A 53,396-nucleotide genomic window follows, 5' to 3' on the forward strand; every position below is an offset into this window, starting at 1 on the left:
TGACGGACGGCGAGAACACCGCGGGCGCCGAGGCGGAGGACTTCGACGCCTTCTACGCCGGGCTCGACCGCGACCGGCGCGCGACGCCCGTCTTCCCCATCCTCTTCGGCGACTCCGACCGGGCCGAGCTGGAGCACATCGCCGACCTGACCGGCGGCCGTCTCTTCGACGCCCGGCAGGGTTCGCTGGACGGCGCCTTCGAGGAGATCCGTGGCTATCAGTAGGTATCTGGAGTCCCGCAAGAACATCGCCGGCAGCGTGTGCGGGCTCACCGGTCTCGGGCTGACCTTCGCCGGGGTGGCGGGACCGTACTGGCCGGTCGTCGTCGCGGGGCTGTACGGCGCGGGCGCGCTGATCGCCCCGCCGGAGCGGCCCGCGCTGCCGGACTTCCCCGACCCGTCGGCCCAGCTGGACGAGGTGCGCGCCGACTTCGAGAGGCTGGGCGGATACCTGGCGGAGGTGGAGCTGCCCCCGGCGGCCGCGGACCGGCTCACCGAGCTGACGGAGCTGCTGGCCGCGCTGCTGGACCCGGGCTGGGCCGGCCGGCTCCTCGCCGAGCACCCGGAGGGCCTGCACACCCTGTCCCGGGCGGTGCGGCAGGACCTGCCCGAGGCCGTCGACAGCTACGTACGGGCCCGGTGGTGGACGCGGCTGACGCCGGGCCAGGAGCCGCCGGAGCGGCATCTGGAGCGGCAGCTCGGCCTGCTCCGGCAGGAGGCGGAGACCCTGGCGGCGGCCCTCCGGGACACGGAGGCCCGCCGCCAGGAGACCCACACCCGGTACCTGGAGGACCGGAGCGGGGGCGGGGGGATCAGCGCGTGACGGTGACCGTCGCCGAGGCCGTCGAGCCCTGGTGCAGGTCGTCGCCCGGCCAGCTCACCGTGTAGGTGGTGGCCCGCCGGGTGCGCGGGATGTCGTTGACGGTGAAGGTGCCGTCCGCGGCGACCGTCACCGACGACAGGGTGCCGGTGCCGAGCCGGTCGGTGCGCTCCACCTTCAGCACCGCCCGGTCCGGCAGCGCCTTGCCCTGGGCGGTGAAGGTGCCGGTGATCTCGACGCCGGTGCTCATCGAGGCCTCGGCCGGGGCGGTCAGCGCGATGGAGGTGGGGGCCTTGCCGACGGACACGGTGTGGGTGACGTCGGTGGCCGGGCGGTGGGTGAGGTCGCCGAGGTAGGAGACGGTGTAGGTGGCGTCGCCGACCAGGCCGGGCTCGTCGAGGACGGTGTAGGAGCCGTCCTCCCTGACGGTGAAGGTGCCCAGGTCGTGGGTGCCGTTCGCGTCCGTGCGGGTCGCCTTGACCTTCATCGGTTCGGCGGGCGCCGGTCCGTCGTACTCCAGCCGGCCGCGCACCGACAGCGGCTCGCCCGCGACGGCCTGGGCGGGGCTGTGCGTGAACGTTTCGCTGAGGCGGACGTCGTACTGGACGGCCGGGGGCTGGACGATGTGCAGCCAGTACTGGTTGCCGGCCGCGTTGGTGGTGACCGTGAAGAGCCGGGAGCCGTCGGCGGACCACTCCATGCCGCGCGGGACGACCCGGTCGCCGTCGAGGCTGCCCTCGAAGACGAACTCCAGCGGGGCGGTGGAGTCGGCCGGGTCGGCGGGCTGCACCAGCAGGTCCGGGGTCGCGCCGGTCGCCGAGGCGCCGCGCGCGATGTACTTGCCGTCGCCGCTGAAGGCGACCGAGCTGGCGGCGGCACCGGACGGGAGCGGCTGGTAGCCGGCCGGCGCGTCGGACAGGTCGCCGGTGTTCAGCAGCCGGGTGCCGTAGGCGGCGTCGGCCACGGCGACCTTGGTGCCGTCCGCGGAGAACGCCATGTCCTTGAAGTCCAGGGCGCCCTTGCCCTCGCTGTCGGCGAAGCGGCGCGCGGCGTTGCGCACCAGGCCGTCGCCGCTGGTGTCGAACACCGTGATGAAGGGGTTGGACGCACTCGCGTTGCGCGGCTGGCCCATGAGCATCCTGTCGCCGGGACCGGACTCCAGCTGGAGGTCGCCGTAGTCGTTCCAGCCGGTGCGCTGATGGACGCCGTTGACGACGGCGTCCACGTTGGTCCCGGAGAAGGAGCACTCTCCGGCGTACTGCGCGTACGGCGTCGTGAAGTACAGCTGGCCGCCGGAGTGGGCGAGGTCGCGGCCGCACGTGTCGGTGTACGTGCTGGCGACGACGGTCTGCTGGTAGGTGGTGGTGTCGATGGAGTCGATGCGGTCGCGCAGTCCGATGTACAGCTTGCTGCTGTCGTCGCTGAGCGCCAGACCGGAGACGTGCTTCTGGTTGGTGGTGATCGTCCTCAGCCGCTCACCCGCGAAGTTGTAGACGGCGATGGTGCCGGAGTTGGTGTAGTAGCTGGTGTTGCTGTCGGCGACGAACACCTGCTGGTGGACGTTGTCGACGGCCAGCGCCGAGTACGAGGAGATCGGCAGTTTGACGACGACGTCGGAGGCTGCGGCGTGTGCCGCGGGCGCGACGGCGACGGTGAGTCCGGTCCCGGCGAGTGCGGCGGCGAGGACGGTGGCCGCGAGGCGTCCGGAACGGCGTGCTGTATTCAACTGTGCCCCCCACAGGCTGTGTTGAGGTCTCACGCGGCAGGTGAGACACCCGTGAAGGACATGGAACAACCGTGAAGATCGCGGAAGCAAGGGGGACACGCCGGGCATGGGCGAGGGCCTGTCGTCGTCCCTTCCGCCGGGGCGGGCGGAGGCGACGACGACAGGCCCGGGACTCGCACGCCGTTGTACGGGTCTCGCCGGTGTGTTCCGCGGCCGGCCGTGACGATCGCTGGTCAGGGCATCCCAATCCCAACCGGCCGCGGAGTCTGTGCGGGCGTCAGCCCAGGCGCTCGACCAGGGCGCGGTACTCGTCCCACAGCTCGGTGGGCGTGTGGTCGCCGAAGGTGTTCAGGTGCTCGGGGACGAGCGCGGCCTCCTCGCGCCACACCTCCTTGTCGACGCTGAGCAGGAAGTCCAGGTCGGCGTCGGAGAGATCGAGGCCGTCGGTGTCGAGGGCCTCCTTGGTCGGCAGGACGCCGATCGGGGTCTCGACGCCCTCCGCCTTGCCCTCCAGGCGCTCCACGATCCACTTCAGGACGCGGCTGTTCTCGCCGAAGCCGGGCCAGACGAACTTGCCCTCGTCGTTCTTGCGGAACCAGTTGACGTAGTAGATCTTCGGCAGCTTGGACTGGTCCTTGTCCTTGGCGACGTCGATCCAGTGACCCATGTAGTCGCCCATGTTGTAGCCGCAGAACGGCAGCATGGCGAAGGGGTCGCGGCGCAGCTCGCCGACCTTGCCCTCGGCGGCGGCGGTCTTCTCGGAGGCCACGTTGGCGCCGAGGAAGACGCCGTGGTTCCAGTCGAAGGACTCGGTCACCAGCGGTACGGCGGTGGCGCGGCGGCCGCCGAAGAGGATCGCGGAGATCGGCACGCCCTTGGGGTCCTCCCACTCCGGCGCGATGATCGGGCACTGCGCGGCCGGCGTGGTGAAGCGGGCGTTGGGGTGGGCGGCGGGCGTGCCGGACTCGGGCGTCCAGTCGTTGCCCTTCCAGTCGGTGAGGTGGGCGGGGGTCTCCTCCGTCATGCCCTCCCACCACACGTCGTTGTCGTCGGTGAGGGCGACGTTGGTGAAGACGGAGTTGCCCCACAGGGTCTTCATCGCGTTGGCGTTGGTGTGCTCGCCGGTGCCGGGGGCGACGCCGAAGAAGCCGTACTCGGGGTTGATCGCGTACAGGCGTCCGTCCTCGCCGAAGCGCATCCAGGCGATGTCGTCGCCGATCGTCTCGACCGTCCAGCCGGAGATCGTGGGCTCCAGCATGGCGAGGTTGGTCTTGCCGCAGGCCGACGGGAAGGCGGCGGCGACGTACTTGGACTCGCCGTGCGGCGGGGTGAGCTTGAGGATGAGCATGTGCTCGGCGAGCCAGCCCTCGTCGCGGGCCATGACGGAGGCGATGCGCAGGGCGTAGCACTTCTTGCCGAGCAGGGCGTTGCCGCCGTAGCCGGAGCCGTAGGACCAGATCTCGCGGTCCTCGGGGAAGTGCGAGATGTACTTGGTCTGGTTGCAGGGCCAGGGGACGTCCTCCTGGCCGGGCTCCAGCGGGGCGCCCAGCGTGTGGACCGCCTTCACGAAGTTGCCGTCCTCGCCGAGCTCTTCGAGCACGGCGCTACCCATACGGGTCATCGTACGCATCGAGACGGCGACGTACGCCGAGTCCGTGATCTCCACACCCAGCGCGGACAGCGGCGAGCCGAGGGGGCCCATGCAGAAGGGCACGACGTACATCGTCCGGCCGCGCATGGAGCCGCGGAACAGGCCCTTCTCGCCGGTGAAGATCTCCCGCATCTCGGCGGGGGCCTTCCAGTGGTTGGTCGGGCCCGCGTCCTCCTCCTTCTCGGAGCAGATGAAGGTCCGGTCCTCGACGCGGGCGACATCGGACGGGTCGGAGGCCGCGTAGTAGGAGTTGGGGCGCTTGATCGGGTCGAGTTTTCTGAAGGTGCCCTTCGCCACGAGCTCTTCGCACAGTCGCTCGTACTCGGCCTCGGATCCGTCGCACCAGACCACGTTGTCCGGCTGCGTCAGTTCGGCGATCTCGTTGACCCACGAGATCAGCCCCTGGTGCTGGGTGGGGACGACGGGGGGAGCTGCGATGTCGCGCGCCACGATTGCTCCTAAATGAGGGGTTTTTTGTTTGGAGGCCCCGTGGGGGCTGCGACCCGGATGCGTCACGGAGGGTATACGTCGCTCATCCGGTGCCGACCGCACTCATTTGATCATCCGATGAGAGTGCCCATATGTCCAGAGGGCCTCACACCTGAGCGGCGTGAGGATCGCCACGCACCTCCGGTTATCACTCTGTTTCTTTGCGTTCACCTGGCCTCGGCCTGGGACGCCCTTTACCCCTGGCGACCGAGAGGGGTGTGCCGCCGAGTACCCCGTGAGACGATGGCCACGCGTCGGCCGGCATCCCGACGTACTGATACGTAACTTACGGTTCCGTAGGTACGATGCCGCGCATGACTGCGCCCGCCTTCGACGCGCCCAGGGACACGCCGGCCGCCGGCCGCGGTCCCGTGGCGCTCCCCCTGCCGCATCCGGTCAAGCCCAAGCTCCGCGGCTGGCTGCACCTCGGCATGTTCCCGGCCGTCCTCGTCGCGGGCCTGGTCCTCACGGCCCTCGCGGACTCGGCCAGAGGACGCCTCGCCTGCGGGATCTACGTCCTGACGGCCTGTCTGCTGTTCGGCGTCAGCGCGCTCTATCACCGGGGCAACTGGAGCCCGCGCATGGACGGCGTCCTGCGCCGGCTCGACCACGCCAACATCTTCCTGATCATCGCCGGCACCTACACGCCGCTGACCTTGCTGCTGCTGCCGGAGGCCAAGGGCCAGTGGCTGCTGTGGGGCATCTGGGCCGCGGCGGCGGCCGGCATCGTCTTCCGCGTCTTCTGGGTCGGCGCCCCGCGCTGGCTCTACACCCCCTGTTACCTCGCCATGGGCTGGGCGGCCGTCTTCTACCTCCCCGACTTCCTGCGGGCCGGGGGCATCGCCGTCCTGGTGCTGGTGATCGCGGGTGGCATCCTTTACAGCGCGGGCGGTGTCATCTACGGCATCAAGCGTCCCAACCCCTCACCGCGCTGGTTCGGCTTCCACGAGGTCTTCCACTCCTTCACCCTGGCCGCCTTCATCACCCACTACGTGGGCATCTCGCTGGTGGCCTACCAGCACGCGTAGCGCACCGCGCCCGCGCGGACACGGACAGCGGCGACCCGGCCATGGCCACGGCCACGGCCGGTGTCCGACAATGAGTCCCATGACGGCCGCACGTACCACCGCCCCATCCGACCCCCCGCGGCTGAGCCTGCGGGAGCGCAAGAAGATCAAGACCCGCGCGGCGATCCGCACCGCGGCCTACGGGCTGATCCGGGAGCAGGGGTACGAGGCCACGACCGTCGAGCAGATCGCCGACCGCGCCGAGGTCTCGCCGTCGACCGTCTTCCGCTACTTCCCGACCAAGGAGGACATCGTCCTCACGGACGCGTACGACCCGGTCATGGCGGAGGAACTGGCGGCCCGTCCCGCCGACGAGCCGTGGCCGGACTCCGTGCGGTACGTGATACGCAAGGCCATCGGCGTCGGGACCGGCGAGGAGCCCGAGGTGACGCGGCTGCGCACCCGGCTGATGTCCGAGGTGCCCGCGGTGCGCTCACGGATGCTGGAGAGCATGTCGGTCACCGGGCGCACCCTCGCCCGCGCCATCGCCGAGCGCACCGGGCTGGACCCCGACGGCCTGGAGGTGCGGGTCGTCTCGATGTCCCTGATGGGCGGGGTGCTGGAAGCCACTCACTACTGGGCCGAGCACGGCCACCGGGGTGACCTGGCCGACCTGGTCGACCGTGCGCTGGACGCGGTGGAGCACGGTCTGCCCGCCGGAAAAGGCTGAGGCCGCGCCCCTCGCCGCGTGGCATCCTGGCCGGGTGAACGGTCCCGAGATCCACGTCGAATTCTCCCCCGAACTGCACCTGTTCGTCCCGCAGGCCCGCCGCACGGGCGCCGTCCGGGCCGCCACCGACGGTGTCTCCACGCTCGGCCACGTCGTCGAGTCCCTCGGTGTGCCGCTCACCGAGGTCGGCGCGCTCCTCGTGGACGGCCGCGAGGTGCTGCCGGGGCACGTGCCGTCGGCCGGCGAGTCGGTGACCGTCCGGGCCGTCGAGCATCCCCAGAAGGTGCCGGGCGCTCCCCTGCGGTTCCTCCTCGACGTGCACCTCGGCACCCTCGCCCGCCGCCTGCGCCTGCTCGGCGTGGACACGGCGTACGAGTCGACGGACATCGGCGACCCGGCGCTCGCCGCCCGGTCGGCGGCCGAGAAGCGCGTGATGCTCAGCCGCGACCGCGGGCTGCTGCGCCGCCGCGAGCTGTGGGCGGGCGCCTACGTCTACAGCACCCGCCCCGACGACCAGCTCCAAGGCGTCCTGGACCGGTTCCGGCCCGAACTGCGCCCGTGGACGCGCTGCACCGCCTGCAACGGACTGCTGAGGCAGGCCACCAAGGAGGAGGTCGCGGAGCAGCTCAAGGGCGGCACGCAGCGGTCGTACGACGTGTTCGCGCAGTGCTCCGCGTGCGGGCGTGCCTACTGGAAGGGCGCGCACCACGAGCAACTGGAGGCCATCGTGGAGCGCGCGCTGAGCCGGGGTCCCCAGGGCGGTTGAGTACGCGGGCCGATCCCCCGCGACCGGCCGGCGCGGTGGGATGACCGCATGAACACCTGCCAGCCGCCGCAGCCCACCGCCCGTGCCCTGACCGGCTGGTCCCTGGCCGGGCTCCTCCTGCTCCTGCCGACCGTCGTCCTCGCGTGGGTGGCGGTGCTCGCCACCGAGCGCGGCAGCCGCTGTCTGATGTACGGCGAGCAGTGCTCCGCCGTCCCGGGCGGGGCTCTGTGGGGCTGCTTCGGGGCCGCGCCGGCCCTGGGCGCGCCGGCCCTGGCCTGGCCCCGCACCCGGTGGACCTCCGCCAGGGCCGGGGCCGTCGCCCTGCAGTGGGGCGCTCAGCTCATGCTGGGCGCCCTGATCCTCAGCGGAGCCTGATGGGGCCCCGCCCCGGCGACGGACGGGCCGGCCGCCGGGGCGTCGCAGGTGAGGTTGCGGCACACGTACGCGGCCGGCGCCCCGCCTCACGCTCGGCGCCCTGGTCCTCAGCGGAGCCTACGAGACCCCGCCCCGGCCGTCCGCGGCCCAGCTCAGCCGCCCAGTGCGGCGCGTAGCCGCTCCGGGTCGGTCGTCGGGGCGTCGCAGGTGAAGTTGCGGCACACGTACGCGGCCGGAGCCCCGCCCACCAGCGGCCGGTCGGCCAACAGCGGGAACTCGTCGCTGCCCTCGGCGCCGACGGCGACGACCGCGCCGGGCGCGGTGCCCCGCAGGGCCGTGCGGTGCAGGGCCCGGGTCGCCTCGTCGTCGAGGGCGGGGCCGACCACGGCGACCTCGCGGGGCCCGTCGAGCAGGGCCTCGGCGACGGCGAGCCCCCAGCCGATGAAGCGGGGGACGCGCGGGCCGAGCGCCTTCACCACGCCGAGGGCGTGCTCGGCGGCGGTGCGGTGCGGCTCGGAGCCGGTGTGGGCGGCGTAGGACAGCAGGGCACCCGCGGCGGCGGTCCAGCCGGACGGGGTGGCGTTGTCGGTGGGGTCCTGCGGACGGCGGATCAGCCGCTCGGCGTCGGCGGCGGTGTCGTACAGCGAGCCCGCCTCGTCGGTGAACCGGGTCAGGACGTGGTCGAGCAGCAGCCCGGCGAAGTCCAGCCAGACGCCCTCGCCGGTGACGGACGCCAGCGCCAGGAAGCCCTCGGCGACGTCGGCGTAGTCCTCCAGCACCCCGGCGTTGGCCCCGGCCTGCCCGTCCTTGCTGGTGCGGGTGAGGCGGGCGTGGTCGTCCAGGTGCACCCGGACCAGGAGGTCGGCGGCGGCGACGGCGGCCTCCACCAGGTCGGGGCGGTCGAAGCAGGCGCCGGTCTCGGCGAGCGCGGCGATCGCCAGGCCGTTCCAGGCGGCGACCACCTTGTCGTCCCGGCCGGGCGCGGGCCGCCCGGAGCGGGCGGCCAGCAGCCGCTCCCTGATCGAGGCGATCCGCCCGGCGTCGAACACGCCCTCCTGCTGCGGCAGTTGCAGGACGGAGGCGCCGTGCTCGAAGGTGCCCTCCTCCGTCACGCCGAAGTACGGGGCGGCCAGGTCGGCGTCCGCCTCGCCGAGCACCTCCCGCAGCTGGGCGGGCGTCCACACGTAGTACGCGCCCTCGACGGGCCGGCCCGTCCCGTCGTCGCTGTCGGCGTCGAGCGCGGAGGCGAACCCGCCCTCGGCGGTGCCCAGTTCGCGGACCATGAAGTCGGCGGTCTCCAGGGCGACGCGGCGGGCGAGCTCGGAGCCGGTGGAGCGCCACAGGTGGGTGTAGACCCGGCACAGCAGCGCGTTGTCGTACAGCATCTTCTCGAAGTGGGGCACGACCCAGTCGCGGTCGACGGAGTAGCGGGCGAAGCCTCCGCCGAGCTGGTCGTAGATGCCGCCGCGCGCCATGCGCTCGCACGTGTCCTGCGCCATCTGGAGGGCGCCCTCGGCGCCGGTGCGGGCGTGGTGGCGCAGCAGGAACTCGATCACCATGGACGGCGGGAACTTCGGCGCGCCGCCGAACCCGCCGCGCTGCGGGTCGTACTCCCGGGTCAGGCCGAGCAGCGCCTGCCCCAGCTCCGCCTCGCCGGGCGCCTGGGCGTCACCGTAGGAGATCTCCCGCCCGGCCAGGTCCCGCACGATCTTCCCCGCGACGTCGGTGACCTCCTCGCGCCGCTCCGCCCACGCCTGGTGGACGCCCTGGAGGACCTGCCGGAAGGACGGCATGCCGTGCCGGGGCTCGGGCGGGAAGTAGGTGCCGAAGTAGAACGGCTCGGCGTCCGGGGTGAGGAACACCGTCATGGGCCAGCCGCCCTGACCGGTCGCCGCCTGCACGGCCTCCATGTAGACGGCGTCGACGTCGGGGCGTTCCTCGCGGTCGACCTTGACGCTGACGAAGTGCGCGTTGAGGTAGTCGGCCGTCGCCTCGTCCTCGAAGGACTCGTGGGCCATGACGTGGCACCAGTGAACCAGCAGAAGACGTAAGTGACAGGACGCATAGCCCACACTCAAGAGGATGGGTACGTCCCGCCGCTTCGCTTCTGTCATCGCCTCCTCTCCCCATGGCCACCAGTCCACTGGATTGGAGGCGTGCTGGAGCAGATAAGGCGACTGGGAGTTGGCCAGTCGATTCATACCGGCATCGTCGCACGATCCGGAGCGTCCGTCCCTGCAATCGAGGGCCCGACCCGGGAGTACTTGGACGCGTACGGGTCGTAACGGGCGATCTCGCCCGCGAGGCAGGCCCGCCGGCCCGGCGCCACCCGACGGACTTCTCCGCCTCCAGCCCGACACGGATCCGCCGGCCGGAGAATACGACCTCTAACAAAAGCGGAAAGTATTGTACGAGGAATTCGCCGCAATTCAGGTGCGGCCGGGGCGTTCGCGAAGACCCCGGCCCTCTGCGGCTTGCCCGTCAAGCGGCGGCAGGCCGCGACCGAGGGAGGAAAGCCTGCCCCCATGGCGCGGCCCGTCGCGTTCTCGACCTGGCCGACACCTCACATGGCGAGGATCCCCGACTCTATGGCCCGGACAACGGCAAGAGTCCGATTCGGGCAGTTGAGCTTGGCCAAAATGATGCCGACCGTGCGTTTGACTCCGTGTTCCGAGATACTCAGCGATCGGGCGACTTGTCGGTTGCTCAGACCCTCTGCAATCAGGCGCAGCACCTGGTGTTCACGTGCCGTCAGTGCAATCGCCGCCGCGCGCTTCGAGGTGGTGTCGTCACCGGCCTGGTCGGGCGCCGTCACGGATCGCCGCGCCAGGGTCGCCGACACGTGAAATCGTCCGGCCTTCACGTCGACGATCGCTTCGCGCAGGGTCTCGGGACGGAGATCTGCCCAGTCCAGGAAGCCGTTTGCATGATCGACCCAGGCTTGCTCGACGACGTCTGCCGAATCCACCAGGATCAGCACTTGGATGTTCTGGATGCGCAGCTTTTCAGCGATCTCGCCGGGTACAGACCCCAGAGCACTGCTGTCTAAAATGACCAGCCGGCCGTAGCCGAACGCCGAGAGATCTTCGATATCCGTGATGGATCGCGCCGTCAACTGGATGCCGGGCGAACGAAGCATTCCCTCGATACTGTACCGGCGAATGTCGTCTTCGATTATCAGCGCTATCTCGGCCTGCAACAGGGATCGTCCGGCCTGCGGGGAAGCTCGCCTGCCAGGTATGTCAGGCGTCAGGTAGTCCATCCGACTGCTGTAGTTTTCGTGATTTCCACTGCTCGGGACCGGTTGCCAGGTCAACCTGTTCTTCACGCTGTCCATATCAGTGATCCCCCGTTTTCTCACATTAAAACTGGAAGGTGTGACTCCTGATAGATGAGCATGGCACGGAGTGACGGGAACTGTCCACCCCAGAATCAGCCACCGCGTGCTGGGCCGTCGGTGGACGGCGAATAAGAAGAGGTGAACGTTTCGCACAGACCGGCGAAACTGTTTGTTGTTCAACGACCCCGGCCTGATCGCGAATGCCGGGTTCATCCCGACGATCCGGTTGGCCGAGAAAGTGAAACTCGTCGGCGCGGCCAACGGCGCCGGGGGCGCCCGCGGCGACGACGCGGGCGCCGAGCCGTCAGGCGGGCTGGACGGTGATGGTGCAGTGGCGCTTGGTGGCCCGGGTCAGGGCCACGTACAAGTCTCTTTCCCCACCGGGGCGGGCCGTGATGATTTCCTCGGGGTTCACGACGACGACCCCGTCGAATTCCAGCCCGCGTGCTTCGGACGCCGGCACGATGCGTGCGTGGTGAGCGACGCCCTCGGCCGTCAGCTCGCTCACCCTGGTGTCCGCGCAGATCACTCCCAGAAGCTCGCCCGGGTGCGCGCTGCTCTGGGCGCGGAGTTCCCGAACGACGGCGGTGACCAACCCGTCCGCAGGTGCGGTCACGGTGCGAGGGCTCTCACCGCTTCGCAGTGACCGCGTGGGCTTCTGGTCCGGAGCGATCCGCGTGAGCAGGTCCTGGACGCTCTCCAGGATCTCCTGCGTCGTGCGGTAGCTGACGGTCAGGTTGTGCAGTTTGAACCGCGGTCCGACGTGGGGGCCCAGTGCTTCCTTCCAGTCGCGTGCTGTCGCGACCGGGCCCGCCTGGGCGAAGTCACCCACCAGCGTCATCGCCCTCGACGGGCAGCGGCGGACGATCATCCGCCACTGCATGGCGGTCAGTTCCTGCGCCTCGTCGACGACGACGTGCCCGTACGTCCGCTCCGGCGGGCCGTCGACCAGGCTCGCCGCCTCGTCCAGCAACGCCACGTCGGCATCGGTCCACGGGTCGTCCGGACCGCGCAGCAGAAGGGCCCGCTCCTGCGCGGTCAGGCGGGGCAGGCGCTCGGCGAGGGCGTCGGCGTTCGTCAGGAGCGCCTTCACGAGGTCACCGGGTGCCAGCCGCGGCCACAACACCTCGACCGCCCGGTCGACGGCGGCGTCGTCGAGGAGATCGGCGCGGATGGCGTCCAGGTCCAGCTCGTGGACCGGACCCGGGTCGGCCGCGCCTTCGGCACGGCGCTGGGCGGCTCCCGTGAACCGGTCGAGGTTGATGCCCGTCATCCTTTCGGCATCGGCGTCGATCTGCTCCAGGATGTCGCCCATGTCCCGTTGCATCGCGTCGGTGACGGCGTCGACCAAGAGCTCCTTGAACACCTGGCGCGCGGGGTTGTGCCCCGGTACGGCAGCCAGGGCGGCGTCGCGTGCCGTGGCGACTTCCTCGCCGGAGAGGTGAACCAGTTCCTGTCCGACCCGCACGGTGAAGTCACCGGCGGGTGCTTGGTGGAGGCGCACCAGGCCGGCCAGGGCGTCGGCGAGGTCGGAGCTGCCCTTGAGACGCGCCGTGTCGAGCGGGCCCACCGTGTCCGTGGCCACTCCGGCCAGTTCCCCGCAGGTGGCCAGAACGACGTCGTTCTCTCCGAGCGAGGGAAGGACCTGGGAGATGTAGTCGAGGAACCGGGCGTTCGGGCCCACCACCAGGACACCCTCCTCCGCGGCGCGCGGGAACGCGTACAGGACGTAGGCCGCCCGGTGCAGGGCGACCACCGTCTTGCCGGTGCCGGGCCCACCCTGCACCACGGTCACCCCGCGGTGGGCGGAGCGGACGATCTCGTCCTGCTCGGCCTGCAGCGTCGCGACGGCCGCGTGCATCCTGCCCGTACGCCGTGCCGACAGTGCCTCGGTCAACGGGCCGTCCCCCACGACGTCCTCGTCGGTCGGGGCGGTCCCGTCCAGCAGTTCGTCGCTCACCGAGACGACCGTGCGCTCCTCGAGGCGCAGGTGCCGGCGCCGCCGCAGGCCCATCGGGTGGACCGGTGTCGCTTCGTAGAAGGGCCGCGCCGCGTTCGCGCGCCAGTCCACGAGCAGAGGCAGGTCGTCCTCTTCCGTGTGCAGTCCGATCCGCCCGATGCGCAGGGCCATGCCGTCCGTCCAGTCGATGCGCCCGAAGACCAGCCCCTTTTCGGCGCCCTCCAGCCTGGCGATTTCCTTGGCCAGGCTCTCGGCGGCGATTTCCCTCTCGTATGCCTCACCGGCGCTTTCCGCCGGGGCCTTCAGCACACTCGCCCGCTGTACTCGCGCCTCGGAAATCCGCTCGGTGAGCAATTTGTACAAGGAGGACACATACTCCTGCTCCGATTCAACCGCACGCGCAGCGGAATCACTGATTTTCGACAACAGGGGTCTCCTTCGACTTCACACGGTGGTTCGAGACTCGGAGATGCGGGTCTCTTCGTAGTCCGGCTCCGGGGTCGGGCCCTTCTTCTTTCCGGCGGCAGGCAAGGTGATCAGCAGCACGGCTGCTCCGAGGAGTGCGATCGCCGCGATCCAGCCCGCGCCGACGTGCATGGCATGGATGAACGCGTTGTCAGCAGCCTGGGCAAGGGAGGGCCGGTGGATGGTGGTGGCGACGTGGCGGGCCTGTTCGGCGGAAACCCGCGCCTGATCCTGCACCGGACCGGATACGCCCTCCAGCGAAGGTTCGATCGCACGTCGGTACGTGATCGACATGATCGTGCCGCCCACGGCGATTCCGATCACGCTGCCGGTTTGCCGCACGGTGTTGGTGACGGCCGATCCCGCACCGGCCTGTTCCAACGGCAGGTCGCTGATCAATGCGGCCGTGACGGGGCCGATCACCATGCCGACCGCGAGACCCTGTACCAGCAGCAGGAGCTCGATCCAGACGAGTGGGGTGTGGAGTCCGAGGAATGCGTACCCGCCCATGGTCAGCGCGGCCACGGTGAGCGCCGGCACGGTGACAAGGCGAAGCGGCAGGCGGCGGACCAGGCGCGAGGCAAGGGGCGCCCCCGCGAGCGCGCCGAGTGCGGTCGGGATATTGGCCAAGCCCGCCTTCATCGGCGAAAATCCGAGCGCGCCTTGCAGGTAGAAGGCGTTGTAGAAGGTGATGGCGGCCACGCCGAAGAGCAGCAGTCCGAGCGCCACATTGCCGCCACCGAATGCGCGCTGGGCGAACAGTCGCGGATCGAAGCTGGGCACCTTGAGGCGCAGTTCGACGAGTACGAAAACGGCCAGCAGAACCAGACCGACGACGATCGGCGCCCAGACGTCGGTGCGACTCCACGCCGTCACCTGCCCCGCCCGGATCAGCCCGTAGGCCAATGCCACGAGCCCGCTGATCGACAGGAACATTCCAGCGGGGTCCAGTGGCCGCGCAGTGGGGCTGCGGAAATTCGGAACCAGCACGGCAAGCCCGACCAGCGCCAGTGCCGCGACCGGCACATTGATCAGAAAGACCGAGCCCCACCAGAAATGATCGAGCAAGAACCCCGCCAGTACCGGGCCGGCAGCCATTCCAACACCGGCCGACGTCGAGAAAATGCCGATCGCGGCAGCGCGCGCGGGGCCGGTAAAGGTCCACATGAGGATGGCCATCATGGCGGGCGTGATGAGCGCGCTGCCCACCCCCATCGCAGCCCGAGCCGCAATCAGCTGGCCCGCGTCGCTTGCGTACGCCGCCCACAGCGAGGACCCGGCGAAGATCACCAGCCCACTGGAAAACACAGTCCGGTGACCGAACCGGTCGCCCAATGCGCCTGCGGTGAACATCAATGTGGCGAAGGCCAGGGTGTACGAACCGGTCGCCCATTGCAGCTGACCGGGATCGGCCCCCAGGCCGCGGACCGGGTCGGCAAGGGTCTCCAGCGTTGTGCTCAGGACGGTGTTTTCTATCCAGATCAGCAGTGAACACAACATGAGAATGGAGAGAATCAACTGCTGCCTGGACTTCGGCAACGCCGGGGGCGCGGTCATGAACACCTTCGGATATCGATCGGCGGGGACGTGACCGACTGGAATATAAGCAAGCCCCACAACGCTGTCAAGCTTGGATTTTCTCGCCCAAAGCTGTTGCGACCGAACGAAGGATATGCCTCTGCCAGATTTGCGGACTGAGCAGTTTTGTGCCTCTGCCAGATTTGCGGACTGAGTTTTTTTGTGTCTCTGACGGATTTAACTTCCGGAGGGTTGCGACGCAGCGGATTTCATGCCTCCGGGGAGCCGTCGAGGTCTCTCGACGGCTCCCAGAGGCCCAGAACCCTCAACCCGGGCACCGCGTGCCGATCACGCAGATATCAATGGCCGCTGAGCGAGTCGAGCCAGCGCCGGAGGTGCGCGGCGGTCTCTGCTGCCTGTTCCTCGACGATCGAGAAGTGGTCTGCCTCGATGTACTCGGCCGGTCCACGGTGTTGCCAGTCGGGGACGGGGTCGACGTCCCCGAAGCCGCTCAGTGTCACGGTGGCCCTCAGATTCAGCGTCGGCGCGGCGATCGGCTCGGCCTCGCGCTCGGGATATATCCGCACGTAGCCACCCATGGAGACCAGGCCGTGGTCGTCGACGGGGGTCAGTGCGTTGTCCCGGGACAGGATCTGCCCCAGCGCGTCGGTGAGCACGAGGCGGTTGAGTTCGTGCTCTTCCGGGGAGTAGGTGTCGATCATCGCGACGCCCGCGAGCTCGCCGCCGTCGTCTTCGAGCCGCCGGGCGACCGCATGGGCGAGCGCACCACCGGCCGAATAGCCGATGAGCGCCACCGGACCTCGCTCCAGTTCCGGTGCGACGGCCGCGGCGAGGCTCTCGATCGCCGCCGCCCATGTCGCCGGCAGGTCGTCGCCCGCGCGCATGCCGGGCAGCCGCAACGCACTGACCTGCCGCTCGCCGCCCAGTTCGCGGGCCAGGCGGGCGAACTGGTGCGGGCCCGATCCCGCCAGGAACGAGGGGATGCAGACCAGTGCCGGTGCCGCGGCGCCGCGCGCCAGGAGCTGCGCGGACGGGCACTGTGCGGCGGCCTCGTCGGCGGAGTACGTGGTCATCAGGGCCGAGCTCGTGATCAGCAGGGGCATCGCCCCTGCCAGCTCACCGCGGCCATGCGCCGCCGACACCAGGTCGGTGATCGTGCCGCGCACGCCGGCCGGTGCCTGCTCGGCCACGCCGGTGCCGGATTCCTCGATCCGCGACCGCACCAGTTTCGCCACGTCGGCGGCGGTCGGATGGTCGAAGATCAGCGTCGACGGCAGCGTCAGCCCGGTCAGCTGTGCGAGCCGGTTCCGGAATTCGACGGCACCGAGGGAGTCGAAACCCAGCTCGGTGAACGGCGCGTTCGGGTCGATCGCGTCGCCGGACAGGTGGCCGAGGACCGCCGAGGCGACGTTGCGCACCTCTCGCAGGACCACACCGTCGCGGTCGGCGTCGGGCAGTGCGGCCAGCTGCCGCGCCAGGCCGACACCGGTGCTCGCGGCGGCCGGGGGAACCCGGATCATGCCGCGCAGTACCGCGGGCAGTGTGCCGCCGCGCGCCAGATCGGTGAGCGCCGCCGTGTCCAGCAGTGCCGTCGTCGGTGTCGCCCGGTGGGTCGCGAGTGCGTTGTCGAACAGCGCCATCCCGGAACCCGGGTCGATCGGGACCAGGCCCAGCCTGGCCCGGATCTGGCGGGCGTACTGCTCGGCATCGTCCCCGCCGAGTACCCCGGCCATGCCGACGGTCCACAGTCCCCAGGCCAGTGAGTGCGCGGGCAGGCCCGCGCTGCGCCGCAGGCGTGCCAGCGCGTCCAGCGCGCTGTTCGCGGCGGCGTAGTTGCCCTGTCCTTGTCCGCCGAGCAGCGGCGCCGCGGACGAGAACAGTACGAACGCCGACAGGTCCAGGTCGCGGGTCAGCTCGTGCAGGTGCAGTGCCGCGTCGGCTTTCGGTGCCAGCACCCGTGTCGTCTGCTCGGTGGTCAGCGTGTCGAGCGTGCCGTCGTCCAGGACGCCCGCCGCATGGATCACGGCGGTCAGCGGGGCGTCGGCGTCGATGCCGGCCAGCAGGGCCTGGACCGCGGTGCGTTCGGTGACATCGCACGCCACGACCCGGACGTGGGCGCCGAGGCCGGTCAGCTCGGCGGCCAGTTCGGCGGCGCCGTCCGCGGCGGCACCGCGCCGCGATGCCAGCACCAGCCGTCGTGCGCCGTGCGCCGCGACCAGGTGCCGGGCGACGATCGCACCGATGCCGCCGGTGCCGCCGGTGATGAGCACGGTGCCGCGGTCGAACGAGGGGGGCGCGCCCGGTTCGGTGGCGGGCAGCGGCTGCAGTCGCGGTGCCAGGAGCCGGCCCTCGCGAACGGCCATGTGCGGTTCGTCCCGGGCCACGGCGTCGGCGAGCGACGTGATCGGCAGGGCGTCGCCGTCGTGGTCGATGAGCAGGAACCGGCCCGGGTGCTCGGACTGTGCGCTGCGCACCAGGCCCGCCACGGCCGCTCCGACCAGGTCGGGTTCCTCGCCGGGCAGTCCGGCGGCCGTGCGCGTCACGATCGCGAGCCGGCCGGGATGTTCGGCGCCTATCCAGCCCTGCAACAGCGCGAGCGCCGTCAGCACGCCGGCGTGTACGTCCGCCGCGCCGGCACCGGTTCCGCGGGGCGCCGTCCACACCACCGTGTCGGGAACCTCCCGCAGCCCGGCGAGTTCCGTGAGATCGACACAGCTTGCCGGGGGCTCGGGGGCCTCGACGGTCGCCGGGTCGCCGAGCACCACGATGCGCCCGGGGTCCGCTGCGGAGACGGCGGGCACGGCGACCCACTCGACGTCGAACAACGGTGCCGCGCCGCGCAGCCGGGCCAGCGCCTGCCGCTCGATCGGGCGGACCCGCACCGACTCCATGCTCAGTACGAGGGCACCGGTCGCGTCGACCGCGTCCACGCGGAAGGTGTCCGGTGCGGTGCGGGCGATGCGGGCGCGCAGGGCACCCGCGCCGGACTGTGCCAGCTGGACACCTTCGAAGGCGAAGGGCAGTGGCACCCGGCCGTCGGACGCGCCCTCGGCGGGACGGTCGACAGCCGCGTGGAACACCGCGTCCAGCAGTGCCGGATGCAGCCCGAAGGCGGTGGCGCGCGCCGCGGTGTCGGTGTCGAGCGCCAGGTCGACGAAGACTTCCTCCCCACGCGACCACGCGGCGCGAACACCCTGGAACACCGGGCCGTACCCGAAGCCGAGGTCGCCGAGCGCGCGGTACACCTGCTGCCCGTCGACCGGATCGCCCGCAACGGGAGGCCACACCTGGGACCAGCCCGGTGCCGCGGCCGGTGCGGCGGGCGTCAGCAGGCCACGGGCATGCAGCACCCAGGCGTCGGCGGCGCGGGCGTGGACGGCGACGGTCCGGTGCCCGTCGGCGTCGGGTTCGCCCACCGCGAGCTGAATGTCCGCGGCACCCTCGGGCGTGAGAACCAGCGGTGCTTCGAGCACCAGTTCCGCCAGGCGCGGCACGCCGAGCCGGGCACCGGCGGCCAGGGCCAGTTCCACGAATCCGGTACCCGGCATCACGACCGCGGCGAAGACGGCGTGGTCGGCAAGCCATGGGTGCGTGCGCAGCGAGAGCCTGCCGGTGAACAGCCACTCGTCCTTGCCGGCGAGCTGCACCTGGGCGTGCAGCAGGGGATGGCCGACGGAGTCGGCACCGGCGAGCGGCGCGGCGGCCTCCGCGGGCAGCAGCCAGAATCGTTCGTGCTGGAAGGGATAGGTGGGCAACGTGGTGCGTGCCTGCGGCCGAGCTCCGAAGTAGGCCGCCCACCGCACCGGCCGGCCCGCGCAGTGAGCGGTTGCCAGCGCGGCGACCAGCTGCTCGGGTTCGGCGACTGTGCGACGGGATCCCGCGACCACCGATGCGTGCGCCGCAGGGTCTGTCGCCAGCGTGGCGCGGGTCATGGTCGTCAGCACCGCGTCCGGGCCCAGCTCGACGAACAGGCGCGCACCCGAAGCGAACAGTGACTGCACCGCCGGGGCGAAGCGCACCGCCTCGCGCACCTGCCGTACCCAGTACTCGGGCGTACTCACCGATGCGTCGGCGAATGTGCCGGAAACCGTGGAGCACAAGGGTATGCGCGGCTCGTGATACGTCAGGCCCGCGGCGATCTCCGCGAACTCGGTCAGCATCGGGTCCATCAGGGCGGAGTGGAACGCGTGGCTCACCCGCAGCCTGCTGGTCTTGATGCCCTCGGCCGCCAGCCTCGACTCGAGCGCCGATACGGCCTCGGTGTTTCCGGAGAAGACCACCGCATCGGGGGCGTTCACAGCGGCCAGCGAGACCGACTCGGCCGCCGGACCGCCATGACCCGCCGCCAGCAGCTCCGCGGCCCGCCCCTCCGGCACCGCGGCGGCCAGCATGCTCCCGCCTTCCGGCAGCGCCCCCATCAACCGCCCCCGGGCCGCGACGAGTCTGCACGCGTCCGACAACGACCACACACCGGCCACGTAGGCCGCGGCCAGCTCGCCGATCGAATGCCCGGCCACCGCGTCCGGCGTCACGCCCAGCGACTCGACGAGGCGATACATCGCCACTTCGAAGGCGAACAGCGCGGGCTGGGTGTACTCGGTGCGGTCCAGCAGAGCCTCGGCAGTCGCGCCGGACATCACGTCCCGCAGCGGATGCCCCAGGTGTGCGTCGAACTCCGCGCACACCTCGTCGAGCGCGGCCGCGAACGCCGGGAACGCCCGGTACAGGTCAGCGCCCATCCCGGTCCGCTGGGCGCCCTGACCGGTGAACAGGAACGCCGTCGTGCCCGTCCGGCCGGCGCCGTCCACGATGCCCGGTCCCGGCTCGTCGGCCGCCAGGCGCGCCAAGGCCGCCAGCAGCGTCTCCCGGTCCGGGCCCACGACGGCGGCGCGCTGCTCGAACTGCGCGCGGTGCAGCGCCAGCGTCACCGCGACGTCGGCCGGGTCCAGCTCCGGACGTTCGCTCAGCGCGTCGTGCAGACGGCGCGCCTGGGTCCGCAGCGCGGCGGTCGTCCGCGCGGACAGCAGCAACGGCAGGGCCGCCGGGCGCGGTGGCTCGACCGGCCGCGGCGGGACCGCGGGCGCCTCTTCGAGGATCACGTGCGCGTTGGTCCCGCTGATCCCGAACGACGACACTCCCGCCCGGCGCGGACGCTCCCCGGCCGGCCACGGCTCGGCCTCGGTCAGGATCCGTACCGCGCCCGCCGACCACTCCACGTGCGGCGACGGCGCGTCGACGTGCAGGGTGGGCGGCAACACCTCGTGCCGCAGCGCCTGCACCATCTTGATCACACCGCCGACACCGGCAGCCGCCTGCGTGTGCCCGATGTTCGACTTCAACGACCCGATCCGCAGCGGCTCGGCGCGATCCTGTCCGTAGGCGTTGATCAGCGCCTGCGCCTCGATCGGGTCACCCAGCGTGGTGCCGGTGCCGTGCGCCTCCACCGCGTCCACCTCGGCCGCGGCCACCCCCGCGTTGACCAGTGCCTGCGCGATCACCCGCTCCTGGGACGGACCGTTCGGTGCGGTCAGGCCGTTGCTCGCACCGTCCTGATTGATCGCGCTGCCGCGGATCACGGCCAGCACCGGGCGCCCGTTGCGCTGCGCGTCGGACAACCGCTCCAGGGCGAGCACGCCGACGCCCTCGGACCACGAGACACCGTCCGCGGCACTCGAGAACGCCTTGCAGCGCCCGTCCGGTGACAGCGCCCGCTGCCGGGAGAACTCCAGGAACAGCAGCGGAGTCGACATGACCGTCACCCCGCTGGCCAGGACCAGCGACGTCTCCCCGGCGCGCAGTGCCTGCACCGCCAGGTGCAGGGCCACCAGCGACGACGAACATGCCGTGTCCACCGTCACCGCGGGTCCTTCCAGACCGAGGGCGTAGGACACCCGGCCGGAGACGACGCTGCCGGCCGATCCGGTCGCCAGGTAGCCTTCCGCGGCACCGTCGGCGGCCTCGCGCGCCGTGTGGCCGTAGTCCTGGTACATGACGCCCGCGTACACCCCGGTGTCGCTGCCCCGCAGTGAGGTCGGATCGATACCGGCGTCTTCGAGCGCTTCCCAGGACGCCTCGAGCAGCAGCCGCTGCTGCGGGTCCATCGCCGCTGCCTCACGGGGTCCGATGCCGAAGAAGGCGGCATCGAAATCACCCGCGGCATGCAGGAATCCGCCTTCCCGGGTGTAGATCTTGCCGGGTTTGCCGGGCTCGGAGTCGTACAGGTGGTCGGGGTCCCAGCCGCGGTCGCCCGGGATCGGGGTGATCGCGTCGACGCGCCCGGCGATCAGTTCCCACAGCTGGTCGGGATTCTCGACGCCGCCCGGATACCGGCAGCTCATGCCGACGATCGCGATCGGCTCGTCGGCCCTGGATTTCGCCCTGGCCGAGGCGGTGCGCGGTCGCGTCGGCGCCGAACCGTCGACCCGGGTACGCAGGAAGCCCGCGACAGCGGCGGTGGTGGGGTAGTCGAAGACCAGCGTGGACGGAAGCTGAACACCGGTGGCGGCGGTCACCTTGTTGCGGAACTCGACTCCGCCGAGCGAGTCGAAGCCCAGTTCCGTGAACGGTGTCTCGGGGTCGATGGCGTCGGCCGACTCGTGGCCGAGGACCCCGGCGGCGATCGCGCGGACCTCCTCGCGGATCAGCGCCTCCCACTGGTCGTCGGGGGCGTCGAGCAACCGCTGTCGCAAGGGGCCGTCGTCGATCCGGCCGCGCGACGGTACGTGGATCAGGCCGCGCAGCACCGCGGGCAGCGTGCCGAGCCGGCCCAGCGCGGTGAGGGCGGGGGTGTCGAGCAGCGCGGTCATCAGCATCGGTTCGCCGCTGTTCAACGCGTCGTCGAACATCTGCATGCCGGTGTCCGGCTCGATCGGGGACAGACCGAGACGCGTGCGGATCTGCCGCGCCAGATGTTCGGCACCCGGGTCGTTCAGTGCCTCGGCCATGCCGCGCCTCCACAGCCCCCAGGCCAGCGAGTGCGCTGGCAGACCGGCGCTGCGGCGCGCCCGGGCGAGCGCGTCCATCGCCGCGTTCGCGGCCGCGTAGTTGCCCTGGCCCTGCCCACCGAGCAGCGGCCCGGCGGAGGAGAACAGCACGAACGCCGACAGGTCCAGGTCGCGGGTGAGCTCGTGCAGATGCCAGGCGGCATCGACCTTCGGGGCGAGCACCCGGTCCACCTGCTCGGCGGTCAGGGTTTCGATGGTGCCGTCGTCGGCCACGCCCGCGGTGTGCACGACGGCGGTCAGCGGTTCGTGCGCCGGTACGGATTCCAGCAGCGCCGCGACCGCGGCACGGTCGCTGACATCGCACGCGGCGACGCGTACCTCGGCGCCCAGCGCGGTCAGCTCGGTGACCAGCTCCTCGACGCCCGGCGCGGCGGAGCCACGGCGCGAGACGAGCAGCAGTCTGCGCACCCCGTGCCGGGTGACCAGGTGGCGTGCGGTGACGGCGCCCAGTCCGCCTGCGCCGCCGGTGATCAGGACCGTGCCGTCACCGAAGGGCTCGCCGGTCGGTTCGGCGGTGGCCGCACGAACCAGCCGCGGTGCCACCGTGGCGCCGTCGCGGATCGCGAGCTGTGGTTCGTCCATGGCGACCGCGGCGGCGATCCGCTGGTGCAGGTCCGCGGGGTCGCTGTCGTCGAGATCGACGTTCACGATGCGCCCCGGATGTTCCGACTGCGCACTGCGCACCAGGCCGCGGACGGCCGCTGCCGCGGGGTCCGGCGTCTCACCGGGCAGTCCTGCTCCGTTGCGGGTCAGCACGATCAGCGTCGAGTCGGCGCAGCCCGGTTCGGCGAGCCAGTCGCGCAGCACCGCGAGGGCGCCCAGCACGGCGGTGCGGATGGTCGCGGGGACGTCGTCGCCGTCCGCCGACGCCGTCTCGGGCGACCAGACGACAGCCGCGCCTGTGCGGCCCCCGCCGGTCGCGAACGCCGCGACGTCCTCGAACGTCTCGGTGCAGCCTGCGACGGGCCGGCCCAGTGCGACCAGGTGCCGGTCCGACGCCGCGGGTGCCGTCACCGGCGTCCAGTCGAGAACGTAGAGCGGGCTGCGGGCACCGGCGAGAGCGCGCGCGTCCGCGGGGCGGGCGAGCACGGCGTCGATCGACAGCACCGCGGCGCCGGTGGCGTCGCAGGCGTCGATGCGCACCTTCTCGGGACCCGAACGGATGATGCGGGCGCGGACCGCGGTGGCGCCGTGCCGGAACACACGGACGCCGCCGAAGGAGAACGGAAGCGGCAGCCTGCCGTCGGGCAGGTCGTCGGCGAGCACATCGATGGCGGCGTGGAAGGTCGCGTCCAGGAGCGCCGGATGCACCCCGAAGCCCGCCGCCCGGCCCGCTGTCGTCTCGTCCAGGGTCACCTCGGCGAACACGTCGTCACCGCTGGTCCAGGCGGCGCGCACGCCCTGGAAGCTCGGGCCGTAGCCGAATCCCAGGTCGGCGAGCCGGTCGTACAGACGCGTTCCGTCGACCGGCGTGGCGTCGGCCGGCGGCCAGTCGGGGTCGGTCCAGGCCGGCGTCACGCCGTCGGCGGGGGCGAGGGTGCCGGTGGCGTGCAGCGTCCAGTCCGGCTCGCCCGGGCTGGACGGCGCGGTGCCGGTGACGGCACGCGAGTGGATCGCGAGGCGTCGGCGGCCGGTGTGGTCGGGCTCGCTCACCGAGACCTGCACGTCCACGGCAGCGGCGCCGTCGAACAGCAGCGGCGTCGACAGGACGAGTTCGTCCACGACGGGCAGTTCCAGGCGGCGGCCCGCGGCCAACGCGAGGTCCACGAACCCGGTGCCGGGCAGGAGCACCGTTCCGAAGGCCGTGTGGTCGGCGATCCACGGCTGGTCGGTGGTGGAGAGCCTGCCGCTGAAGAGCCATTCGTCGCGGCCGGCGAGCGGCGCGGCGACGCGCAGCATCGGATGGTCGAGCGCGGAGAGACCGGCGCGGCCCATGTCACCGAGCGTGTCGTCGTCGGGCTGCACCCAGTAACGGCGGTGCTGGAAGGCGTAGACAGGCAGGTCGAGGTGGGTGACCGGCCTTCCTGGTGCCAGCGGAGCCCAGTCGACGGTGACGCCCGAGCAATGGGCGGCGGCGAGCAACCGCAGGAACTGGCCGGCCTCGTCGACGCCGCGCCGTGACGCCGCCGCGACCAGCGAGCGGGACGCCACCTCGTCGGTCACCGTCTGGCGGGTCAGCGCCGCCAGCACCGCGTCCGGACCCACCTCGACGAACCGGCGCACGCCGGCGTCGACGAGTGACCGCACCGCCGGGGCGAACCGCACGGCCTCGCGCACCTGCCGCACCCAGTACTGCGGCGTCAGCAGCTCGGGACCGGCCGGCGCACCGGACACCGTGGAGCACACGCCGATGCGGGGCGCCCGGTACGCCACCGACCTGGCGACCTGCTCGTACTCGGCGAGCATCGGCTCCATCAACGCCGAATGGAAGGCGTGGCTGACCGTCAGCCGGGTCGTCTTCACACCCTCGTCCGCCAGCCGGCCCTCCAGTGCGGCGATCGCCGCCGTCTCGCCCGAGAACACCACCGCCGCAGGGGCGTTCACGGCCGCCAGCGAGACCGTCCCGGCCGCGAGCAGTTCCCGCGCCCGCTCCTCCGGCACCGCGGCGGCGAGCATGGCTCCATCGCTCGGCAGCGCGCCCATCAAGCGGCCGCGGGCGGCAACGAGCCGGCACGCGTCGGCCGGCGACCACACCCCGGCCACATGGGCCGCGGCCAGCTCACCGATCGAATGCCCGACCACCACGTCCGGGGTCACGCCGAACGACTCCAGGAGGCGGTACAGCGCCACCTCGAACGCGAACAGCGCGGGCTGCGTGAACTCCGTCCGGTCGAGCAGGGCCATGCGCTCGGTGTCGCCGACGCCGCTCCCGGCACCACCGGTCTCGCCGAACATGACCTCGCGCAGCGACACCCCCAGCAGGGCATCGAATTCCGCGCACACCTCGTCGAGGGCAGCGGCGAACACGGGGAACGCGGCGGCCAGCCCCGCGCCCATGCCGACGCGCTGCGCGCCCTGACCGGTGAACAGGAAGGCCGTCTCGCCGGTGGCGGCGACGCCCGACACCACATGCGGGGATGCCGAGCCCTCGGCCAGGGCCGTGAGGCCGGCGAGCAGAGCGGCCCGGTCGGCGCCGAGCACCGCGCCGCGCCGGCCCAGCCGAGCGCGCGCGGAGGTCAGGACGGCAGCGACATCGGCGTCCTCCACCTCGGGGTGGTCGGCGAGCCAGGCCAGCAGCCGGCTCGCCTGTGCCCGTAGCGCGGTCTCCGACTTGGCCGAGAGCAACCACGGTGCCGGCGGCGTCGCCGGGCCCGTCTCCGACTGCTGTACGGCGGCATCCGGTCCTGTCACCGGATCGGCGGCACGGTCGCGCGGCGCCTCTTCGAGGATCACGTGGGCGTTGGTCCCGCTGATCCCGAAGGACGACACCCCAGTCCGACGCGGACGATCGAGCTCCGGCCACTGCTGAGCCCGCGTCAGCAGTTTCACCGTGCCCGCCGACCAGTCGACCTCGGGGGTCGGCTCGTCCACGTGCAACGTCGAGGGCATGACCCCGTTGCGCATCGCCATGACCATCTTGATCACGCCCGCGACACCCGCGGCGGCCTGCGTGTGACCGATGTTCGACTTGACGGAACCCAACCACAACGGGTTGTCGGCTCCACGGGCCTGGCCGTAAGCGGACAGCAGCGCCTGGGCCTCGATCGGATCACCCAGCCGCGTACCCGTACCGTGCGCCTCCACGACGTCCACCTCGGACGCCGACAGCCGCGCGTTGGCCAACGCGGCCCGTATGACCCGCTCCTGCGCAGGCCCGTTCGGCGCAGTCAGCTGGCTGCTCGCACCGTCCTGGTTGACCGCGGAACCACGGATCACCGCGAGTACCCGGTGCCCGTTGCGCTCCGCGTCCGACAGCCGCTCCAGCACCAGCACGCCGACGCCCTCGGCCCAGCCCGTGCCGTCCGCCGACGAGGAGAACGCCTTGCACCGCCCGTCCGGCGACAGCCCACGCTGCCGGGAGAACTCCACGAACGTGCCCGGTGTCGCCATCACCGTCACACCACCGGCGAGCGCCATCGAACACTCGCCCTGACGCAGCGACTGAGCGGCGAGATGAAGCGCGACCAGCGAGGACGAGCACGCGGTGTCGACCGTCACCGCCGGCCCCTCCAGGCCGAAGGTATAGGCCAGACGCCCCGACGCGACGCTGCCCGCGCTTCCGGTCAGCAGGTAGCCCTCGAAGTCCTCGGGCGCACTGGGGACCCGGGAGCCGTAGTCGTCGTACATGACGCCCATGTACACCCCGGTACGGGTGCTCCTCAGCGCGGTCGGGGCGATGCCCGCGTGCTCGAAGGCCTCCCAGCTCGTCTCCAGCAGCAACCGCTGCTGGGGATCCATCGCCGCGGCCTCGCGAGGACTGATGCCGAAGAACTCGGCGTCGAACCGGTCCGCCTCGTACAGGAAGCCGCCTTCGCGGGCGTACGAGGTCCCGAGGTGGTCGGGGTCCGGGTGGTACAGGTTCTCCAGGTCCCAGCCGCGGCCCTCCGGGAAGGGACCGACCGCGTCGCGTCCGGCGCTCAGCAGCTCCCACAGGTCTTCCGGGGAGGCGACACCGCCCGGGAGCCGGCATGCCATGCCCACGATCGCGATCGGCTCGTGTGCGCGCTCCTCCAGATCCTGCACACGCTGACGGCTCTCCCGCAGGTCGACCGTTGCCCGCTTGAGGTAGTGGCGAAGTTTCTGCTCGTTGCTCATGTCTACCTGCCGAGTTCGTTGTCGAGTGCCGCGAAGAGTTCGTCGTCGGTCGCCAGGTCGAGGTCGGCGCCGTCGGGGCCGCCGTCCACGGTCCGGAGCAGGCCGCGCAGTCGCGCCGCGTACGTCCCTGCCGGTCCGTCGCCGTCCGACGGGCCGGCGGCCGAGAGAGCGGCCTCGAGTGCGTCCAGGGCTGCCTGGACCGGGTCCGCCGCTTCGCCGGCCAGCTCGCCCCGCAGGTACTCGGCGACGGCTTGGGTGGTCGGGTGGTCGAAGACGAGCGTGCTGGGCAACCGCAGTCCGGTGAGGGTGTTCAGCCTGTTGCGCAGTTCGACCGCGGTGAGGGAGTCGAAGCCCAGGTCCAGCAGTCCGCGCTGGACGTCGATCGTCCGCGGGGCCGGGTGGGCCAGGACGATGCCGACCTGTTCCCTGACGAGGTCGAGCAGCAGCTGCCGCTGCTCCTCCGCGTCCAGGCCCGTGAGCCGCTGCGCCGGCGGGATCTCCGCCGGAGCGGGGGCAGGCCGGCCGGCTCGGCGCCCGGTGCGTACCAGGCCCCGGTACAGCTCGGGCAGTGTGTCCCCGAGGCCCCGCAGTACCGCGAGGTCGAGTGCCACCGGTGCGAGCACCGGTCGAGTTCCCGCCTCGCCGCCGGCCTGTGGCGCCTTGCCTGCGGCCAGGGCCGTGTCGAGGGCCGCGAGTGCCCGGTCGGCCGGCATCGGCAGGATCCCGTTGCGTGCGAGCCTGGCCCGGTCGGCACGGTCGAGGTCGCTCGCCATCCCGTCCTGCCACATGCCCCAGGCGAGGGACACGGCGGGCAGGCCCTCGGCTCGCCGGTGTTCGGCGAGCGCGTCCAGGAAGGTGTTGCCGGCGGCGTAGTTGGCCTGTCCGGCGTTGCCCACCAGGCCGGCGACGGAGGAGAAGAGGACGAAGTCCGTCAGCTCCAGTCCGGCGGTCAGTTCGTGCAGGTTCCAGGCGGCTTCCACCTTCGGCCGCAGGACCCGGGCGAGGCTGTCCGGGCTCATGGCCTCCAGCGTGGCGTCCTCGACGACTCCGGCCGCGTGCACGACCGCGGTGAGCGGGTGCTCGTCCGGGATCGAGGCGAGCAGCCCGGCCAGCGCGTCGCGGTCGGCCGCGTCGCATGCCGCGACCCGTACGTCCGCGCCGAGCGCCGTCAGTTCGGCGACCAGGTCCTCCGCCCCGCCCCGCCGGCTGGTGAGCAGCAGGCGACGGGCGCCGCGGCCGGTCACCAGGTGCCGGGCGACCCGGGCTCCGAGTGCGCCCGTGCCACCGGTGATCAGCACCGTGCGCTCCGGGTCGAACGCGTCGTCGGCGTCCGGGGTCCGGACCGGGTGCGGGACCCTGGCGAGCCGGGTCACGTAGGCCCGTCCCTCGCGCAGTTCGAGCTGCGGCCGGGGGTCGGCCAGGGCCGCGGCCAGCAGCTCGGGGCCGGCCGGCAGGCCGTCCGTGATCACGTGCTGGAAGAGTCCCGGGTGTTCCGACTCGGCGGTCCGCATCAGCCCGGAGAGTGCGCTGTGGGCGAGTTCCCCGGTGCTGACCACGGCGAGCCGCGCTCCGGCCGGCGAGTCGGTGGCGAGCCACTGCCGCAGTACCGCCAGCACCTCCTCCGTGACCCGGCCGGTCTCCTGCACGGTGGCCGGGGGTACCGGAAGGACGACCACGTCGGGTGCGGCCGCGCCGTCCGCCAGCGAGGCGGCCAGGCCGGCGAGGTCGGCGTGGTGCTCGGCGGCGAGCCCGAGGTCGGCCCCGCCGAGGACCGCGATGGTCGTGTCGCCATCGGCGGGGAGTTCCACACCGGCCCGCTCCACCGCGTACACGTGCTGCTCGGAGGGGTGGGCAAGCGCGGTCCCCGCCGGCAGGGCCCGCAGGGCGAGCGAGGCGACGGTGGCGACCGGCGCGCCCGTCTCGTCGGCGATGCCGACCGCGACCGTTCCGTCCGGGCCGGCCGACAGCTTGACCCGCAGGGTGCCGGTCGTCCGGGAGCCGGTCAGCTGGACGCCGCCGAAGGAGAAGGGCAGCCGCAGTCCGGCCGGCTCCTCCAGGAGCAGTGCGTGCAGCGCGGCGTCGAACAGTGCCGGGTGCAGGGCGAATCCGTCGGGGTCGACGGGCAGCCGTACCTCGGCGGTGAGGTCGTCGCCCGAACGCCATGCCGCCTTCAGGCCCTGGAAGGCGGGGCCGTAGCCGTAGCCCTGGTCGGCGAGGCGGTCGTACAGGTCCTCGACCGGCTGGGCTTCGGCGCCGGCCGGAGGCCAGGACGCGAGGTCGGGTTCGGGGCCGCCGGGAACGGCGGCCGTCACGGTTCCGGTGGCGTTCCGGTTCCAGACGTCGCCTTCCTGGTCCCCGCGCGAGTGGACGGCGACGGGCCTGCGGCCGTCTCCGTCGGGGCCGCCGACGGTGATCTGGAGCTGGAGCGCACCCTCGTCGGGAAGGACCAGGGGTGTCTGGAGGGCCAGTTCCTCCAGGCGCTCGCAGCCGAGTGCGGCGCCCGCGTGGAGCGCGAGCTCCACCAGGGCCGTGCCCGGGACCAGCAGGGTCCCGGCGACGGCATGGTCGGCCAGCCAGGGGTGGCTGCGGGCCGAGATCCGGCCGGTGAACAGGACGCCGTCGGAGTCGGCGAGCGGAACCGCGGCCCCGAGCAGCGGGTGCCGTGCGGAGTCGAGTCCGGCCGAGGTGACGTCGCCGCCGGGCCCCTCCGTGAGCCAGTAGCGCCGGCGCTGGAAGGGGTAGGTCGGCAGGTCCGCGGCCGGTCCGGCGTTCTCGCCGAACAGTGCGGGCCAGTCCACCGGCACGCCCCGTACGTGGGCGTGGGCCAGGGCGGTGACGACGGTGTGCGGCTCGGGGCGCCCGCCGCGCAGCACCGGGACCAGCAGCGATCCCGCGTCGAGGAAGTCCTGCCCCATCGCGCTGAGCACGCCGTCCGGGCCGAGCTCCAGGAAGGTCCGTACGCCTTCGGCCTCCAGGGCGCGTGCCGCGTCCAGGAAGCGCACGGGTTGGCGGACGTGCCGGACCCAGTACTCGGGCGTGGTCAGTTCCTCGGCGCCGGCCGGCTGCCCGGTCAGGGTGGAGACGATCGGGATGGTGGGCGCGGAGAACGTGAGCCCCTTCGCGACCGTCTGGAACTCGTCCAGCATCGCGTCCATGTGCGGGGAGTGGAAGGCGTGGCTGACGCGCAGCCGCTTGGTCCTGCGTCCCCGGGCGGAGAGTTCGGCTGCGACGGCCTCGACGGCTTCCGCGTCGCCCGAGAGCACCACGGAGTCGGGGCCGTTGACGGCGGCGATGCCCAGCAGGTCCTCCCGTCCGGCGAGCAGCGGCAGCACCTCCTGCTCCCCGGCCTGCACGGCGAGCATCGCGCCGCCGCCGGGCAGTGCCTGCATCAGCCGGCCGCGGGCCGCGACGAGCTGTGCCGCGTCCGCCAGTGAGAGGACGCCGGCGACGTGCGCGGCGGCCAGCTCCCCGATGGAGTGGCCCGCGAGGAAGTCCGGCCGTACGCCCCAGCCTTCGAGGAGCCGGAAGAGCGCGACCTCGGTCGCGAACAGGGCGGCCTGCGTGAATCCGGTCCGGTCCAGCGGCGCCGGGTCCTCCCCGAAGAGGACGTCGAGCAGCGGCGTTTCCAGCCATGGGTCGAGCTCTTCGCACACGGCGTCCAGGGCCTCGGCGTAGGCGGGGTAGGCGGTGTACAGCTCCCGGCCCATGCCGAGTCGCTGGCTGCCCTGACCGGTGAAGAGGAAGGCCGTACGGCCGTCCACGGGTGTGCCCCGCACGGTCGGTTCCGCGCATCCGTCGACCGCTTCGGCGGCGGTGGAGGCCACCACCACGGCGCGGTGCGGCAGTACGGCCCGTCCGACGGCCAGGGTGCGGCCCGTCGATGCCAGGTCCTGCTGCCCAGTGCCGGCGAGGGCCGCGCCGACCTGGCCGGCCTGCGCCAGCAGGGCCGCGTCGTTGTGCGCGGACAGCAGCAGCGGCACGGCCGGCATCGGCTCGGCCGGCGGGACCGTCCCCTCGGCGGGCGGCTGCTCCACGATGACGTGGGCATTGGTACCGCTGATGCCGAAGGAGGACACGCCTGCCCGGCGCGGCCGCCCGGACTCGGGCCACGGCATCGCCTCGGTGAGCAGTTCCACCTTGCCGGCGGACCAGTCCACCTGTGGGGTGGGCTCGTCGATGTGGAGGCTCCTGGGGAGCACCCCGTGCCGCATCGCCATGACCATCTTGATGACGCCGGCCACACCGGCGGCGGCCTGGGAGTGTCCGATGTTGGACTTCAGGGAGCCCATCAACAGGGGCGACGGGCGCTCCTGCCCGTAGGTGGCGAGTACGGCCTGGGCCTCGATCGGGTCGCCCAGCCTGGTGCCGGTGCCGTGGGCCTCCAGTGCGTCGACGTCCGCGGTGGTCAGGCCCGCGTTGGTCAGGGCCTGGCGGATCACCCGCTCCTGGGAGGGGCCGTTGGGGGCGGTGAGGCCGTTGCTCGCACCATCCTGGTTGACGGCGGTGCCGCGGATCACGCCGAGGATCCGGCGGCCGTTGCGCCGGGCGTCGGAGAGCCGCTCCAGCAGGAGGATTCCGGCGCCTTCGGCCCAGGCCGCCCCGTCCGCCTGCGCGGAGAAGGACTTGCACCGGCCGTCCGGGGCCAGGCCGCGCTGCCGGCTGAACTCCACGAACAGGGTGGGCGTGGCCAGTACGGTCACACCGCCGGCCAGGGCCAGCCCGCATTCGCCGTTCCGCAGCGCCTGCGCGGCGAGGTGGATGGAGACGAGCGAGGAGGAGCAGGCGGTGTCGACCGTGATCGCCGGTCCCTGCAGGCCGAAGGTGTAGGCGACGCGGCCGGAGGCGACACTGACCGTGCTGCCGACCGACAGGTACCCCTCCAGGGCCTCGGGGGCGTCCTTCAGGCGTGCCGCGTACTCGTTGGCCATGACACCGGCGAACACACCGGTCTGGCTGCCCTTGAGAGAGGTCGGGTCGATGCCCGCGCGCTCGAAGGCCTCCCAGCAGATTTCCAGCAGCAGGCGCTGCTGCGGGTCGATGGCGGTGGCCTCCCGGGCGCTCACCCCGAAGAGTTCGGGGTCGAACTGCGGGGCGTCGTAGAGGAATCCGCCGTGCCGGGTGTACGAGGTGCCCACGTGGTCGGGGTCCGTGTCGTACAGGCCGTCCAGGTCCCAGCCGCGGTCGTCCGGGAACGGGCCGATGGCGTCCCGCTCGTCGGACAGCAGCGCCCACAGCTCCTCCGGGGAGCCGACCTCGCCCGGGTAGCGGCAGGCCATCGCGACGATCGCGATCGGCTCGTCGGAGGCGCCGGCGACCGGTCGGGCCTCGGCCGCCGCGGCGGCCGAGCCGAGCAGTTCGGTCCGCAGGAAGCCGGCCAGCTCGGCCGTGCTCGGGTAGTCGAAGACCAGCGTCGCGGGCAGCTTCAGACCGGCGGCCGCGTTCAGCCGGTTGCGCAGTTCCACTGCCTTGAGCGAGTCGAAGCCCAGCTCGTTGAACGCCCGGTCGGGCGCGACCTGGCCGGCGTCGGTGTGCCCCAGTACGGAGGCCACCGCGCCGCGGACCAGGTCCAGCAGCGCGCGCTCCTGGTCCTGGAGGGGCAGAGGCGCCAGGCGTTCCCGGAGGGAGTTCCCGCCCGTCTGCTCGCCGACGGCGGCGCGCCGCGCCGGGCGCACCAGCCCGTGGAAGAGCGCGGGCAGGGTGCCGTCCGCGCTCTGTGCCCTCAGTCCGGTGTAGTCCAGCAGCGCCGGGACGAGCACCGGCCGGCGGGTCGCGAGGGCCGCGTCGAACAGCGCCGGCCCCTGCTCGCTGCCGATCGGGGCGATGCCGCCCCGGGCCATGCGGGCGAGGTCGGCGTCGGTCAGGTGACCGGTCATCCCGCTGCCCTCGGCCCACAGGCCCCAGGCCAGCGACGTACCGGGCAGGCCCAGGGCCTGGCGGTGGTGCGCGAGGGCGTCCAGATAGGTGTTGGCCGCGGCGTAGTTGGCCTGTCCCGCGGTGCCGACCGTACCGGCCAGCGAGGAGAACAGGACGAACGCGTCCAGTTCCAGTCCGGCCGTCAGCTCGTGCAGGTGCCGGGCGGCATCGACCTTGGGGCGCAGTACGGTGTCGAGCTGCTCGGCCGTGAGGGCGTGCAGCGTGCCGTCGTCGAGGACGCCGGCGGTGTGCAGGACCGCGGTGAGCGGGTGCTGCGCGGGGATCGCGTCCAGCATCGCGGCGACCGCCGTGCGGTCGGCCGTGTCACAGGCGACCACGGACACGTCGGCTCCGTGCGCCGTGAGTTCGGCCTCCAGCTCCGGCATGCCCGCCGCGTCCCGGCCGCGGCGGCTCGCCAGCAGCAGGTGCCGTACGCCGTGTTCGGCGACGAGGTGGCGGGCGAACAGCCGGCCCAGGGTGCCGGTGGCACCCGTGATGAGCACGGTGCCCCCGGGGTTCAGGGCGGGCACGGTGTCGCCCGCCGTGGGGGCCTTGACCAGCCGCGGTACGAGCAGTGCCCCGTCCCGCAGGCTCACCTGCGCGTCCGGTACGGCCAGCGCACGGCCGAGCTCGGCCTCGGAGACGTCCCAGTCCGTCAGGTCCAGCAGGCCGAACCGGTCGGGGTTCTCGGTCATGGCGGTACGCACCAGCCCCCAGACGGGAGCCGAGCCGAGGCCGGCCTCCGTGCGGGCGGTGGTCGCGTCACGGGTCACGAAGACCAGGCGCGAGCCGGCGAACCGCTCCTCGGCGAGCCACTCCTGGGCCAGCCGCAGGGCCCGGTGTGCCACGGCGCCGGGGCCGTCCTCGCCGGGGAAGGGGGCCACGACGAGCGGCGGGGCTGCGACGATGCCGGCGAGGTCCGAGTAGCTGCCCAGGGGTGCGGGCAGACCGTGGCCGAAGTCGTCGAGGACGGCCCATCCGGCGGCCGGGGCGGCCTCCGGGGCGGTCGTCCACTCCACCTGGAGCAGCGGCCGGCGGGGGGTGCCCGAGCCGGCCAGCCGCGCGGGGTCCACGGCCCGCAGGCCGAGCGTCTTCACCGACGCGATCGGCGCACCGCTCGCGTCGGCGAGCCACAGGGCGGCACCCGGGCCTTCCGGGGTGATCCGCACGCGCAGCACGCCGGCGTTCACCGCGTGCAGCCGGACGCCGGTCCAGGCGAACGGCAGCACCAGGCGGCCGTCCTCAGCGAGCGCCAGCGGGTGCAGGGCGGCGTCGAGGAGGGCCGGGTGGATCCCGAACTCGCCCGGGGGGACGTCCTTCGGGAGCGCGACCTCGGCGAACATCTCCCGGCCGGCGCGCCACAGCGCCCGCAGGCCCTGGAAGGCGGGTCCGTACTGGAAGCCCCGCTCGGCGAGCGTGTCGTACGCCGCCGTCAGGTCGACCGGCTCGGCGCCGGCCGGGGGCCAGGCGGTGTCGGCCGGTGCGCCCGCACGTCCTTCCGCGTGACCCAGTACGCCGGTGGCGTGCAGGGTCCACGGGTGGATCGCGGCGTCGTCGGACTCGGGCTCCGGGCGGGAGTGGACCGACAGCGCGCGCCGGCCCTCCTCGTCCGGGGCGTCGACCACGACCTGGAGCTGCACTCCGCCGCGGCCGGCCAGCACCAGCGGTGCCTGGAGGGTCAGCTCGTCGAGCTGGTCGAGGCCCGTGTGGTCCCCCGCCCGGATGGCGAGGTCCACGAAGGCGGTACCGGGGAGCAGCACGGTGCCGGCCACGGCGTGGTCCGCCAGCCAGGGCTGCGTGTTCAGGGCGATCCTGCCGCTGAGGACCAGCTTGTCCTCGTCGGCCATCCACAGCGCGGCGCCGATGAGCGGGTGCCGCTCGGCGGCCATGCCGAGCCCGCCCGCGTCCCCGGCCGGCGCCGGGCCCTCCAGCCAGTGGCGCCGGCGCTGGAAGGGGTAGGTCGGCAGGTCGACGACCGCGCCGGGTCCGCCGGCCACGGCAGCCCAGTCGACCGGGGCGCCCGAGACGTGGGCCTGCGCCGCGGAGGCGAGGAAGTCGTCGAGTCCGCCCTCGTCACGGTGGAGCGAGGGCACGGTGACGGCGCCGTCGTACGACGTGTCGTCGATCGTCTCCTGGAGCGCGACGGTCAGCACCGGGTGGGCGCTGGCCTCGATGAAGACGCGGTGGCCCTGGTCGAGCAGGGTCCGGGTGGCCTCCTCCAGCTGGACGGTCCGGCGGAGGTTGCGGAACCAGTACGAGCCGTCGAGCTCCGTGCCGTCCAGCGGCTGCCCGGTGACGGTGGAGAGGAAGGGCACCTCGACGGCGCGCGGGGTCAGCGAGGACAGGGCGTCGAGAAGCTCGTCCCGCAGGCTTTCGACGTGCGCGGAATGGGAGGCGTAGTCGACCGGGATGCGCTTGGCGCGCATGTCGTTGTCCTTGCAGTGGGCGACCAGCTCCTCGAGAGCGGTCACCTCTCCGGCGACCACCACGGAACGCGGGCCGTTGTGTGCGGCGATGTCGACGGCGCCGTCCCAGCGGGTGATGAGCTCGCGGACCTCGTCGGCGGGCAGGGCCACCGAGACCATCCCGCCCGTGCCCGCCAGCTTCACGATCGCCCGGCTGCGCAACGCCACGACCTTCGCCGCGTCGTCCAGCGACAGCGCCCCGGCCACCGCGGCCGCCGCGATCTCGCCCTGCGAGTGACCGATCACCGCATCCGGCTCGATGCCCACCGAACGCCACAACGCGGCCAGGGACACCATCACCGCCCACAGCGCCGGCTGCACCACGTCCACCCGGTCGAAACCGGGCGCACCCTCCACACCGCGCAGGACGTCCAGCAGCGACCAGTCCGTGAACGGCGCCAGCGCCCGCTCGCACTCCGCCAGCCGGGCGGCGAACACCGGGGAGGCGTCGAAGAGCTCCAGGGCCATGCCCTGCCACTGCGAACCCTGGCCCGGGAACACGAACACCGTCTTGCCCGGGCCCGTGACCGCGCCCTGCACCAGGTTCGGCGCGGACCCGCCCGAGGCCAGCGCCACAAGACCCGCCAACAGCTCGTCCCGGCCGGCGCCCGAAACCGCCGCCCGGAAGGGGAGGTGCGGGGCCCGGGTCGCGAGGGCCGACGCCACCCGCGCCGGGTCGGCGGTCTCCGAGGCCAGCAGCTCACGCACCTGGGCGGCTCGCGCCGCCAGGGCCGCCTCGCTCTTCGCCGAGACCACCAGCGGAAGCCCCGCCACCGCCGGCTCACCGGCCACGGCCGGTTCCGGGCCCTGCTCCAGGACCACGTGCGCGTTCGTACCGCTGATACCGAACGAGGACACGGCCGCGCGGCGCGGACGCGCCACCTCCGGCCACGCCCGGCGCTCGGTGACCAGCTCCACCGCGCCCGTCGACCAGTCGACGTGCGGCGTCGGCTCGTCCACGTGCAGGGTCGCCGGAAGCTCCCCGTTGCGCATCGCCATCAGCATCTTGATGATGCCGGCGACACCCGCGGCGGCCTGCGTGTGACCGATGTTCGACTTGATCGATCCCAGACGCAGCGGCTCCTCACGGTCCTGGCCGTAGGTGGCCAGCAGCGCGTTGGCCTCGATCGGGTCGCCGAGCCGGGTGCCGGTGCCGTGCGCCTCGACCGCGTCCACCTCGTGCGGAGCGAGGCGGGCGTTGGCGAGGGCCTGGCGGATGACGCGTTCCTGCGAGGGCCCGTTGGGGGCGGTGAGGCCGTTGCTCGCACCGTCCTGGTTGACCGCGGAACCACGGATCACACCGAGGATGTCGTGCCCGAGCCGCTGGGCGTCCGACAGACGCTCCAGCACCAGCATGCCCGCGCCCTCGGCCCAGCCCGTACCGTCCGCCGAAGCCGCGAACGACTTGCAGGTCCCGTCCGGCGACAGACCACGCTGACGCGAGAACTCGACGAAGGTCGTCGGCGTGGACATCACGGTGACACCGCCGGCGAGTGCCATCGAGCACTCGCCCTGGCGCAGCGCCTGGGCGGCCAGGTGCACCGCCACCAGCGACGAGGAACACGCCGTGTCCAGCGTCACCGCCGGCCCTTCAAGACCGAACGTGTAGGCCACCCGGCCCGACAGGACGCTCGAGATCGTGCCCGTCAGCAAGTGCCCCTCGAAGCCCTCCGGAGCGCTCCCCAGCCGCGACCCGTAGTCGTTGTACATCACACCCGTGTAGACACCGGTCGAGGAACCGCGCAGCGAGGCGGGGTCGACTCCCGCACGCTCCAGCGCCTCCCACGCGACCTCCAGCAGCACCCGCTGCTGCGGGTCGGTCGCGGTCGCCTCACGCGGACTCAGACCGAAGAACTCGGCGTCGAACTCCGCGGCCTCGTAGAGGAATCCGCCCTTGCGCGTGTACGACTTGCCGGTCTTGTCGGGGTCCGGGTCGAAGAGGCCATCCACGTCCCAGCCGCGGTCGGACGGGAACTCGCCGATCGCGTCCCGGCCCTCCGCCACGAGCCGCCACAGGTCCTCCGGCGAGGAGACCCCGCCCGGGTAGCGGCACCCCATGCCGACCACGGCGATCGGCTCGTCCCATCCGGGGGCGTGGGCGGTCACCGACGGGACGACGGACGTTCCGGCCGCGTCGAGCCGGTCCAGCAGGAAGTCCGCCACCGCCTGGGGCGACGGGTGGTCGAACACGAGGGTGGTGGGCAGTCGCAGCCCGGTCACCGAGCCCAGCCGGTTGCGCAGTTCGACACCCGTGAGGGAGTCGAAGCCGGTGTCCTTGAACGCCTTGGCCGGGTCGATGCCGGCGTCGGCCCCGTGCCCGAGAACCAGCCCCACGGTCTCCCGTACGGTCTGGAGGACGGCCTGCGCCCGCTCCTCCGCGGCCAGCGCGGTCAGCCGCTGGACCCACGACGAGCCGGCGCCGTGTCCGCCGCCGGCCGCCTGCCGGCGGCGGACGCGGACCAGGCCGGTGAACAGCTCGGGGAGGGCGTTCTCCTCGGCCCGGGCGCGCAGGGCGCCCAGGTCGAGTTCGGCGGGGACCAGCAGCGGCTCCGCCGAGGCGAGCGCCGCGTCGAACAGACCGAGACCCAGTTCCGGGCTCAGCGGGACGATTCCGCTCCGCTTCCACCGCGCGACGTCGGCGTCGGCGAGGGTTCCGGCCATGCCGTCGGCGCTGTCCCACAGGCTCCACGCGAGGGAGGTGGCGGGCAGGTTCCGGGCGCGGCGGTGCTGCGCGAGGGCGTCGAGGAAGGTGTTCGCGGCCGCGTAGTTGGCCTGGCCGGCGTTGCCCATCAGGCCCGCGATGGACGAGAACATGACGAACGAGGCGAGGCCGAGGGATTCGGTGAGGCGGTGGAGGTTCCAGGCCGCGTCCACCTTCGGACGCATCACCCGCTCCAGATGGCCGGCCGACAGCGAGGCGACCGTCGCATCGTCCAGGACACCCGCCGTATGCACCACGGCAGTCAGCGGACGCTCGTCCGCGACCTCGTCCAGCAGACCCGCCAGCGCGTCGAAGTCCGACACGTCGCACGCCGCCACCCGAGCCCGCGCACCCAGCTCCGCCAGCTCCGCCACGAACTCGGCGGCACCCGGAGTCCCACCACCGCGGCGCGACACCAACAGCAGGTGCCGCGCACCGTGATGGGTCACCAGCCGACGCGCCACCAGACGGCCCAACGTACCGAGAGCACCGGTCACCAGGACCGTACCCTCCGGGTCCAGACCCTCCACCGCGCCCGCCACGACACCCGCGGCACGCGCCAGACGCGGTACGAACAACCCGCCGCCCCGCACCGCCACCTCGGGCTCCCCCGAAGCCAGCACGGCGGGCAGCAGCTCCAGACCACCCTCGTCCACGTGGGCGAGGACCAGCCGGCCGGGCTGCTCGGTCTGCGCGGTACGGATCAGGCCCACGAGCGGGGCCGTGTGCAGCGCGCCGTCCGGCACGACGAGGACGAGGCGGCTCTCCGCGAACTGCGGGGCGGCCAGCCATTCCCGCACGGCCTCCAGCCCGCGCGCCGCCGTGGCGTGGGTCCGGTCGAGTACATCACCGGTGGCACCGACGCCGAGCTGCTGCTCGCCGATCACCACGAACTCCGGTACGGCGGATCCGGCGTCGACCGCGGCGCCGAGCGCGGCGAGGTCGGCGTAGGGCGCCTCGCCCAGCCGGACCCACCGCCGGCCGGCGACCGGCTCGGCCGCCGGGACGGCCTCCCAGGCCACCCGGTACAGGGACTCCGCGGCCGGGCCGGCGACGGTGAGCTGATCGCGGGCGATCGGCCGCAGGGCGACCGACTCGATCGCCGCCACCGGAGCGCCGGTGCCGTCGGCGAGAGCGAGCCGGGCCGTGTCCTGGCCGGTCCGGGTCCAGCGGACGCGCAGCACCGTGGCGCCGACCGCGTGCAGCACGAAGCCCGAGAACGAGAACGGCAGCCGGATCGTGCCGTCGTCCTGCGCCGGGGCCGCGTCCTCCAGCACGAGCACGAGCGGGTGCAGCACCGCGTCGAGGGCGGCGGGGTGCACGCCGAAGCGCGCGGCCTCGGTGTGGAGCCGGTCGGGCAGGGCGACCTCGGCGAAGAGGTCGTCGCCGGCGCGCCAGGCGGCGCGCAGGCCGTGGAAGGCCGGCCCGTAGCCGTAGCCCAAGTCGTCGAGGCGGTCGTAGACGCCGTCCAGCGGGATGGGGGTGCCGTCGGCCGGGGGCCACTGGTCCAGGGAAACGCCCGGCGAGGGGACGGAGGACGTGAGCAGGCCGGCCGCGTGGGCGGTCCACTGCTCCTCGCCGGTCCGCGCGTACACGGTGAACCGGCGATCGCCGCGCGCGTCGGCCCGGTCGACGGTCAGCCGCAGCTGAACGCCGGTCCTCTCCGGGAGGATCAGGGGTGCCTGGAGGGTGAGTTCCTCGACGGTGGCGTAGCCCAGCTGCTCGGCCGCGGTGCCCGCGAGCTCCAGGAACACCGTCCCCGGGACCAGGACCCTGCCGCCAATCGCGTGATCGGCCAGCCACGGATGCGAGGCCAACGACACCGAGGCCGAGAACTGCGCCCCGTCACCATCGGGCTCCGTGATCAGCGCAGCCAGCAACGGATGATCCACAGCCGTCAGCCCCAGGCCCGCCGCATCACCGGAGCGCGGCGCGTCCAACCAGAAACGTTCACGCTGGAACGCGTACGTCGGCAGCTCCACCACACCGGAACCCGGCAGGAACCGCTCCCAGTCCACATCCACACCGTGTGCGTGCACAGCGCCCAGGGCGGCGAGGAGGGAACGCTTCTCGGCACGGTCCTTGCGCAGCACCGGAACCACGACGACGCCCTCGGTGCCGGCCAGGCACTCGCCCGTCAGACCCGCGAGCGTCCCGTCGGGACCCAGCTCCACGAACGCCGTCACACCAAGACCGGCCAGCGTGGCGATGCCGTCGGCGAAACGGACCGCCGAACGGGCCTGAACGGCCCAGTACTCGGCGGTGAACTCCTCGACCACCTCACCGGTGACGTTCGAAACGACCGGGATCCGGGGAGCCGAATGCGTCAGAGTCCGGGCGACCTCGGTGAGCTCCGCCAGCATTCCGTCCAGGTGCGCGGAGTGGAAGGCATGGCTCACCTTCAGCCGCGTCGCCTTCACACCTTCCCCGCGAGCCAGCTCCAGGACGTCGAGCACCGCCGTCTCGTCACCCGAAATCACGGTGGTGTCGGGGCTGTTGACCCCGGCCACATCCACACCGGTACGACCTTCGAGCCACCCGGCGACGCGCGCTTCACCCGCGTTCAGGGCAACCATCGCCCCGCCCTCGGCAACGCCCTCCATCAGACGCGCCCGCGCACAGACCAAACGCGCAGCGTCCTCAAGGGACAGCACACCCGCCACATGGGCCGCCGCCAGCTCACCCACCGAATGACCCACCAGGTAATCCGGGGTCACCCCGTAATGGGACAGCAGACGGAACAGGGCCACCTCGACCGCGAACAGCGCCGGCTGAGTGAACGCCGTCCGCTGAAGCAGCTCCGCCTCGCCCTCGATCACGCCGGCGAGCGGACGGTCCAAGTGGACGTCCAACGCCCCGGCGACCTCGTCGAAGGCGGCCGCGAAGACCGGCTCGGCCGCATACAGCTCCCGGCCCATGCCCACACGCTGACTGCCCTGCCCGGAGAACAGGAACGCCACCGAACCCGCCGAGACGGCCTCGCCCGGGGTCACCGCCCGCAGCGCGTCCAGGAGTTCCTCCCGGGTCTCCCCCACGACCACCGCACGGTGATCGAAACGAGCACGCGAGACGGCCAGCGAGCGGCCCACCGCCACGACGTCCAGCTCCGGCCGCTCCTCCAGGAACGACACCAGCCGATCCGCCTGCTCCGACAGGGCGGCCCCCGACTTGCCCGACACCACCCACGGCACCGGACCCGGCACCGGCGGCTCCTCCACCGGAGCCTCGGTCTCCGTGACCTGCTCGACGATGAGGTGCGCGTTGGTACCGCTGATGCCGAAGGACGAGATGCCCGCCCGGCGCGGACGGCCGGGCTCCGGCCACTCCCGGGCCTGCGTCAGCAGCTCCACCGCGCCGGCCGACCAGTCGACGTGCGAGGTCGGCTCGTCCACGTGCAGCGTCGCCGGGAGAACCCCGTTGCGCATGGCCATGACCATCTTGATCACGCCCGCGACGCCCGCCGCGGCCTGCGTGTGACCGATGTTCGACTTCAGCGAGCCGAGTCGAAGCGGCTCTTCGCGGTCCTGGCCGTAGGTGGCCAGCAGCGCCTGCGCCTCGATCGGGTCGCCGAGCCTGGTGCCCGTGCCGTGCGCCTCCACCGCGTCCACCTCGGACGCCGACAGGCGGGCGTCGGCCAGCGCGGCGCGGATGACCCGCTCCTGCGAAGGCCCGTTCGGGGCGGTCAGACCGTTGCTCGCACCATCCTGGTTCACGGCGGAACCACGGATCACCGCGAGCACCCGGTGCCCGTTGCGCTCCGCGTCCGACAGCCGCTCCAGCACCAGCAGACCCACGCCCTCGGCCCAGCCCGTACCGTCCGCCGACGAGGAGAACGCCTTGCACCGCCCGTCCGGCGACAGCCCGCGCTGCCGGGAGAACTCCACGAACATGCCGGGCGTGGCCATGACGGACACACCGCCGGCGAGGGCCACGGAGGACTCGCCCCGGCGCAGCGACTGCGCGGCGAGGTGGAGCGCGACGAGCGAGGACGAGCAGGCGGTGTCGACCGTCACCGCCGGGCCCTCCAGCCCGAAGGTGTAGGCCAGCCGGCCCGAGGCCACGCTGGCGGTGTTGCCCGTCAGCAGGTAGCCGTCGTACCCGCCGGACGGCTCGTGCAGCCGCGGCCCGTACTCCTGTGCCGTCGCGCCCACGTACACACCGGTGCGGGTGCCGCGCAGCGCGGCGAGGTCGATGCCCGCCTGCTCGAAGGCCTCCCAGGCCGTCTCCAGCAGCAGCCGTTGCTGGGGCTCCATCGCCGCCGCCTCGCGGGGACTGATGCCGAAGAACTCGGCATCGAACCGGTCCGCATCGTGCAGGAAACCACCTTGGGTGGCGTAGGTCTTGCCGGGGCTGTCCGGATCGGAGGTGAAGAGCGCATCGAGGTCCCAGCCCCGGTTGGCCGGGAATCCGCCGACCGCGTCGACCTCGCTGCTCACCAGACGCCACAGGTCCTCCGGAGAGGCGACCCCTCCGGGCAGCCGGCATGCCATGCCCACGATCGCGATCGGCTCGTCAAGGGCTGTGGCCTCGTACTCGTCGTCGTCCTGGTCCTGGTCCGGGCCGAGGAGCTGACCACCGAGGTGTTCGGCGAGGATGGCCGGGGTCGGGTAGTTGAAGAGGAGGCCGGAGGGCAGGGAGAGCCCGGTGGCCCTGTTCAGCGCGTTCCGGAGCTCGACGGCCGAGAGGGAGTCGAAGCCCAGGTCCTTGAAGGTCGTGTCGATGTCCACGTCGCGCGCCGATCCGTGGCCGAGCACCGCTGCCACGTGCGCACGTACCAGCTCCAGCTCATCGAGGCGCGGCGCGGGCCGCTTCGGACCGCTCCGCCGTGCCGCGACGCCCCGGTCCCGGACCGGCCCGGCCGCCGGACCCTCCAGCCAGAAGTGCTGACGCTGGAAGGCGTACGTGGGCAGGTCCACCAGACCCGAGCCCGGCAGGAACTGCTCCCACTCCACCTCCACACCGCACGCGTGCGCCTCGGCGACCGAGGCCAGGAAACGATCCCACCCACCGTCGTCGCGCCGCAGCGATCCGACGACGACGGTGCCGCCGACACCGGCCTCGTCGGCCGTGTCGCTGAGGGCCGAGGTGAGCACCGGGTGGGCACTGACCTCGATGAAGACGCGATGCCCGTCGCCGAGCAGAGCACGGGTGGCCTCTTCCAGCTGGACGGTCCGGCGGAGGTTGCGGAACCAGTACGAGCCGTCGAGCTCCTGACCGTTCAGCGGCTGCCCGGTGACAGTGGAGAAGAACCCGATGTCACCGGTACGCGGCGTGACGCCGGCCAACAGCTCCCGCAGCTCCTCCTCCAGCGAGTCGACGTGGGCGGAGTGAGAGGCGTAGTCGACCGGAATGGTGCGGGCACGGTATCCCTTGACCTCACTTTGGGCGACGAGGCCGGCCAGGGCCTCCGGGTCGCCGGAGACGACCGTGCTCGCGGGGCCGTTGTGTGCGGCGATGTCGATCGCGCCGCCCCACGGGGCGATGAGTTCGCGGACCTCGTCGGCCGGCAGAGCCACCGACACCATCCCACCCGTACCGGCCAGCTTCGCGATCGCCCGGCTGCGCAACGCCACGACCTTCGCCGCGTCGTCCAGCGACAACGCACCGGCGACCACGGCCGCCGCGATCTCACCCTGCGAGTGACCGACCACCGCGTCCGGCTCGATGCCCACCGAGCGCCACAACGCCGCCAACGACACCATGACCGCCCACAACGCGGGCTGCACCACATCCACCCGGTCGAAACCGGGGGCGCCCTGCGCACCGCGGAGCACATCCAGCAGCGACCAGTCCGTGAACGGCGCCAGAGCCTGCTCGCACTCCACCAGCCGCCCCGCGAACACCGGGGAGGAGTCGAAGAGCTCGAGCGCCATGCCCTGCCACTGCGAACCCTGCCCGGGGAAGACGAACACCGTCTTCCCCGCACCACCCGGCACCGCACGGCCCGACACCACACCGGCCGCGGGCACACCCGCGGCCAACGCCCGGACACCCGCCAGCAGCTCCTCGCGGGTCTCCCCCACGACCACCGCACGGTGATCGAAACGAGCACGCGACACCGCGAGCGAACGACCCACCGCCGCGACGTCCAGCCCCGGCCGCTCCTCCAGGAACGACACCAGCCGCTCCGCCTGACCGGCCACGGCATCGGCCGACTTGCCCGACAGCACCCACGGCACCGCACCCGAGCCGGACTCGGTGCCGGGCAGCTCCTCCTGCGCCGCGGGCTCGGTGCGCCAGTCCGAAAGCACGACGTGGCAGTTCGTACCGCCGACACCGAACGAGCTGACACCTGCGTAGAGCGGCTCGTCCGGCCGCGGCCATGCCTCACGGCTTCGCTGCACGGCGAGCTTCAGCTCGTCGAACGGTATGTCCGGGTTGGGGGTTTCGAAGTTCAGGCTCGGCACGAGCTCGCGGTGACGGATGCAGAGCGCCGCCTTCAGCAGGCCGACGATGCCGGCGGCACCCTCAAGGTGTCCGACGTTGGTCTTCACCGATCCGACCCGCAGCTCGGCGCCGTCCACGCGGCCGTCACCGAGCACCGCGCCCAGGGCCGACGCTTCGATCGGGTCGCCCAGCTTGGTACCCGTGCCGTGCAATTCGACGTACTGCACCTGCTCCGCGGACACCTTGGCACGCTCGTACGCCTGCCGCAGGACATCCTGCTGGCCGGCCGGACCCGGTACGGTCAGTCCCTCGGTCGCCCCGTCGTTGTTCATCGCGCTGCCGTGCAGCACGCAGTAGACCGGGTCGCCGTCTGCCATGGCGGCGTGCAGCGGCTTGAGCACGACGAACGCGCCGCCCTCACCGCGTACGTATCCGTTCGCCCTGGCGTCGAAAGTGAAGCTGAGACCGTCCGGTGACAGTGCGCCGAACCGCTCCGCGCCGATGGTGCTGTCCGGCACCAGATTGAGGTTGACACCGCCGGCGACGGCCATGGCGGACTCGCCGCGGCGCAGGCTCTCGACTGCCAGGTGCACAGCGACCAGCGAGGAGGACTGGCCGGTGTCCACGGCCGCACTCGGTCCGTGCAGACCCAGGGTGTAGGAGATCCGGTTGGCAATGACGCCGCGGTTGAGGCCGGTCAGGGTGTGGCGGGTGATGCCGTCGGCCCCGTGCCGGCGCGTGAGGGCGGCGTAATCGTCGGCGATGACGCCGACGAAGACACCGGTCCGGCTGTCGGCGAGATCGGACGGGAGGATCCTGGCGTCCTCCAGTGCCTCCCAGGCGAGCTCGAGCATCAGCCGCTGCTGCGGGTCCATCGACGACGCCTCACGCGGACTGATGCCGAAGAAGCCGGCATCGAATCCGCTGACGTCCTCGAGATAGCCGCCCGGCCGCGAGGGAAGTTCGGGGCGGCTTGCCGGGGGCGCGCCGATCGCACTGCGGCCGTCGCGCAGCAACTGCCACAGTTGCGCGGGGTTCTCCGCATGCGGCAGTCGGCAGGACATACCGACGATGGCGATGGCCTCGGTCGATGTCGACGTGTCAGCTTGGAATTCGGCTTGGAATTCAACCATGGTCGAGTGGCCCCACCTATGTGTTACGTACGATGCCTGAGCGGAGGCGTAGCACCCGCAGCCGTGCCGCGGGTGCTACACCGATGTGATTCTGTGTTGGCAGCTACGAGCCGGCGGCCGGCTCGTATTTCGAGACGAGCGCCCGCTTGAGAACTTTTCCGCTGGACCCCAACGGGAGAGCGTCGGTGAATTCGACTCGGCGCGGGTACTTATATGCGGCGAGACGCTGTTTGCCCCATTCGATGATCTCTTCATCCGTTCCGGAGGTGACGTCCTCCGGCCGGGCCGGCACGACAATCGCCCAGACCTCTTCACCGAGCACGGGGTGCGGCACACCGATGACCGCCACCTGCGCCACGGCCGGATGCCCGACGAGGATCTCCTCGATTTCGCGCGGATAGACGTTGTAGCCGCCCCGCAGAATCAAGTCCTTCTTGCGGCCCACGACCGAAAGGTAGCCGTCGTCGTCCAGCCTGCCGAGATCGCCGGTGAGGAACCAGCCGTCGGTCAGGACCTCGGCGGTGAGATCCGGGCGACCGAGATATCCGGCCATGACGTTCGGACCGCGCACCACGATCTCGCCCACCTCTCCGACGGGCAGGAGATCGATCGTGTCGGCATTCGGCCGGGCTATGCCGACGGTGATGCCGGTGATCGGAACACCGACCGTTCCGGGTCGAAAAGTCAGGCCAGGATAGTGATAGGCGACGCTGCAGGAGGTCTCGGTCATCCCGTAGCCCTCGTACACAGGGCATCCGAACGTGCTTCGGACGTCTTCGAGGGTCTTGACGGGAAGCGCCGATCCCCCGCTGTACACGCGGTCGAGCCGAGGAACCCGCTCTCCCCGGGCCACCGCATCGAGCAGCTTGGAATACATGGTCGGCACGCCCATGAACACCGTGCACCGGTGTTTCGTCATCAGCGCGAGGGCCTCCCGCCCGGAGAACCTCGGCATCATGACGATGGATATGCCGGCGCGGAAGCCGGTCAGCATGCCGCAGATCTGACCGAAGCCGTGCGACAGCGGCAGACACCCGAGCAATACGTCATCACTCCGGAACGCGTACGGAGTGGTGACCATCCTCTCGACGTTGTACAGGATGTTCCGGTGGGTGAGCATCACGCCTTTCGGCTCACCCGTCGTACCGGACGTGTAGAACACGACCGCGACATCGTCGGGTTCCCGCACCGCGGAATCGTCGATCGGCGCCGTGTCCAGTGCCGCCTTCTCCAGGTCGACAGTGCCCGCGGGGCCCGGGCCGACGGTGAGGAGCACCGTGCCGAGCGGCTCCGCCGCCTCTCTCGCCCGGGCGAGCAAGGAGGCGGCGCACACCAGAAATCGGGCGTCGGCGTCGGTCAGTACGTGATCGATCTCCGACGCGGTCGCCATGGCATTCAGCGGGATCGCGACGGCGCCGGCCGCCAGCACGCCGAAGTACACGACGGGAAACTGCGGGGTGTCGATCAGGAGCATGGCGACCCGGTCTCCCGGCCGTACCCCGTTGGCCCGCAGCACGGACGCGTAGCGGCGTGCCTGTTCCCACAGCCACCCGTAGGTGACGTGCTCGGACTCGTAGATCACGGCAGTGTGGCCGGGTCGCTGCGCCGCCGTGTCGGCCAGTACGCCGGCAACTGACATGGTCACTGCGGCGGCAGTCCGTCTTTCGCGGCGGTGCGGGCGCCGCCACCGCGGAGCTCGGACGTGGACCAGTCCCGGGCACTCGCGGTCGGGATGTTCAGTTCCTTCCAGATTCCGTGAAGAGCCCGGGCGAAGTTCTCGACGTCGTTCTGATCGTGCACGGCGGACGGAGCGATGCGCAGGATCTCCTCGCCCGCGGGCACGCTGGGCGCGTTGATGGACTGGACGTAGATCCCGTGCCGCTCGAACAGCAGCTGGGACGCCCGCTTGCACATGTCGTCATCACCGACGAAGGCCGCGACGATGTGGGAGTCCGTCGAGATGAACGGGATGTCGGCCGCGATCAGAAGGCTGTGCAGAAGCCGCGCGTTCTCCGAGAGGCTCTTCCGCTCGACATCGGAGGACCGCAGGTACTGGACCGACGCCAGCGCACCGGCCGCGACCGCCGGCGGCAGCGAGGTGGTGAAGACGAACGAGCGCGAATAGGTCCGCACCGCGTCCACGAGGGCCGCCGGTCCCGCGATGTAGCCGCCGACCGTTCCGTAGCCCTTCGCCAAGGTGCCCATCACGACCGTGAACCGATCGGCGATGCCTTCCCGCGCGGCGATGCCGGCGCCCTGCGGGCCGTACATGCCGACCGCGTGGACCTCGTCGATGAAGGTCGTGGCACCGTATTTGTCCGCGATGTCGGCGATCTCGGCGAGCGGCGCGACGTTGCCCGACATGGAATAGACCGTTTCCACGACGATGAGCTTCGGGCAGTCGGCGGGAGCGGCCGCGATCAGTTCTTCCAGGTGGGCGACGTCGTTGTGCCGGAAGATGTGCTTCTTCGCGCCGCTGTGCCGGAGACCGTCGATGATCGAGGCGTGGTTCTTCGCATCGGAAAACACGACGGTGTCTTCCGGCATCCTCGCCAGCACGGAGAGAGATCCCTCGTTGGCCGTGTATCCCGATGTGAAAAGGAGAGCGGCTTCCTTGCCGTGCAGATCCGCCAGCTCGTTTTCGAGAAGGACGTGGTAGTGGTTGGTTCCACCGATGTTCCGGGAACCTCCGGAGCCTACGCCATGGGTGTCGATCGCGGCTTGCATGGCCGCGATGGCCTGGCGATTCTGGCCCATTCCCAGATAGTCGTTGCTGCACCAGACACTTACTTCCGAATCCACCCCGTCGCGCCGCGCAGTGGCCAGGGGGTAATTACCGGAACGACGGCCGATCTCCAGGAACTCGCGCTTGCTTCCAGCAAGGTCGTCAGCCGTCTTGCCACTCAGGTATGATGCCAGGTGAACGTTCATTCACTCGCCTTCTCGACGTAGCGGTTGGATTGACCTGCGAACCGAAAGGTCCACGCTAGGAATACTGCGATTTCAGGAGCACCTTGTCGGGCTTGCCGTTGCTGTTCATCGGCAGAACACTCAGGACGTGCACCTTCTCTGGCACGTGAATCGGGGACAGCGCCTCGGCAATTCTCGCGCGGATGTCTTCCACTTCGACCGTCTCAGCCGGATCGCATTCGATCGCGGCGTGGATGTGCTCGCTTCCGTCCTCGTCCCGCACGCCGTAGACGGCAGCGTGCCGGACACCCGGGTGGGCAAGAATTTCCGCCTCGAGCACGATGGGATGGACCTTGACGCCACCGACCTTGATGACGTGGGCCACCCGACCCAGGAGAGTCAGATAGCCTCGCTCGTCGAAACAGCCGATGTCTCCGGTGAAGTACCAGCCGTCACGAAGCACTTGTGCGGTCAGTTCCGGCTGGCCGTTGTAGCCGTCCATCATCTGGGGCGTGCGGACACGAACCTCGCCGATCTCCCCCACCGCCAGCTGCGCACCCGAATCCGAGTTGCAGACGACGACCTCCACCTCGGGGAAGGGCCGGCCGACAGTGGCCGCGAGATCCGGGTCGCCGTGCTCCTCAGGTGTCAGGATCGTGATCCGGCCGCTCTCAGTCGTGGCATACCCCTGCGCCAGAGCAGGGCCGAAGAGCCGAAAAGCCTGTGCGATTCTGGCGGGTGCCGCGGGGCTGCCGCCGTAGACGATCCGCTTCAGGGAGGACAGTCCCGCAGCTTCCAATGCATCACGGTCGCGGATTCCTCGCTCGAGCAGATGGTCGATGAGCTGGAACACGTGATTCGTCGCCATGAACGTCCACGAGACCTCCTTCTCCACGGAGACGGTGTCCACGAATTTCTCGGCGTCGAAGCTCTCATGGAGATGAAGCGCTCCGCCCAGGGCGAAGACCGCGTCCGCCATCGCGGCAACGCCATGGCTCAGAGGGGTCGACACCAGGATCGACGCACAGTCGTATTCACGACCGACCTCCATCCACGCACGCATGGTGGCTTCCCATGCGCGGCCCGCCAACCGGATGCCTTTGGGCCGTCCCGTGCTGCCACTCGTGAAGCCGATGAAGGCCAGCGCGTCCGGGTCCCATGACACGGCGTCCGGGGCACCGGCGACATCGGCCCGGCCGGCCTCATCGCCTTCCCCGTGCTGACGACGCGTTACAGGGATCCCACTACCACCGGCGAGCTCTGCCGCACGCTCCGAGCTCTCGGCATCGGCATAGACGGTCACGGCTTCGGTTTCGCGCAGGATCTGGATCTGGTGATCCAGCGGAAGGACCGTCGTCCTGGTACCGGGATTAGTGGTTCGCAAATAGCACACGGCACCGCCGAGCAGATGTGTCGCGTACCGCACGGTGAGCATCTCGGGACTGTTGGGTGCGACCAGAATCGCCACCATGTCCCCCTTGCCCACTCCACGATCGCGCAGCGCAAGGAACGTTTCAGTCACGGACCGGATCAGGTCGCCGCCGGAGAAGGCTTCGCCACGCCAGTGAACGACATCTCGATCCGGCGCGGCCGCGAGCAGTGAAAGAATCTCCGAAACATAACTTTGACTTGCACGCCACCAAGGCTCGGTCAGGGTCATGGGATTTCCTTTGATTTTGCCAACCATAACGACGTCATCTAATTGGGCGGTTCAATCTTCGCCATGGAATTGAAGTAAGCGGAAGATCGTTCGACTGTCTACAACGGAGTGCCGGAAGGCATGACCATCCGGGTAGCCGTTCGGCTACGCCCCGTTCGGCCGCCCAGGGGGTGGGTGAGGCACGGGCACGTCCCGCCGCACACCCCTGCCGCTCCTCTCCCCAGGGCCTCCCCATCGCAGGACACTTGACCGACGAGAACCGGGGAAGGACCGGGGAAGGGCCCGGAGACAACCGGGATGCCGATGCCGCCGGAGGGGGACGCCACATGCGGGACAGTCATCGGGCGGATGCCGAGCGACTGCTGATGCGGGCCGTGGAGGAGGAGGTGCGGCGCTCGGGCGGCCGCACCGACGGCAACGTGCTGCTGTCACGGGCGCGCGGGGCACTCGACTCGATGGCACGGGCGGCCGACGAGGAGTACGAGGCCTACACCCGCGCCCTGGACGAGGCGGCGGCCGGACAGCTCACCTTCCGCCAGCGCTACGCCCGGGAGGGCGCCGGCACCCCCCTGCTGGTGGCCGCGGTGGCGGCGGTCGCCGCGGTGGTCGCCGACATGGCCCTCGGCACCGGCACGGGCACCGCGGTCGGCGCGGGTGTGGCCGTGGGCGTCGTCGGCGCCGCGGCGACCGTGGTCAAGGTGGTCGGCTCCCATGTGCCCGCCGCCCACCACCGCGCCGGTGCCGTGAGCCAGCCGGGCGGCCCGGAGCAGCTGCGGCTGCAGTGGCTGACGGCGCTGGAGGTACGGGGGATCCGGCCGTTCCTGGACCAGCAGCGGGTGCTGGCCGCGTCCACCGGTCCGGCGAAGGCGGGCCCGAAGCTGCGCGGGGCCGACAAGAGCGCGGCGGCCCGGGGGCGCAGTGTGCTGGAGCAGTCGTTCGCGCAGCTCCCGGAGCCGGAGGGCGCCTTCGCGGGCCGGCGGCAGGAGATGGCGCGGCTGCGGCAGTGGGTGCAGGCGGCCCGCGCGAGCACGGAGACGCAGCCGACGGTCGTGGTGCTGCACGGGACGCCCGGCAGCGGCCGTACGACCCTCGCGGTGCGCGCCGCCCACGAGCTGAGGGACTACTTCCGCGGGGCGTGCGTGGTCGATCTCCGCGGGGACAGCCACGAAGAGCCGCCGCTGGCGACCCGGGACGCCCTGCTGCATCTGCTGAACCGGCTCGGCGCTCCCCGCGAGCAGCTGCTGTTCCGTGAGCGGTCCTCGGCGGACCAGCAGGTCAAGCGGCTCAGCGAGCTGTACCACCAGCATCTGACGGGCGTGCCGGTCACGGTCGTCCTGGACGACGCCTCGGATCCGGAGCAGGTGCGCACGCTGGTGCCGGAGCGGTCGGACAGTCTGGTGCTGGTCACCGCGCGCGAGCCCCTGGAACTCCCCCGCGACCTGCCCGCGCGCGTGCATCACCTGCCGGTCGAGCCCCTGGACGCGGCCGGCTCGGAGGAACTGCTGGGCGCCGCCGCGCAGGACGCGTCGGGGCCGTACGACGCCGAGTCCGCCGAGGGCATCCGGCGGCTGTGCGGCGGGCTGCCGCTGGCGCTGCGCATAGCGGGCTCGTCACTGGGCCGCGCTCGCCGCGCGCCCTGGCCACGGACCTGGGCGCGTACGGCCCGGTGGAGCCGGTCGAGCGGGCGCTGTGGCTGCGCTACACCGACCAGCCGGAGCCGGGCCGGCGGCTGCTGCGCCGGCTGGCGCTGGCCGGCCGTACCTCGCTGGGCGCGGCGGCCGCCGCCGCGCTGCTCGCCACCGACGAGACGGAGGCGACCCGGCATCTGGCGGGGCTGTCCCGGGCGGGCCTGATCGACCACGTGCGGGGCAACCGCTACCGGCTGCACGACGTGGTGCGCGCCTTCGCCCGGGCCCGTCTCGCCGACGAGGAGGACCCGGCCGAGCGGGCGGCGGCGCAGGAGCGGCTGATCGCGAACTACGCGGAGCTGGCCGACTCGGTGCTGCGGCTGGTGGACGGCAACATGTCGACCCGCTCGGACCGGTTCGGGCCGCACGGGTTCACGTCCCTGGACGAGGCGCTGCGCTGGCTGGACGACGAGTCGAGCTTCATCACGGCGGCGCTCAGACACGCCGAGGGCGTCGACCAGGGCGCCGTGCTGAACCTGCTGGGCGCGCTGTGCGACTACTGCCTGCTGCGCGGGGACCTGTACCGGCTGGGCGAGATCAGCGAGCTGGCGCAGTCCGTCGACCAGGGGCTGCTGGTGCGCTCGGTGCAGTGGCGCACCGGCATCGCGGCCCGGCAGCTCGGTGAGCTGGACAAGGCGCGTACGACGCTCGCCTCGGTCGTCGACCTGTACATGGAGGCCCACCACGACGCGGGTGCGGCCCGTGCGCTGACCTCGCTGGGCATCACGCTGCACCACCAGGGCAACCTGACCGAGGCGGCCCAGAAGCTGCGGGAGGCGCTGGATCTGCAGGCGGCGCCCGAGCTGGCCACCGACCGGGCGTGGACGCTGCACGCGCTGGCGGCGGTGCAGCGGGACCGGGCCCGGCTCGCGGAGGCCCTGGAGCTGCTCACCGAGTCGCTGGTGCTGCACCGGGCGGGCGAGTCGGTGCACGGCCAGGCGTGGGCGCACTTCCAGCTCGGCCAGCTGCGTCTGCGGATGGGCGAGGTGCCGCGGGCGGAGGCCGACCTGCGGGCCGCGCTGGACCTGTACGGCCGTACCCAGGACGCCCGCGGGGAGGCGTGGGCGCTGACGCAGCTGGCGCGGGCCCGGCTGGTGGAGGGGGACGCCGGTCAGGCGGCGGAGGAGCTGCGCCGGGCGGCGGCCCGGCACCGGGAGAACGAGGACGCGCGCGGCGAGGCGTGGACGGTCTACTACCTGGGCCAGGCACTGGAGGAGACGGGCGACCTCGACCAGGCGGTCCGTGAGCTGGAGCGGTCGCGCACGATGTTCTCCCGGATGCGGGACGTGTACGGGCTGGCCTGTGCCCGGCACCACTCGGCCCGCGCGACCCGCGACCTGCGCGCCGCCCAGACGGGATCGCTGCGCAACTCGGGCTTCGCCCGCCAGCTCCTGGTCGACGCCCGCGCCGACTTCCAGCGCATCGGCGTCGCCCACGGCGAGGCGTGGACGTGCCTGGAGCTGGCGGTGGTGGACGCGGGCAACGCGCGTACGCCGCAGGCGCTGGCCCTGTGCGACGAGGCGGCGGCGCTGTTCGCCTCGTACGGCGACCGCCGGGGCGAGGACTGGGCCCGCTTCCTGCGCTGCACGCTGCTGCCGTACGCCGCCCCCGGCGGGGTGGAGGTCGGTACGGCGGTGGCGCAGGAGGAGCTGGCCCAGCTGGCCCGGGCGGGACATCCGCGGCGGGACCCGAAGCTCGACGACTACGTGGAGGCGTACCAGCTGCTGCTGGAACGGGGCGTGCAGCTGGAGGCGGGCTGGCAGGCATGGCGCCTCGGCATGGTCCCGGACCGCCACGCACGCGAGGTGATGGGCGTGGCGGTCACGACCGACCACTGAACCACGACCGCCGCTCCCCGGCCCCACCACCGCACGCCGCGACCGCAGCCGGACACCGTGACGCACACACCCACG

General features: G+C 71.9%; 17 protein-coding genes and 1 pseudogene (1 of these 18 running past the window's edge). 7 read left to right on the plus strand and 11 right to left on the minus strand.

The features are described 5' to 3' along the window. Together H0H10_RS28040 and H0H10_RS28045 are read left to right on the plus strand one after the other, a co-directional pair. On the plus strand, positions 1–224 hold the 3' end of the coding sequence (locus H0H10_RS28040) for a substrate-binding and vWA domain-containing protein (protein ID WP_188183926.1). It extends 1,324 nt beyond the left edge of the window; only the last 224 of its 1,548 coding nucleotides appear in the window; its start codon lies beyond the left edge, outside the window; its stop codon occupies positions 222–224. Further along, positions 211–822 (plus strand): hypothetical protein, encoded by a 612-nt coding sequence (locus H0H10_RS28045; RefSeq protein WP_188183927.1) that lies wholly within the window; start codon positions 211–213, stop codon positions 820–822. Before H0H10_RS28040 ends, H0H10_RS28045 begins: the two co-directional genes overlap by 14 nt. Here H0H10_RS28045 and H0H10_RS28050 read toward each other — a convergent pair. Both H0H10_RS28050 and H0H10_RS28055 read right to left on the minus strand, forming a co-directional pair. Next, positions 812–2,545 (minus strand): Ig-like domain repeat protein, encoded by a 1,734-nt coding sequence (locus H0H10_RS28050; RefSeq protein WP_188183928.1) that lies wholly within the window; start codon positions 2,543–2,545, stop codon positions 812–814. The two genes, H0H10_RS28045 and H0H10_RS28050, sit on opposite strands and share 11 nt — an antisense overlap. A 277-nt stretch (positions 2,546–2,822) precedes the next feature. After that, positions 2,823–4,646, minus strand: a complete 1,824-nt coding sequence (locus H0H10_RS28055; protein WP_188183929.1) for a phosphoenolpyruvate carboxykinase (GTP) — start codon at positions 4,644–4,646, stop codon at positions 2,823–2,825. Between the two features lie 353 nt (positions 4,647–4,999). On the opposite strand from H0H10_RS28055, the gene trhA reads away from it, so the two are divergent. The 4 genes from trhA to H0H10_RS28075 all read left to right on the plus strand — a co-directional run bounded on the left by trhA (position 5,000) and on the right by H0H10_RS28075 (position 7,563). Beyond that, positions 5,000–5,713 (plus strand): PAQR family membrane homeostasis protein TrhA, encoded by a 714-nt coding sequence (trhA, locus tag H0H10_RS28060; protein WP_188183930.1) that lies wholly within the window; start codon positions 5,000–5,002, stop codon positions 5,711–5,713. A 79-nt stretch (positions 5,714–5,792) separates the two neighbouring features. Next, a complete protein-coding gene (locus H0H10_RS28065) occupies positions 5,793–6,422 on the plus strand; it encodes a TetR/AcrR family transcriptional regulator (RefSeq protein ID WP_188183931.1) in 630 nt (209 codons plus the stop codon). 34 nt (positions 6,423–6,456) lie between these two features. Beyond that, positions 6,457–7,188: a Mut7-C RNAse domain-containing protein gene (locus tag H0H10_RS28070; protein WP_188183932.1), complete on the plus strand. Its 732-nt coding sequence runs from the start codon at positions 6,457–6,459 to the stop codon at positions 7,186–7,188. A 48-nt stretch (positions 7,189–7,236) separates the two neighbouring features. Beyond that, positions 7,237–7,563: a hypothetical protein gene (locus H0H10_RS28075; protein WP_188183933.1), complete on the plus strand. Its 327-nt coding sequence runs from the start codon at positions 7,237–7,239 to the stop codon at positions 7,561–7,563. A gap of 152 nt (positions 7,564–7,715) precedes the next feature. Here the strand turns inward: H0H10_RS28075 and H0H10_RS28080 are convergent, their stop codons facing one another. The 9 genes from H0H10_RS28080 to H0H10_RS28125 all read right to left on the minus strand — a co-directional run bounded on the left by H0H10_RS28080 (position 7,716) and on the right by H0H10_RS28125 (position 49,795). Further along, positions 7,716–9,764 (minus strand): thioredoxin domain-containing protein, encoded by a 2,049-nt coding sequence (locus tag H0H10_RS28080; protein WP_188183934.1) that lies wholly within the window; start codon positions 9,762–9,764, stop codon positions 7,716–7,718. Between the two features lie 362 nt (positions 9,765–10,126). Further along, complete coding sequence (locus tag H0H10_RS28085) at positions 10,127–10,825, minus strand: response regulator transcription factor (RefSeq protein WP_188183935.1); 699 nt, start codon at positions 10,823–10,825, stop codon at positions 10,127–10,129. Positions 10,826–11,207: 382 nt separating this feature from the next. Next, positions 11,208–13,289, minus strand: coding sequence for an AAA family ATPase (locus H0H10_RS28090; protein WP_507227372.1), 2,082 nt, complete (start codon positions 13,287–13,289; stop codon positions 11,208–11,210). 18 nt (positions 13,290–13,307) lie between these two features. Continuing rightward, positions 13,308–14,885: an MFS transporter gene (locus tag H0H10_RS28095; protein ID WP_188183937.1), complete on the minus strand. Its 1,578-nt coding sequence runs from the start codon at positions 14,883–14,885 to the stop codon at positions 13,308–13,310. A 320-nt stretch (positions 14,886–15,205) separates the two neighbouring features. Next, positions 15,206–26,626: an SDR family NAD(P)-dependent oxidoreductase gene (locus tag H0H10_RS28100; RefSeq protein WP_223180523.1), complete on the minus strand. Its 11,421-nt coding sequence runs from the start codon at positions 26,624–26,626 to the stop codon at positions 15,206–15,208. Between the two features lie 2 nt (positions 26,627–26,628). After that, complete coding sequence (locus tag H0H10_RS28110; protein WP_188183938.1) at positions 26,629–45,225, minus strand: type I polyketide synthase; 18,597 nt, start codon at positions 45,223–45,225, stop codon at positions 26,629–26,631. Positions 45,226–45,328: 103 nt separating this feature from the next. After that, complete coding sequence (locus H0H10_RS28115; RefSeq protein WP_223180554.1) at positions 45,329–46,864, minus strand: long-chain-fatty-acid--CoA ligase; 1,536 nt, start codon at positions 46,862–46,864, stop codon at positions 45,329–45,331. A 2-nt stretch (positions 46,865–46,866) separates the two neighbouring features. Beyond that, positions 46,867–48,156, minus strand: coding sequence for a 5-aminolevulinate synthase (hemA, locus tag H0H10_RS28120; RefSeq protein WP_188183940.1), 1,290 nt, complete (start codon positions 48,154–48,156; stop codon positions 46,867–46,869). A 55-nt stretch (positions 48,157–48,211) separates the two neighbouring features. After that, positions 48,212–49,795 (minus strand): class I adenylate-forming enzyme family protein, encoded by a 1,584-nt coding sequence (locus H0H10_RS28125; protein ID WP_188183941.1) that lies wholly within the window; start codon positions 49,793–49,795, stop codon positions 48,212–48,214. A gap of 326 nt (positions 49,796–50,121) precedes the next feature. Between H0H10_RS28125 and H0H10_RS28130 the strand changes: the two are divergent. Further along, a pseudogene (locus H0H10_RS28130) lies at positions 50,122–53,321 on the plus strand (tetratricopeptide repeat protein). The last annotated feature ends 75 nt before the right edge of the window (positions 53,322–53,396 follow it).

The organism is Streptomyces griseicoloratus, from assembly GCF_014534645.1.
Taxonomy (GTDB): domain Bacteria; phylum Actinomycetota; class Actinomycetes; order Streptomycetales; family Streptomycetaceae; genus Streptomyces; species Streptomyces griseicoloratus.

What these genes read in the sequence shown, in the direction of transcription:
- trhA (WP_188183930.1), top strand. Translation starts at nt 5,000, where the DNA reads ATGACTGCGCCCGCCTTCGACGCGCCCAGGGACACGCCGGCCGCCGGC.
- H0H10_RS28065 (WP_188183931.1), top strand. Translation starts at nt 5,793, where the DNA reads ATGACGGCCGCACGTACCACCGCCCCATCCGACCCCCCGCGGCTGAGC.
- H0H10_RS28075 (WP_188183933.1), top strand. Translation starts at nt 7,237, where the DNA reads ATGAACACCTGCCAGCCGCCGCAGCCCACCGCCCGTGCCCTGACCGGC.
- H0H10_RS28080 (WP_188183934.1), bottom strand. Translation starts at nt 9,764, where the DNA reads ATGAATCGACTGGCCAACTCCCAGTCGCCTTATCTGCTCCAGCACGCC.
- H0H10_RS28085 (WP_188183935.1), bottom strand. Translation starts at nt 10,825, where the DNA reads ATGGACTACCTGACGCCTGACATACCTGGCAGGCGAGCTTCCCCGCAG.
- H0H10_RS28095 (WP_188183937.1), bottom strand. Translation starts at nt 14,885, where the DNA reads ATGACCGCGCCCCCGGCGTTGCCGAAGTCCAGGCAGCAGTTGATTCTC.
- H0H10_RS28100 (WP_223180523.1), bottom strand. Translation starts at nt 26,626, where the DNA reads ATGAGCAACGAGCAGAAACTTCGCCACTACCTCAAGCGGGCAACGGTC.
- H0H10_RS28110 (WP_188183938.1), bottom strand. Translation starts at nt 45,225, where the DNA reads ATGGTTGAATTCCAAGCCGAATTCCAAGCTGACACGTCGACATCGACC.
- H0H10_RS28115 (WP_223180554.1), bottom strand. Translation starts at nt 46,864, where the DNA reads ATGTCAGTTGCCGGCGTACTGGCCGACACGGCGGCGCAGCGACCCGGC.
- hemA (WP_188183940.1), bottom strand. Translation starts at nt 48,156, where the DNA reads ATGAACGTTCACCTGGCATCATACCTGAGTGGCAAGACGGCTGACGAC.
- H0H10_RS28125 (WP_188183941.1), bottom strand. Translation starts at nt 49,795, where the DNA reads ATGACCCTGACCGAGCCTTGGTGGCGTGCAAGTCAAAGTTATGTTTCG.